The sequence below is a fragment of the Rhodococcus sp. F64268 genome (assembly GCF_023015605.1).
Classification (GTDB): domain Bacteria; phylum Actinomycetota; class Actinomycetes; order Mycobacteriales; family Mycobacteriaceae; genus Rhodococcus.
The window spans coordinates 683,134-740,804 of sequence record NZ_JALKAI010000004.1 but is presented as its reverse complement, the minus strand read 5'-3'; the positions used below and the strand labels follow the sequence as shown (position 1 = coordinate 740,804).

The window sequence follows — 57,671 nt, the reverse complement described above, 5'->3', positions numbered from 1 at the left end:
ACACATCGAACGAACTCGCCTACGCAGACCAGGAGCCGGCCCGATGATCCGCACCCTGCTCGCCCTGCTGCCACCGGGCAGCCGCCGCACCGTCGTCCTCCACCAGAGCCTGACCGTCGTCAGCGTCGTCCTCCGCGCCGTCGGTGTCGTCCTGCTCGTGCCACTCGTCGGTGCCCTGTTCGGCGCCGCCCCGTCCGATGCGTGGCCCTGGATGGGCGCACTGGCCGCCGTCACCGTCGCGGGATGGATCGTCGACACAGCCGCCTCCCGGCTCGGCTTCGACATCGGCTTCGGGCTGCTCGACCACGCCCAGAACGAAGTTGCCGAGCGCACCGCACGAATCCGGTTGACATGGTTCACAGGTGAGAACACCTCCATCAACCGTCAAGCCATCGCGGCCACCGGACCGGATCTCGTCGGTCTCATCGTGTATCTGGTGACACCGATCCTGAGCGCAATCCTGCTGCCGCTCGCCATCGCGATCGCGTTGCTGCCGATCAACTGGGTCCTCGGTGTCGCCGCGCTCGCCGGTGTGCCCATTCTGCTCGGAGCGTTCCTGTTGTCGGGGCGACTCGGGCGCAACGCCGATCGCGTCGCAGCCGATGCCAATGCTGATCTCACCGAACGAATCGTCGAGTTCGCCCGCACCCAGCCCGCCCTGCGAGCGGCACGACGTACCGAACCCAGCCGCAGCCACGTGGGCGAGGCCCTGGAGCGTCAGCATTCCGCGACTCTCCGAGTGCTGCTCATGCAGGTCCCGGGACAGCTCATCTTCAGCCTCGCCACCCAACTCACACTCGTGATCCTTGCGGGCTCGGTGACGGTACTGACCGTGCGCGGCGATCTCGATGTGTCCGAGGCGATCGCTCTGGTCGTCGTCATCGTCCGGTACCTCGATCCGTTCACTACGCTGAGCGACCTCACCGGAGGAGTGGAGTCGTCGCTGACCACGTTGCGTCGCATCCGCGCCGTCCTCGAGGCGCCGGTCGACAGTGACGACGGCGCCTGCACCATCACCGGGAGAGCTCCCCGAATCGAATTGCAGGACATCCGCTTCTGGTACGGAGGCGACGCCCCGGCACTCGACGGTGTGGATCTCACCTTCGAACCCGGCACCACCACTGCCATCGTGGGACCGTCGGGTTCGGGCAAGAGCACCGTCCTCAGCCTGCTCGCGGGTCTTCACACCCCGCGTTCGGGACGAATCCTCATCGATGGCATCGATATCGAAGACCTCGACTCACTGTCACGCGATTCCCTGGCCGGTATGGTCTTCCAGCATCCCTACCTGTTCGACGGCACGATCCGCGAGAACATCCGTGCCGGCGACCCGAGCGCCGACGACACGGCACTCGCCGCAGCCGCGTCGCTCGCGCAGGTCGATGAAGTGTTGGCTCGTGTCCCGGACGGGTGGGACACCAGGGTCGGCGAAGGCGGCAGCGCTCTGTCGGGTGGTGAGAAGCAACGTGTGTCCATTGCGCGGGCCCTGCTCAAACCCGCACCGCTCCTGCTCGTCGACGAAGCGACCAGCGCGTTGGACACCGAGAACGAGACCGCGATCGTGCAGGCCCTCACGGACGACCCCACCCCGCGGACCCGCGTGATCGTCGCGCATCGGCTGGCGAGCATCCGCACCGCCGACCGGGTCGTGTTCCTCGAGCAGGGCAAGGTCGTGGAGGAGGGCACGGTCGAGGAATTGCTCTCCGCCGGCGGACGTTTCGCCGAGTTCTGGCGCCAGCGCGACGCTGCGTCAGGGTGGCAACTCGAGACGTCGGGCAAGAATCAACTCGGATGACAACCGCCGGCGGACTGCTGACGCCCTATTGCGCGGGCACTCCCTCGACTTTGATCCGCTCGATGCGCAGCGTCCGGATCTTCCAGGATCCATCCACCCGTGTATAGGTCTCGTGATAGTAACCGAAGCCGAAGATCTCCGAATAGGGTTCGCCCGCAGGGAATCTCAATAGGGTTTGTCAACAGTGCGGCCGCAGGCCGATCCTGTAGGTTCTCAATCTCGGCTGCACCTGTCTCAGCGCGAGCTGCACTTCGATTGCACTCGGCGCGCCGCGATTGAGACTCCGCAGGTCAGGATGCTTTGTTAATCACGGCCGCGCACCGCGCCGGCGAAGAAGTACAGCGAAGTTGAGACGGACCGCGGTACAATCGCCATGAGACAACGTCGGTTCCTGCTGGTCACGGGCCGATCAGGTGAAACCAGGCCTGAGTCCCTACAGCTCCTCCTCCTCGGCGCCGGAGGCGACGCAAGACCGCAGGGCCTGGAGTGCGAACCACCGATCACCGCGGCGAACACGCAGCCGTCGATGATCCACACACCTACTCGGGCGAGAGGGTGGGGTCGTACTGGATCAACGTTCCCGGCACGGACATCAGCCGCAGGTCATGGAGTTCGGCCACCAGCGCGTAGCGCCCCGGAGAAGTCCTCGATAGTGCGTGTGGCGATGCCTACCCGCAGAGACATCTGATCGCCGGGTCGATGTCGGGCAGCCTCGGTGCGTGCGAGAACACAGCACCCCGGCCATGAAAATGCTGGCATTCCATACGTGTGACTCCGGAACGCCGACCTGAGGCCCGTGTCACCGCCAGCGGACTCCGTTTCATCCGATCCCGTGTCACCCTGCCCCAACAGGCATGTCGGTTGAGTTGTGACTGGATCGTTACATCGTTTGATGATATGCAACGAATCAGTAACCGTAACTTGGGTTATTGAGTGACTGTTGGTGTTCTTGTGACAGAAGAGGTACGCGATGCGTATACCGCGGAAGCCTGATCGAACCTTTTGGAGAATCCGTGAGAGTTGTCATCATGCATTGACGGCGATCGTTGTGGTTGTGTTGGCCCTCTCCGGAGCGCTCCTGAATGCAGGACCGGTCGGCGCGGATCCTCGGTGCCAGAATGACGATCCGTGGTACGGATTCTGCGTCGGCGGGGCGATCTTGCAGGAGTACAACGAGGTCGGGGGATGGCCGTTCTTCGGCGACGCAACGAATTGGGAGGCAGACGCCCTTCGCGGGGGACGCTGGCAACCGTTCACCAACAACAGTTCCATCTATTGGCATCCCCTGGTTTCCGGAGGTCATGCGAATCAGATCGGTGGGCTGATCCGCGACAAGTGGGGGTCACTCGGATGGGAGGACGGGAACCTTATGTACCCCACCACGCGCGAACTCGGAACTCCCACCAAAGCTGGTCGGTACAACCATTTCGAAGGCGGCTCTATCTATTACTCGGCGGCTACGGGCACCCACCCAATTTGGGGAGCGATCCGAGACCAGTGGGCTGCCGCAGGATGGGAGAACAGCAGTTACGGATTCCCGACCACCGACGAGTACAACTGCAATTCGGAGTCTTCGTCAAATGGCGGTAGGGGGCAGTCCTTCGAGAACGGATTCTTGTTCTGGAACACGACCCCGAACTTTTTCACCAATTCCGCCAGCTCGGTCTACGGCTCCCCCCCGGACGCTTCGCTACAGTTCGACCACCAAGTACACAAGCGCGCAGAGCGCGGCGGTGGATGCGTGGAACGCGTTGGGAAAGGTGGCAAACGTAGCCGCGACTACCATCGACAACGAAGTTCTGGTTGTTCGGGACGTCAATGATTCAGATCTGGGCTGGGCGGGGCTCTACACCTACCGGGGACTCGACTTCTCTACCTTGGAAATGAACGATGCAACGTTCGTGGACAGCAGCGACCCGCGGATTGCGCGGGTGATGCTCCATGAATGGGGTCATGCGCTTGGGCTTGGCCACTCATGCTCTGGAGCGGTGATGGATACCGGTATCTACTTCAGTGAGGTGAATGCCCTCACCCCGCTCGACGTCGCATCCTTCAACACTAAGCACCCGTGACACACCGAGATTGGAGACAGGTAATGCTGACATCACGAGCGCCCCGAGCCTTCGGCCTGCTGGTGGCAGCGGGACTGGCGCTCGCCGCATGTTCCGATAACAGCGGATCGAATACGGAAGGGGATGTGACACGGGCCGAGGCCGCGTATGTCATCGACGTGGAGGATCCCCGCCAAGTTGCAGGCTTTGCCGACGCGATTTTTGTCGGAACTGTTGTTGAACAGGTCGCGACGACGACGCGCATCGCGATACCCGAGACTCAGTTCACAGTCGATGTATCAGAGGTGCTGGCAGGTGAAGTAGCTGACACGGTCGTTGTCAACCAACAGGGAGGCGTGGATCCCAGCACCGGAGAGACCGTGTTGCTTGAGGAAGACCCGCTGATACAAGTCGGAAGGACGTACCTTTTGGCGACTCGCTACAACGCTGAACTCGACTTCTACACACTCGTTCCTCAAACCGGCCATGAAGAGCTACCCGCCTCGAATGGCGGAAACAATCGGCAGGCTGAACCGGATGCCGTCACGCAGATGAGGGAGGCGATCGCCAACGCTATCCCCTACGACGAGCCACGACCTAGGGTCACTGCTCCACAGGAAACCCCGCAGGAATCGATTACGACCACGGTCTCCGAACCCACCGAGGAGTCTTCGACTGGTGCCTCCACACCGTCCGTGCCACCTAGATAGAGATGTCGCCGACACATCGGCCATCGGGACGGTGAATGATCTGCGACTGGACGGGCAGCGACTACCAGCACACAGTGGACATCGCGATTACGCCGCCGCAGCAGTGGTCGGCCCGCGCTGATAGACGGTGTTATCGCGCAGCATCGCCCACAACACATTCGCCCTGCGTCTGGCTAACGCAAGCACGGCCTGGGTATGACGTTTGCCCTCACCGCGTTTGCGGTCGTAGTAGATCTTGGAGTCGGCGTTGGATCGAATGCTGAGCTGCGCCGACAGGTAGAACACCCGCAGCAGCCGGCGATCGTAGCGGCGGGGCCGTCGGTGATTGCCGCTGATGCGACCCGAATCCCTCGGCACCGGCGCCAGACCGGAGACAGCGGCAAGGCGGTCGGCGGTGACGAACACGGCGAGGTCTCCGCCGACCGCGGCGAGGAATTCGGCGCCGAGCAGCGGCCCGAAACCGGGCATGCTCTCGATCACCGCAGCATGACGATGCCGACGGAACCGGTCTTCGATGCTGGTATCGAGTTCAGCGAGTTCGGCGTCGAGGGCCAGAATCTGCTCCGCGAGTCTGCCGACAGTTGCGGCGGCCACATCCTGGCCCGGCACGCGAACGTGCTGAGAGTTCGCCGCCTCGATGGCTGTGGCCGCGACTTTGGCGGCGTTGTAGGTCTTGCGTTTCCGCAGCCAAGCTTCGAGCCGAGCCTGTCCGATCCGGCGCAATCCGTCGGGCGTGCGGTAGCCGGTCAGCAGGATCAGCGCGGCCTTGGTGTTGCTGATGTCCAGCGCCCGTTCCAGTGCCGGAAAGTAGGTGCCCAGCAGCGAACGCAGCCGGTTGATCGTCCGGGTGCGGTCGCGCATCAGGTCGGTGCGATGCGAGGTCAAGATGCGTAGTTCGACGCTGAGTTCGTCGTCGGTGCGCATCGGGTGCAGGTCGCGGCGCATGCGGGCCTGGTCAGCGATGATCGCGGCGTCTTTGGCGTCGGTTTTGCCGTCACCGCGGTACCCAGCCGAGGCGTGATAGACCATTCGCCCGGGAAGGTAGAGCAAGCTCTGGTCGCGTTCGGTCAGCAGGGCGATGACCAGGGCGGCTCCGCCGCTGTTGAGATCTATTGCCCAGGTCACGGTCCCACTGTCCGCGAGACGAGTGGCAACATCGATCAGGTCGTTCAGCTCGGCTTCGTCGTTGGCGACCCGCTGAGAGTGCAGGCGGGTGCCGTCGGTGTCGATCACGACGCAGTGGTGATGGTTTTTTCCGGCATCGATTCCCGCCCAGAGTTGTCTCACCTGCACTCCTTCTGTTGTCGTTGCGGATCCGTGTACCTGGCGGACGGCCTCTCCGTCGTGTCCTTAAACAGCGATCGCGTCGCATCTCTCAATGAGCGGTCGAGTCGTCGAGGACGCTGCGGCGGCCATTCCCTGCCGGCCATTCGAGCGGCGAAAAAGAGGCAGCCATACCGCAACATCCCCAGGCAGCCCGAACCCTAGGGCACCGGGACTCGAGTTGCCCGGCAATGACGTTAAGGAAATAGAGGTGGTCCGACATCGACCAGACGACGCTGGCGGTGACGTCGTCGATGAACTCGATTTCACAGGTGTGGCCCGCATGCACGCTGACCATCGTGCGCGCACCGCCCGACTTCCACGATGCATGACCCTTTCTGACTACATTCATCTGAGGAAGGAAGTCCCGACCTGTCACCGGGTCGGTGCAGCAGCCTGTGTAGTCGAGTTCGCAGTCCTCGGCCAGAATCCCGTGGACCAGCCCGAGATCCCCGGTGTCGACCCCGCGGAAATATTTGGCCTTGGCCTGCTTGATTGCGTCGATCGCGATCAAGCGCTCCACGTCGTTCATTGAGCACTCCTCGATAAGAATGGCATTCCGTGTAAAGGAGATTATAATTCTCCTATCTCGTCAAGGCCGGCCGCATCGCTCGCATCGCCGGAACGACCGCGGAGACCAGCCCGATCACCAGCGATACCGCCCCGACCCCGACCACGGCACTCCATCGCACTTCCAGTGACACGGGAGTACCGAGGTCATCGGCCAACCCCGCCGCGACACCGGCCAGCGCAGGCCACGCGAGGGCCGCACCGAGCACCGCGCCGATCACGGCCACCACCGCCGCCTCTACCGCCACGACGCCGAGGATCTGACGACGCGTCGCACCGATCCGCTGCAACAGCGTGAAGGCGGGACGCCGGTCGGAGGTGGCCATGAGCATCGTGTTCGCGACGGCCAGTGCAGCGAAGCCGAGGGACAGCCCCACGAGCGCGAGCTCGAACAACCGCAGGAGCCGCGCATCCTCGGCGTTGCCCGCGCTCTCGTACTGCGCCGGCGTCTCCACCCGCACACCCGTACCGGCCAAGGCGTCCGTCAGAGCTGCCTGTTCGACGCCGTCGACGTACAGCAACGGTGTCATCGCGACCGGATCGTGTGCCAGCGCCGTCTCCGTATCGACGTACGAGAACGCCGGGCCTCCCGAAACCACGGCCACCACCTCGAGCGGTTCCTCTTCGCCGTCGGGGAACACCGTCCGAACCGTCGCTCCGACTCCCGCACCCAGTCGAGACGCCGCGTCCACATCCAGGACGACGGTGCCGGGTGCGAGATCGTCGACCGAGCCTTCGTCGGTGGTCAACCCCATCGACGAGAGAGCCACCGTGTCGATCCCCCACACGTCCATCGCCCTGTCGCCATACACAAGCATGGTCGCGACCGGCGCGATGACAGATCCTCCATACGACTGCACGGTATCGACGACATCGAGCGGAAGCGCCGGGCTGCCCTCGCCCGGCGACACGACCAACTCCGAGGGAACCGCCGCTGATGCCGTTTCACCGAATGCCTTGTCCATCGTGTCGATCAGGCCGGTGAGCATCACCGCGAATCCGGCGAGAACGAGGATCGGCGACAACACCGATGACACGCGCCGCACACCGTGCGACGACTCGGCGCGCACCAATTCCGCAGTCGGACTCGAGCCCCACACGAACACCCGGATCAACCTCGAAAGATAGACCGGCCCGAGGGCCGTGGCACCGATGATTGCCGACATCACTGCCGCAACCGCGAAGGATGCCGTCGACCCGCCACTGCTACTCGTCGCGCCGAGTGCAGCGAACCCGAACGCCCCGACAACACCCGCTCCACCGGCGATCCACCGCACCCTCGTCATCGGCGACCGCTCGGCCTGCGCCTCCCGCAACGATTCCATCGGCTGCACCCGCGTGGCCCGGCGCGACGCGAACCATACGCCCGTCACGGCGACGCCCAGGCCGGTCGCTGTCGATGCCAGTACCGGTATCACCGTCATCGACAGCTCCCAGCCTGCCGGCAGCATCCCGGCGTCACGCATCCACCCGCCGAGCATCGGCGCCAACGCACACCCCAACACCGACCCGACGACACTCGACACCGCACCGATGACGACGGCTTCCGCCAGGAGCATCCGTCGTACCTGCCCTGGCGTGGCACCGACAGCCCTCAGCAATCCGAGTTCTCGTCGACGCTGAGTCACGGTGAACGCAAAGGTGGTTGCCACGATGAATACGGTGATCGTCGCAGCGAGCAGTCCCATTGCGCCGAGCAGCTGCGACCCGATATTGCGAGCGCCGCGATCCGCCGACGATTCGATCGCGACCAGATCATCGCCGGTGAGAACGTCACCGGAAGCTCCGACGATCGCCGCGAATTCTGCGCGCACCGAGTCGGTGTCGACTCCCTCGTCGAGAATCACTCCGATCGTGGTGGCACCCCCCGACAGGGTCCGAGCGGTCGCGTCGTCGACGTAGACGGAACGGCCCTGCGCCAGACCCGCCACAATGACGTCCGTCCGGCCCGCAACGGTGACGAGTGCGGTCGAATCCCCGACCCCGAGCCCGCTGGATTCCGGCGCGACGATCTGACCGGCCCCGACCGGGGGCGATCCGGCAATGAGCCGATTGCCACCCAGAGCCGAGGACGAAATATTGTGCCCCAGTAGGTCATCCCGATCGGTCGGGGTGAGTACCCGATCACCCTCGACGAGCTGCGCGGGAAACACTGAACTCGGAATCACCGAAACAACGCCGTCGACCCGCCCGAGCCGGGCGACCATACTGCCCTCCGCCGACTCGTCCCACGGCCTGCGTACCGGTGTGGAGTTGTAGGTCTCGCCCAGCACCTCGGAGGCGACGACGATGTCCGCGTCGGCGTACTGGGTCGGCGGATGCGGCTGCGCAGAGACGATGACCAGCAAGGTAGCGGAGAGCAGCCCGATACCGCAGGCGAGCGCGACCGCACTGCCCAGCAGATTTCGCCACTGATATCGCGCCGAAGACACTGCGAGCGAGAACATCACGCCTCCCATTCGGTCATGCGCGCTGCGATCCGCTGGGCGGGCGTTCTCGAACTGAACTCATCGACGACCCTGCCGTCGGCGAGGAACAACACCCGATCGGCGGATGCTGCCACCACCGGGTCGTGCGTCACTGTCACGACCGTCTGACGATGATTGTCGACCAGTCGTCGAAGTTGTTGCAACACAGTGCGAGACGACGTGATGTCGAGAGCTCCCGTCGGCTCGTCGGCGAACAGCACCGAAGGATTCGAGATCAGGGCACGCGCAATGGCGACACGTTGCTGCTGGCCGCCCGACAGTTCCGACGGGAGGTGCACGGCGCGGTCGCTCAGTCCGACGAGAGCCAGCGCCGCAGCCACTTCCGCGTCATCCGGGCGCTTTCCGTCCAACCTCAGCGGCAGTGCCACATTCTGCGCGGCGGTGAGCGACGGGACGAGGTTGAAGGCCTGGAATACGAACCCGATGTGCCGGCGCCGGAACTTCGTCAGCTCCTTCTCTCCCAGCTGTGTCGTGTCGACGTCACCGATCAGGACCGATCCGGTGTCGGGTCGGTCGAGGCCGGCGGCGCAGTGCATGAGTGTGGACTTGCCCGAACCGGACGGTCCCATGATCGCGGTGAAGCTACCCGGGGTGAACTGAACCGAGACGTCGTCGAGGGCCGACACCACTTGGTCGCCGAGCCGATAGTTACGCGATACGCCGCGCAGTGCGACATGTCCTCGCGTCGTGTTCTGAATCGTTGTCGTCATAGGTCGAGCCAACCGGTTTCCGGTGGCCGTGTCTGTCGCGCAGAAGTGACTCTTACCAGTAGCGCCAGCACTACTGTGGCGCCCTGCAGAAAGCGATAACGTGCTTGGACGTGGAACCTTCTACGCTTCGCACCGCGGTGCCACGATCGCCGAGACGGTTCCTGCTGTCGTGGTGGCCGTGGCGCGCCGTCGCCTACCTCGCGACAGGTGCCGCGCTGGGCGCGTTGACCGCCGCGGTGGTTGCGATGGCGATAGTGTTGTCGATCTACATCGTGGGTCTCGTCCTGCTCGCGGCATCCCTTCTCATGGGAATTTCGATCGCCCGGTGGGAACGCACTCGGCTCCGTTTGGTGGACGAGGAGCCGACCTTCGATCCACACGTCCGAGTGACGGAGCGGGGCCTGCGCGCGTGGCTCCGAGTGCGGCTGCGCGAGCGCGTCACGTGGCGGGAGCTGGGCTATGCCGTCGTCAATGCGTCGATCCTGTGCTGGATCGACGCGCTGGTCCTGCTCCTCTGCCTCGGGACGGTGTTCTTCGGTGTCGAGATATCGCTGACGGAACCCGGTGTGCCGACGCACTATCGGGTGATCTTCGTGGTTGCGTCGCTCGTATTCCTTCCGATCGCGATGTACATCATCGCGGCGTGGGCGGCCGGGCGCGCCGAGATCGTCCGCGCAGTGCTCTCACCCCGCGACGCCGAACTCGACCGTATGCTCAACGAAGTGACACTCTCGCGCAGTGCTCTCGCTGCAGCATTCGACGCAGAACGCCGACGCATCGAACGCGATCTGCACGACGGTGCACAGCAACGCCTCATCGCGCTGTCGATGTCGCTCGGGATGGCAAAACTCGATCTGCCCGCAGGTTCCGCAGCGGCCGACCGGGTCGGTGACGCCCAGCAACAGGCGAAACTGGCGTTGCAGGATCTACGCGACCTGATCCGCGGAATCCACCCGCAGATTCTGGCGGAGCGTGGCCTCGCGGCCGCCGTCGACGATGTGGCAGCACGTTCCCCGATCCCCGTGGACGTGCAACTCCCCCTCCCGCGGATGCCCGCAGACGTCGAGTCCACCGCCTATTTCGCGGTGTGCGAGGCACTCGCAAACGTCGCACGTCACGCCGGAGCGTCGCAGGTCAGTGTGTCTGGCCGCGTGGCCGAGTCGACACTGTTCCTCGACGTCACCGACGACGGCTCCGGTGGCGCCGCCCCAGAGCAGGGAACCGGCCTCGCCGGGCTCGGCCATCGCCTCGCCGTACTCGGCGGCACGATGATGCTGGACAGCCCCGCAGGTGGCGGAACCCGACTACGAATGGAGATCCCATGCCGGCACTTCGCGTAGTGTTCGCCGAGGATTCCCTCCTCGTTCGGGAGGGCGTGGTGGGGATCCTGAGCCGGTTCGGGCACGACGTCGTCGCTGCTGTGACCGACGCCGATTCCCTCCGCGAAGCCGTCGTGTCGCACCGTCCGGACATCGCGATCACCGACGTCAGGATGCCGCCGACGCATACCGACGAGGGTCTCGTGGCAGCGATCGCCTTGCGTCGCACATTGCCCGACCTCCCGGTACTCGTTCTCAGCCAATACATTCAACCCACATACGCTGCCGAACTCATCGATTTCGACACCGGTGGCGTCGGCTACCTCCTCAAGGACCGTGTCGGGGAGGTCGAGCAGTTCGTGTCCGACGTCGAACGTGTCGCGGCGGGCGGTACGGTGGTGGACCCGGAGGTGGTTCGCACTTTGCTTGCCACGAACCGAAATCCACTGTCGCGGTTGAGCAGCCGAGAGCTGGAAGTACTCGCGCTGATGGCCGAGGGCGATTCGAACGCGACGATCGCCGCGAAACTGGTGGTCACCGACGCGGCGGTAGCGAAGCATGTGCGGTCGATTCTCATCAAGCTCGATCTGCCACCCGAGATGGACGGCCATCGGCGCGTGCTGGCGGTGCTGAAATACCTACAACGGTGAAGGTCACCTCACTGTCGCTCAGCCGCACGCTTCTCGACCAGATCCTTGATATCGTCGTCGATTTCGAGCTCGAACGACCTGAACATGCGCGCCAGCATGTCGTAGCTACCCACGGTGAAGATCAGGTCGAGAATCTGCTGGACGTCGAGATGCGCAGCCAGCACCTTCCACGTGGATGCGCTGATCTCGCCGTCCACGATCAGTTCATCGACGGATTTCAGCATTGCACCATCGAGCTCGTCCCATAGCGGTGCCGTCGGGCCGAACGTGACCCTGCTGATCTCCTCGTCGGAGAGACCGGCATCCCTCGCCATGAAGACATGCTGAATCCACTCGTATCCCGAGTCGCGTACTACCGACACACGCAGGATGAGAAGTTCGCGCTGACGCTCCGACAGGGTGGTCGCCATCAGAAGGTGACCGTTGAGAGTGAAGTACGCCTTCGCCAGTTCCGGATGGTGCGCGAACGTGCCCAGTGTGTTGAGCGCTCTGGGGCGCCCCTCCGTCGACGGCTGCGGATGCCGGGGGTTCGGTGGGGTCATCGCAGCGAGTGCCCCACGCATCTCCTTGGGAAATTCGCGCAGAGCCAGCGGTTCGATTCGTGCCATGTCGCTTCGTCCTTCTGTTCGTCTATCCGTGATTCCGCAAACCCGAAAGAGATGCGGCTATGCGACCGCTTCTTCACCCACCAGCGTGGTGCGATGCATCAGGCGAGGTGATGTGGGCTCGTACGGCAATGCCCGGTGAAGAAGCCCTGTGTTGTCCCACATTACGAGGTCGCCGACCTGCCAGCGATGACGGAGCACGAACTGCGGTTGCGTCGCCCAGTCCAGCACGTCGTCCAGCAGCGCGCGTCCCTCCTCGGGAGTCATCCCGACAACCTGCCCGGCGGTCGCTCCGATCAATAGCGAGTGGCGGCCGTCCCTGTGCTTCCAGACCAGCGGGTGTTCTCGTGCGGGAAGTTGATTCCACGCATCCTTCTGCTTCCGAGTGGCTTCGGGGTGCGTCAGTAATTGTGCGGCGGCCATACTGTGAACCACTCGGTACTGGGACAGTTCGGCCTTCCGTGATTCCGGCAGGGCATCGTAGGCCGCGTAGGTATTCGCGAATTCGGTATCGCCCTCCCCTTCGGAGACTGCGCGCGCGGTCAGCAGCGTGGCCTTCTGCGGGATGTCGTCGGTGACTCCGTCGACGTGCCAGAAGATTGTGCTGCGGCGGGCCCGCGCCAGCTCACTCCTACTGGGGTCGAGGGAGACCGGGGAGATCTCAGGGAACTCCGGGTGCCCGCCGACGGGAGCGACCACCACATCGCCGAGCATTCGGCTGAAGGCAACCAGGTCTGCATCGGAAATATGCGCCCGAGGAAAAACGACGACACCGTGGCGGGCCAGTAGTTCCGAGGTGGTCGACGCAATACTCGGATCGGTGAATCCGTTCTCCGAGATCCCTTGAATCTCAACACCGATGGATGGAGAAATCATGTTTGTGATCATGAACGCACCCTTCTTCGTCCATCGGAACCTTAGATGCGTGGCACCAATGTTGTCAATGTCTACATTGTGGCGGTGTTTGCTAGAGTTCCCCCACATGACCAAGGGCTACCATCACGGAGATCTTCGCGCCGCACTCCTGACGAAAGCCGAGGAGCTACTGCAGACATCCGGGGAATCCGGACTGTCCTTGCGCGAACTCGCCCGCGCGGTCGGGGTCAGCCACAGCGCCCCGAGTCGCCATTTCGCCGACAAAGCCGCGCTTCTGGAGGCGCTCGCCATCGAGGGGTTCCGCCGGCTGGGTGCCACACTGGGCGCTGCGGCCGCGATCGAGGGCCGCAGCTTCGTAACCACGCTGCACGACGTGGCAGTGACCTTCGTCCGGTTCTCGACCGAGAATCCCGCACTGGTGGAGCTCATGTCACACTATCGGCAGGGAGAGGTCACTTCGGAATTGAGGCATGCGCGCGCTGCGAGCTTCGCTCCGGTGGCCGCGCTCGTGGACATCGGCCTGTCCAGGGGCGAACTCGTCGGAGAGGCTCGGACCATCGGCACCGTCTTCTTCGCGACGCTGCAGGGAATCTACGTCATGAGCAACAACAAGACGCTCGACCCACTGGACGACGAACTGATCATCGATGTGGTCGATGCGCTTCTGAACGGTTTGGCACCGTCGCAATCAGAAGCACGACCAGCGAGATCAGAGGGGTGACGCAAGCATCTTCGACTGTCTTATTCGATGGGTTTGACGGAGTCGATCGACCGAATGAACCGGGCACATGACTCGATGGAAGCGTTGGACACATCGTCACCGGGGTGCACCAGCGGCCACGTGTGCCCCTGATCCGCAACCACTTCCAACGTGCAGGTGATGTTCGCGGTCGCGAGCCCCCGAGCGAGACCGAGTGCATCGTCGACCAGCGCTTCGTTTCCTCCGACCTGGATCAAAGTGGGAGGGAAGCCCGTGTGGTCGGCCAGCAACGGCGAGACCAACGGGTCGTCCTCCGGGGCACCCTGCAGGTAGTCGTCCCGAGCCGACACTGCACTCGCCAACGGGAACAGGACGTCTGGCGCGGTGTCGTAGAACGGTGACGAGCACCGCAGGTCGAGCCACGGCGAAAGCAACATCAGTCCATCAGGGGTACGAACACCGCCGGCGCCGACGGCAACGACGAGCGCGGCCGCGAGACCCGCGCCTGCCGAGTCTCCGGCGACCACGATCGGGCCGCCCGTCGCGGACACGAGATCTTCGTACACCGCGAGGGCATCACGCAGTCCGGCCGGGAACGGGTGTTCCGGCGCAAGCCGATAGCGGGGTACGACGACTGTCGCCTCGGCACCCGCCGCCAACGCTGCGGCATAGGCGTTGTACGCCTCCGGACTGCCCATTCGGTAGCCGCCCCCATGCAGGTAGAGAACTGTGGCTCCGCCTGCGGCACGGATGGTCCGGCACGGAATGCCCCCGAGTTCCGTATCACCCACTGTGACGGCCAGTTCGGGGTCGATCTGGGTCGCAGCGAACTTCGCACGACGTTCCAAGAGCTCCGGGCTCGCCGATACACCGACCCGTTCGGCGGGCAGCGAATCGTGCAGTGTTATCGACATATGCTCTCCCAAAGGGCTTTACGATGCGGTACTCACGAATATGCGATATCGACGAGCTTGTCCGGATGGCGAGCTGCGACTGTACGCCGGATACCTTCGCGCCAGTTCACCGTGCACGGGCCCGTGATGGACATGCGCCGAGTCGTATCTGCGATCGAACCCCGCAACGTCCCCTCGATCGGGTCCACATCGACAGTCGCGTCGATCCCCATCAGCTCGCCCGCATATTTCGTCCATTCCTGCGCGCTGACTGCCTCGTCGCCGGCCCAGTTGACGATCGTCGCGGGGACCGTCGCTGCTTCGAGCAGACTGCTGACCTGACTGTTGATGTCGTCCTCGAAGATCGGGCTGTACATGCACGGATCCCAACGCGTTGTGACCGTGTGTCCGGCGGCGATCGCATCGATGTGGAGGGCGGGCAGACCGCCGTTCGGGCCGAAGGACGCATTCATGCGCGCGATCGTCACCGGCACGTCGAAAGCGCGTGCAGCGAATCGTGCGGTCGCTTCTTGGCCGATCTTCGACACCGAGTAGGTGGGGCTGTGGGTGCTGTTGCACTCCCCGAGCGGCGACTCCTCGGTGAACACGTACATCGGGTCTTCCTGCGGGCGGTAGACCGAATGGGTCGACATCACGAGGACGCCCTTGGCCGATCGGCAGTGCTGAAGCAGGAGCCCGGTGCCTTCGGCGTTGTCACGCAGAGCACTGTCATAGTCCCATCCCGGAGACTGATTCGCCGCCAGATGAACGACATACGTGAAATCGGTCGGCAGATCGGAGAACTCGCCGCTGCCCACGTCGCCCTTCACCGGGGTGATCCCTGCGTCGACGAGCCGCTGCCTGTCCTCGGGCTTGCTGAAGCGAGCCAGACCCCAAACCTCGTTGTTCGCGCCCAGTTCACGCGCAACGGGGAAGGCGATCTGCCCGGCTGCTCCTGTCACCAGGATCTTCTCACCGCTCAGCATTCTTGACTGACCTCACAGATGTCGGCGACAAGCACCGGCTCGTCGCGTCTCGGATGTACCGCGCCCGATGGTGAGCGCGAGTGCATGAACGGATGCGCGGGCGCAATTGCGCCCGCGCATCCGCGATGATCACCAGAGTTGATCGGTGTACTTGTCGGTTCCGACCTCGGTCGGGATGAACGGCGACGCGAATGTCACCTTCCCGGCGCCGGACTTCTCGACATCGGTCGCGTAGTCGACGATCTGCTGCCAGCTTTCGGTCGGGTCACCCTCGAGGAAGCACAGCTGCATGATGCGATCCAGGGTGCCACCGTCATTGCCCATTTTCATCGGCACATTGTGGTCAGCAGGCCACGGCTTCATCCGCCAGCTGCTCACCAGGTCGACCCCTCCCCTGGCCAGCAGATCACGCACCGGCCCCGCATCGAGCGTGGCGATCGCGTCGTCGCGCTCGACCGCATCGGCGGGTTCGATCATGATTGCGACGAGGCCACGGTAGTTGTGATCGAGCGCCAGTTCGAGGGGGACGCCGTCTTCCTGCGCCGAGACGACCGTGTCCGGCAGATACTGGCCGGTGTGGACGTGCTCCCGCTCGGCGAAACCGCGACCGGCCGCATACAGTTCACCCACCTGGGTGCGCGCCCACGCCTCGGCCTCTTCCATCTCGGGCTCGTGCACCCAGTACGTCGCGAGGTATGAACCCGCATCGATCGGCTCGGCGACCGGACCGGTCTCCGGGAACCGCAGTGCCTTCAAGTCCCGCGTTGCGACCCAGCGCCGGCCCGCGAACCAGCCCGGACCGATCATGCAGCCCGCATAGATGTGATCCCGCTCGTACCAGCGGTTGTACGCGACTTCGTGGCCGCGCGTGGGGTCGACCATCGTGAAGAGCATCTGGCCTACCTTGACCGGTGCCTCCGCCATTATCTGTCTCCTTGTTGGTATGAATGCTTCCCGAGAGCACGGTCTCAGTGCGAAAGAACGACGCCTTCGAGCTTGCCGTCCTTCCGCCAGTTCTCGAGCAGCTCGAAATACTGATAGCCCGGCACGTATACGCCCGACACCAACGGATTCCGAGTGTCGGCGATCTTTCCCTCGTTGTTGTAGAGGCCGGGGGTGCAAGTGAGCAGCCAGTCGGTACGGGTCGCAGTCTGATCACTCATGACCTTGCCCCAGGCCTGCTCGGCTTCGGCCGTCGGCTCGATCGTTCGGGCACCCGACGAAATGCACTGGTCGATCAGGTACATCATGTGGGTCGCCTGCTCGTCGATCAGGTGGGCGATGTTCGTGATGGTCGCCGTCTGAGTGAAGCCGAGCAAGAACAGGTTCGGAAAGTCCTTCGACAGGAAGCCGTGCAGAGTGCTGATGCCGTCCGCGAACTTCTTCGACAGCCGGTTGCCTTCCCGCCCCAGCACGTCGTAGCCCGCCTTCTCCGTCCACGTGCGTCCACCCTGGAAGCCTGTCGCGTAGATGATCAGATCGAACTCGCGTTCCTGACCATCGGCCACGATCCCGTTTTCGGTGATCCGCTCGATCGGCGTGCTCGTCGTGTCGACGATGTCGACCGAGTCCTTGTTGAACGCGGGCAGGTACTCGTCGCTGAACCCCGGCCGCTTGCACATGGTGCGGTAGTAAGTCTTGAGCTTCGCAGCCTTCGATTCGTCCTCGACGACGGCATCGACGCGATCGCGGAGCATCTCGTTCCACTCGTAGTCCGAACGCTCCAGCGCGTCCATCATCGCTTGGAGATCGGCACTCTCGCCGCCGACCTCGGAGACCGCGTCCATCTGATACTTCGCAAACTTGACCCAGCCGTCATCGACCTCGCTGAGGGTGGCACGGTCCTGCACACACTTGTCGAACGCCTCGCGGCGCTCCCGGTGCCAACCGGGCTTCAGTGACGTGAACCATTCGACGTCCGTCGCGGCGTTCTGCCGCGGCATCACCTGCGTGGGCGTGCGCTGGTAGACCACAGTTTCGTCTGCGTACTCGGCGATCTGCGGAATCACCTGCAATCCGGTAGCCCCGGTACCGATGATCGCGACCTTCTTGCCGCGCAGCCCGTCGAGGTTTCCGCTGTCGTCACCGCCGGTGAATTCGTAGTCCCAGCGGCTCGTGTGGAAGCTGTGCCCCTTGAAGGTGTCGATTCCGGGGATTCCAGGAAGATGCGGACGCATGAACAGACCGCTCTGAGTGGCAACGAAGCGCGCCCGGAACTCGTCGCCGCCGTCGGTTCGGACAGTCCACCGAGCGCTGTCCTCGTCCCACTCCATCTCGGTGACCCGTGTCTGAAAGACGGCGTGGTCGTACAGGCCGTATTTCTGAGCCAAAGACTGACAGTACGCGAAGATCTCACTGCCGCGGACGTATCGCTCGGTGGGAACGTAGCCCGTCTCCTCGAGGTACGGCAGGTAGATGTACGATTCGACGTCGCATCGCACACCCGGGTATCGGTTCCAATACCAGGTTCCACCGAAATCGCCTGCGACGTCGAGGATCTTGTAGTTCGAAATCCCTCTCTTCCCGAGCTCGATGCCCGCGGTCATTCCCATGAACCCGGCACCGACCACGAGCACATCCAGATCGAGTGACATCGGACCCGCCTCACGCGGGCCGTCGACGTGCGGATCCGTGTCGAACTCCGAGAATTTTCCGGTGAAGTCGATAGCCTGGAACTGGCCGGCACCTTCCTTCGTCAGCCGCTTGTCGCGCTCGGCCGCATACTTCTCGCGGAAAAGCTCCAGGCGATCGACTTTTCGGGACGGAACGAAGGAATGAGGATCGGCAATACCGATATGTCGGTCATTCATGGGATGAGTCCTAGGGGAGTCTTAGCGCGTGGTTGTCAAGCCAGGTCTGGTTCGACCCGAACCGAACTCACCAGGCGGTGCCTGCGGGGATGTACATGAACTCGACCCGGTTGCCATCGGGATCGGCCACGAAGACGTACTGCGCGCCCTGCGGATCGTCCAGCCCCACGCGGGTATCGGGCACGATCGTGCCGCCGAACTCCTGCATCGCCTCCGCAGCGGCATCGATATCGTCGGCGAAGAACGACAGATGGGTGAGTCCGAGATTGTTGCGGCGGTGGTGGGGCTTACCGATCACGCCGGGTTTGCTGTATGCCAGCAGCTCGAACCGCAGTCCGTCTTTCTCGATAATTGTCGCGGTGAGGCTGCACGGTGCATCCACCTCGGGGATTTGCTCGTCGAGCTCGTAGTGAGCCAGCTCGGTGAAACCGAGACCATCCCGATAGAAGCGAAGGGCGCGGGCCAGATCCGACACACAAAGGCCGACATGAGAAGAGCGATAGGTACTGGCAGCTGAATTCTGCGTCATGCGGTGAATTCCCTCGAGTGAAGTGAATGAGTGAGTGGTCGCGATCAGCCGACAGCGACCGGAGTGACGGGACTTGCGGTGCCGCCGGTGATGGAGAGCGCACCGATGGTGAGGAGGAACTCGTGGCACTTGTCGGCCGCCAGTTCTTCGAGATTCAAGTTCTCGACAAGGTGGATTCCGTTGTCGACGAGTAACACGATGTGCCCGCCCAGGTACACATCCTGATCGAACGGAATAGCCTCGACCGCCGAGTTGTCCGACCCGACCAGTGCGACGTCGCACTCGGCGAGGTACGTGGCAGCCTCGATGCCGATACCCGGCTGGGGCAGTAGTTCTCCCTGCGACCGCATGAAGTGCTCGAGCCATCCGGTGCGGATCAGCACGAGGTCACCGGGGGCCAAGGTGACACCCTGCTCGTCAAGAGCCTGTGTCAGCTCCTCCCGGGTGATCACATGTCCGGCAGGAAGGACGTCGAGACCTTTCGATGCCGCAACGTCGATGAGCACACCGCGGCCCACGATGGGGTCGACCTTTTCGATTCCGCACTTGTCGGCGCCGGCATACGGGCTCACACCGTCATGCGGATGGCCGTTGTAGATCTTGTTTTCCGAATACACGTGGCACAGCGCGTCCATATGGGTCGACGTGTGCGACGGCATGATCAGCTGATCCTCGTGAGCGCCGACGCCGGGGGCACCGCCGTTCGCGCGCGCCATCACCTCGTCGTCATGGTTGATCATCGTCAACCTCTGGGGCGTGCCGCGATAGTCCATGTTGGGCACACCCGAACGCTGAATGGGGATGCCGAGGCTGTACCGCTTACCGGTTCGGGGGATCTGCAGAGCCGCCAGCACACTCTCTTGCGTCAGGAGATTGAGCGCACCCCGCTCGTCCGACGCACCCCATCGACCCCAGTTCGACTTGCGTACAACCACATTGGCTCCTTCATCCGTCGATCATGTCGATTTGACCCAGTGATCATGCCCTGGCGGAGATGATGAATTCACACGCATCCCACAGAGCGGACCGCCAGCATGAGCAGGGTTACGTGAATGGCATCTCCGTGACAGGCATCACTGTAGCCAGTGGCTACTAGTTCGTCAACAAGATTCTCCGGTCACCGCGCCAACACAGACGAGGGCCGCTATCACAGGTGGCGAACACACCCTTCGACGGCGCCCTCTCGCCCTCCATCGATAGAGCATCCTGTTCAGTGACCGGCGAAGTCGATCACGGCACGGCCGCGCAGCGAGCCGTCCCGAAGCTTGCTGTACGCCTTCTCGATGTCAGAGGGCGAGAACACCTCGACCGGACTCTGGATCAGTCCACGCCGAGCCAACGCCATCACCGATTCGAGGTCGCTCACCGTCGATCCCTGATAGGTGAAGACCTCCCCGTCGCGAGGCAACAGGTGGAACCACTCACCGGGAGTCGCAAGACGCCCTCCGCCCGCGCCAACCAGGCCGTACTTGCCTCCGGGCCGCACAGCGGCGATGCCCGTGGCGATCGTTTGATCGATCCCGACGAAATCCAAGAGCGCATCGGCCCCTCGGCCTTCCGTCAGCTCGCGGATCCGGTCGAGTGTCGAGTCGTTCACGCCTTCGAACGCCTCGTGCGCACCCAACTCCCGTGCCATGACCAACTTTTCCGGCGACATATCGACGGAGACCACGAAGGCAGGACTTACCGCACGAAGAAACTGGATGGCGAAAGATCCCAATCCGCCTGCGCCGAACACGACTACGGTCGACTCAGGCGTCAGCGATCCCCGGATGCGGTCGACTCCGTGATACGCGGTGGAGCCTGCATCGGCGAGTGGAGCAGCGTGGATCGGGTCGAGCCCGCCGAGCGGTACGATGTCGCGCGCATTCTTCACCAGCACGAGGTCGGCGAGTCCGCCGTCATCGCCGAATCCGCGTCCGGAACCTGCATTGCTGCAGTTGTTGGGAGCGCCGCGCAGGCAATACCAACACTTTCCGCAACTGCTCGCGGGCAGCACCACGACGGGCTCGCCCACGCGCAGATGATCGACGCCCTCACCCAGTACAGCAACCTCTCCGGCGATCTCGTGACCGAGAGTGAACGGGAACACCCACCCTGCCGGTTCAACTGAGGCCGCAGTCATTTCCTGCATGTCGAGGTCGGAACGACACAGTCCGACCGCGGACACACGAAGCACCGCTTCCCCTGGGCCCGGCGTCGGCTCGGGAACGTCATCCCACGTCGGTGCAGTCAACGGCGCCATTATCCGGAATGCGCGCATTCTTCACTTCTCCTTCATCGCCAGGAACCATTCGGAACGTCGGACTCGACCGTGCGGGCTATGAGTTGACCGTATCCGTCGACGAACTCATCGGCGGCTGCCAACGATCTCGCATCCGCATGCACACACAATGATGTGGCTCCCGCCTCCCGTAACCTGCCGACGTCGTGATGCCACAGTGCCACCGACGCGGCGTCGCTGAGGTCGACGGCGGGAGCCTCTACCTGAATATCGATCTCCGACAAGCTTCTTCCTGCTCGCTCGAGCTGGTCGCCGAGTGCATCGACTGCAGCTCGGAACGCCTCGATGCTGTCGATCGCCGGAGTCCTGATCGCATCGGACGTTCCACGGTCGGCGATGACCGGACACCATCCACTGCCGAATCGGGTCACACGACGTCGTGCCGCCGCACTGTTGCCGCCGATCCACAGCGGAGGATGGGGACTCTGAACCGGGCGCTGCAATCGCATCTCGCCGGTAGCTGCGAAATCGGCGCCGACTATCGGATTCGACGGATCACTCCAGATGCTGCATATCGCGCCGATCGCCTCGTCGAACAACTCGGACCGCCTGGAGAAATCGACACCCAGAGCAGCGAACTCCGACCGTAGATAGCCGGCACCGACTCCCGCGATGAGCCGCCCTCCAGAAAGCGTGTCGAGAGTGGTCAGTTCCTTCGTCGCCAAGTACGGGTTACGGAAGGGCAGGACGAGCAGGTTCGTCATGAGCTTCAACGACGTTGTCGCGGCAGCGGCGAACGCAAGCGCAACGACAGGCTCGAAGGTGTCGTGGCCACCGTTGCGAAACCACTTCGCAGACGGCGCAGGGTGGTCGGCGAGGCACACGGCTTCGAACCCGCTGATCTCCGCGCTACGGCTGACCTGTGCGAGTGCCGCTCCTGTGAACAGGCTCAGATGCGCGTCAGGGACGTCACTCGGATACTCCAAGGTGAACTTCATGCCCATGGCTCCGGTTTCTCATTGTCTGCGACACATCCAGCGGGTCATCCCCACCGCGAACGCGCCGTGTCCGCGCGGTGGGCGGGCGCATGACACGTCGCCCACCGAATACTGCGGTCAGAACTCGATCTCGATCGGTCCTTGCTCCGGTCTGGACTGGCACCCCAGCACGTACCCCGCCACGACGTCTTCGGGCTCGAGGACATCCCCACCGTCGGCGGTGACCGACCCCTGCGTCACGCGGCAGACACACGACCCGCATTCGCCCGACTTACACGAGTACGGAACCTCGATGTTCCTTGCCAGCAATGCATCTACCAAAGTGACGTCGGCCGACCAGCCGAAGCGGTGAGTACTGCCATCGAGATGGACTGTCGTGTCGACCGCGGGTGCAGTCGGCCCCAGCGTGTCCACCGGATCAGCGACCGCTGCGAACGGATCGCCCGTGATCGAGGAGAACACCTCACGGTAGAACCGTTCACGTGGCACGCCGGCCGATTCGACCGCTGCGCTCACTGCGTCCATGAACGGGCCCGGGCCGCATACGAAAATCTCACACCCCGTGTTCTCGGCCACGAGTGCGGTAAGCCGATCGACGGTCGGCATACCCACCACACTGTCGAACCAATGGACCACTGTGAGCCGGGCACCGTACTCGGTCTGCAAATCATCGAGCTCACCGGCAAAGATCACCGAATTCGCATCGCGGTTCGCATAGAAGAGTATGGCATTCCGGCCACCGTGCACCAGTGCATCTTTCAGAATCGAGATGATCGGCGTGATCCCGCTACCTGCGGCAAAAAGTAGCAGATCACGCTCGTAGCCCGACGGGGTGAACCGACCCGCAGGCGGCAGCACCGTCATCCCCACCCCTGCCTCGATGTGATCGCACAACCAGTTCGATCCGTATCCGGACGCAACCCGCTTGACGGTGATCTTGAGGTCCTCGTCGAGCAGCGGTGTACTCGACAGCGAGTACGACCGAGCGATATGACCGGTCCCACCGCTCGGAATCCTTACGGTCAGGAACTGGCCAGGCAAGTACACGAATCTCGACCGATCGGTTTCGCTCGGCCGCAAGACGATCGACCGGGCGTCATCCGTTTCTTCGATCACTGCCATCACCTCGAGCCGATGTCCTCGGCTCAGAGGTTGTTCTGCAGCAGTCTGCATCGGCTGCACGACAGTCCTACTTCGTCTTCGCGTGCTGGAACTCGAAATCACTCAGCCGCGGATGCACGCACATCGCAAAGTACTCTTCGCCGTCCCACGGAGCACTCACCTGCATACGACCCCACTTGTTGACATAGTAGTTCTTCTCCGTCGCACTCGTCTGCGAAAGGTAGATCAGCCGACCGGCTTCCTTGTGCAACTGCTCGTTGTAGTGCTCGAACGCCTCACGCCGGACACTGACGGAGTCATAGCCCTTCTCGAGCATCTCCAAGATCCCGTCGGCGATGTACGCACACCATGTCTCCAACCAAATCGGCAATCCGGCACCACTGGCGACCGGCTGCGAGTTGGGGCCGTAGAGCATGAACATATTCGGAAATCCCGGCACACTCATACCCAAGTGAGCCTGAGCACCCTGAACGTTCCATACCTGCTCGAGACTCACCCCGCCCTCGCCGATGTACTCGGTCGGCCACAGGAACTTCTCCGTCTGAAATCCGACCGCTGCGATGATCAGGTCCGCCTCACGCGCAACTCCGTCGGACGTCTCCACGGCAGTCTCGGTGAGCCGCTCGATCGGCGTTGTCACCAACTCGACGTTATCCCTGGTCAGCGACGCATACCACTGATTGTCCACCACCGGACGGCGAGTCATCGGAGGATAATCCGGAACCAGTTTCTCGATCAGGTCCTCACGGCCGTTCACCTGGGCACGGATATACCCGAGCAACATCTCCCGCATCGCATCGTTACGCTTGTTCACCACCCCGCCGTCGGCAATCCACTGCTCATCCGCGATGAGCAACTCTCGGAGATCGTTGTTCGCGAGACCTGCGACGTACTTGTTCCAATTCCAGTAGAACGGCATCGTCTGAAAGAGCCACTGCAACTCGTCGGAGATCGCTTCTCCGTACTTTGCACGCGGCGAAATCCATTGCGGTGTGCGCTGATACACGCTCACCGACGCAGCCTCACTCGCCACCTTCGACAGCAACTGGACACCGGTGGAGCCATTGCCGATGATGGCGACGTTCTTCCCCGCGTACTCGACCGAGTCGTTCCATTCCGTGGTATGCACGATTCGGCCCGAGTACCCGGCAACACCCTCGATGGGTAGCTCACGCGGCGTCGCGAACAGGCCACTGGCAGCGACCACGACGTTGGCCACGACGGTGAGCGGCGTCTGATCGGCCGACGCCACCGTGAGTGTCCAGGTCTTCGCCGCGTCGTCGAACTTCGCCGAGGTCACGTCGGCGTCGAACACCATGTGTTCGAACACGCCGTACTTGCGTGCCACGTGATCGAGATACTCACGCACCTCGGATTGGCGTGCGAAATACTCGGACCACGGATACTTCTTCTCGAAGGAGTACTCATACGACGCGCTGAGCGTGTCCACACGGACGTCGGGATAAGTATTGATACTCCACACTCCCCCGATCTCCGAACGCCGCTCGTAGATGGTGAACGGAATACCGAGTCGAGCCAACTGGACACCCATCGCGATCCCGGAGAACCCTGCCCCGATGATCGCCACCGAATAGCCGTCGGGCACCGATACGGTCTCCGGCCGCTCACGCTGGAAGGGCCACTCCGGCAAGGATAGGATCCGGCGCCGCATCACGAGTTTGTCGGGCGCGAGAGCACGAGCCTCCGCCATGAGGATGAGATCGTCGATCTCCTCGGTCGACAGCACCGTATCGACGTCGGCAGTGTCGCCGGACATCAAGTACTCGACTGCTTTCGAACGGATCAGTGCCGTGTCCTCCGTGGAGAACTCCACGCTGTCCGCGACAGCGCCCGCGACCCGCTCGGCACGCACAGCGGCGATGTCCGCATCGCGGGTCGCCTGGAACAGAGCCATCCGGAGAACATTCACGTCTGCATCGGCGACCGCGCGTTCCACGAACGAACGGTCCGGTATCTGGGGGTTCATTTGCACTCCTGTGCATGCTCTGGGCATGAACGCATCGTCGTCACTCGGGTTCTTCGGACGGATCGTCCACGCTGCCTTCGACTACCGCGAGGACGGACGTCAGGCACCGCTCTGCGCGACGACCTGGCGATCGAGAATGCGTTCACGCAGGTTCTGCTTGCGGATCTTCATGGTCGGGGTCTTCGGCAGCTCACCGATGAACTCGAGCTGCTCGGGGAACTTCGCAGGCGAGATACCCGAATTCCTGCAGTATTCCCGCAGTTCGTCGAGCTCTATGCGCTTCTCCTGGTCGGTGAGTTGCACGACCGCGCAGATGCGTTCCCCCCGGATCTCGTCCGGAAGCCCGATGACGGCGACATCCTCGACAGCAGGATGCTTGCCGATGACGTCCTCGATCTCGGACGGGCTGATGGATTCGCCCTTACGGATGATGAGATCCTTCTCGCGACCGACAAGGGTGAGGTGGCCCTCCGGTCCGAGCATGCCGATGTCACCGGTGAAGAACCAGCCATCGGCGTCGAACGGTCGATGAGCGACACCGTCGGAAAGGTAATGCTTGAACAGGATCGGCCCGCGTAGCCACACTCGACCCGGGGTGCCGTCAGGAAGTACCTCGTCTGATTCGGACCGGATCTGAATCTCGCAGTCTCGCACCGGACGGCCGGATGTCGTTGCCAGCTGGTCGATGGTGTCGTTGGGGCGGGCCGACGCGATCATCGGAGACTCCGTCATTCCGTATCCATGCAGGATGGGCACGCCGACCTCGTCGAGAAACTCACGGAACAGCTTCTCCGGCATCGGTGCGCCACCACCGGCGAGCATCCGCAACGTCGGAACGACCGGCACGCCCGGCGTCTTCCGTTGCTGCTGAAGCAGCAACGAGTAGTGGGGGGTCGAGCCACCTGTGAGGGTGACGCGGTGCCGGCGCATCAACTCGACCGCAGCGACCGGCTCGTATATCTCCATCAGGACCAACGCCATACCGCTCGACAGCGATGCGATCAGCATGTCGGGTCCACCGATGTGCGCGTACGGGAACAGAATCGTTCCGATGTCGGTCTGCGTCACGTCGAGGGCATGCGCCATCCCGAGGCCACCGGCCACGAGTGTGCCGTCGGTGTGGCAGACGCCCTTCGGGGCAGAGGTGGTTCCGGAGGTGGTGTAGATCCAGCGCACCTCGTCTGCACCGGACACAACAGGATCCAGAGTCGCCGGATCTCCCTCGGGCAGCCCGTCGGCAAGCACGAGGACCCGCAGCGGTGCGGACACTGCTGCGCGAACCTCCTCGGCCATCCGCCCATGATCGAATCCACGGAATTCACCAACGGTGACGAACCACTGCGACGCACACTGCTCCACCATGGCCGTGACCTCGCGTACACGGTAGAGCGGAATGATCGGGTTCTGCACAGCACCGACCCGACAGAGTGCCAGGCTCAGAACGACCGCGTCGATGCTCGTGGGAAGCTGCCAGCTGACGACAGTGCCCGGACCGATCCCCTGTGCGAGCAGGCCGGCCGCAGTCCGTTCCGCAGCCGCGTGCACACCGGCGAACGTCTCGTGCCGCCCGTGCTCGTCGATCAGAGCAGTCGCGTCGGGGGTCGCCTCGGCCCGGCAGGTGAGCAACGCCCAGATCGACCTGGCATCGCTGATTCGATCGATGGTGTTCACGTCCGGTCCTTCTTCGACTCGGCCGGCAGTGGAGCGGCGGTGAGCAGCGGGTATCCGGTGGTCAGCATCGAGTTCGCGTGACCGAGCCAATGCATGTCGAACGCCGACTGAAGCGCCGCCTGCTGACCCATGATGTCCAGTGTCTGGTTCACGGCGCGCTTGCCCTGCCGCAGTGCCCAGGCGTCCATCTGTGCGATCTCGCGAGCGAGATTCATCGTCTCGGATTCGAGTTCGTCGACTGGGACGACACGGTTGACCATGCCGGCCGCGAAGGCTTCCTCAGCGGAGAAGCTGCGCGCGGTGAAAAGCATCTCTTTCGCTCTGCGAGCGCCGAGTTCCCATGTGTGCGCGTGATACTCGACTCCGCCGATCCCGTACTTGGCGACCGGGTCACTGAAGAACGTGTTGTCGGCAGCCACGATGAGGTCGCACGGCCAGATGACGTTCAGCGCGCCGGCGATGCAGGCGCCCTTGACCGATGCTATCGACGGCTTGGGCACGTCACGCCAGCGACGGGAGAAACCGAGGTAGTACTCGGTCTCCCATCCGTACGCGTTCTCGAGCTGGCTCTTGACTTCCGACTGTTCATAGCCGGATGTCGTCGACTTCAGATCGTGTCCCGCCGAGAAATTGTCACCGTTGGCTCGCACGACGATGACCTTGACCGCATCATCCGTTGCCGCGGCACGCCAGGCAGCATCGAGTTCCTCGAGCATCGGCTCGTTCTGCGCGTTGTGCTTCTCCGGACGGTTCAGGGTGATGACCGCGACGGCGTCCTCGACCTCGTAATCGATCAGCGGCATCGTCACGCTCCTTCGTAGATCCGTGTGATCGCCGAGGCGATCGAGGCGTTGTTCTCGGCAGCGTTGCCGAAGTCGTACTGCCAGCGCTTGGCCGCATCGGTGAACAGGTGCACGTTCGACTCGACCATGTATCCGATGCCCGCGTGGACCTCGTGTGCGCAATGGACCATCTGCAGCGCAGTCTTCGCGGCCTGCTTACACATCAGGCCGAGGTGCGGCTGAGGATCGTCACCCGATTCGATGGCAGCGACCACCGAGCGCACATGCGCCGAGGTGAGGTGTGCTGCGATCGCGATGTCGGTGCACAGGTACTGGACCGCCTGGAATCTGCCGATCGGACCGCCGAATTGACGCCGCTGCTGCGCATACGACACCGTCATATCCAGCAGCCGCATCCCCGCACCGTAGACCTGAGCAGCGCGCAGCACGGCGCCACGCTGCCCGGCCAGCAGAGCGGCACGGTGGGCATCGTCGCCACCCGCCAGCACATCGGCTTCGGCCACCGGCACATTGTCGAAAGTCACCGCGAACATCGAGTGGCCGCCCATGTTCGGCATCGTTTCGATACCGATCGAGGAGCTCGAATCCACCAGAGCGACAACACCGTTGTCACCGGCCGTGTGGACAAGGAAGCTGTCGGCGTGGTCGGCATGGCCGATGGCCAGCGCAACTCCGTTCAGCGATCCGTTCGAATACGAGACAGCCGAGCCCCAGTCGGTGGACGGAAAGACCGGGATCACCACGGCCCCACCACTACCGATGCGTTCGGCGACTTCCGTCGACCTCTCGGTACCGATCAGCAGCGCCATGTCGCGGGCAATCGTCAAGTCGAGCAACGGCGTATCAGCCAGTGCGCGGCCCATTTCCACGAACACTGCCGCAATCGTTCCGAGTGACGGGCTGTCGGCGTCAGCGGCGACGGGATCCGACAACTGCAACCAGCCGAGCTCGGCGAACTGCGCGATCTGCTCGCCGAACGGAACCGAGTTCGTTCGTTCTTCCAGCGGTGAGTATCGTGCGAACACCGACTTGCTTACATCTGCGAGAGCGGTAAAGTCCTCGCCCCATGCCAAATCCATCATCTGCTCCTATCGCGGCAGGCCTAGGCCCCGCGTCGCGAGCACCATCCGCTTGAGTTGGGACGTTCCACCGGCATGGTTCGCGAACGATTGCCGATACCATGCCTCGGGTTTTCCGTTGAGTGGGGCATACAACGACTCCGACCGCAGTTGGCTGGTCGGGCCGAGCACCCGGTCGTAGATCTGCGCGAACAGCGGCTCGAACTCCTTGGCTGCGACCTGCTGGACGCCGCCACCCCAAGGGGTCTGCCGACCCTGGGCGTTGTCGCCGATGATCTCGTAGGCGAGCAGGCGCTGCGTCTGGATCATCTCGGCCAGCTCGGCCAGGTCGGCCTGCACATGCGGATCGTCCAGCTTGCCGGGGATCGCCTTGCAGTGTGCGATCAGCTCCCGCAGGCGAGTCTCCTGCATCGCATAGATCGGCTCGACGGTCCCGGAAGCGTAGAAGGCACGCATGATGTACTGCCAGCCCTTACCTTCTTCACCGATCAACGAAGATGCGGGCACGCGCACGTGGTCGAGGAAGGTGCTCGACTGCACTCCGCCACCGTAGTTCCGCATCGGATGCAAGGTGACGCCCGGACTCCGTAGATCCACCACGAAGATGCTGATCGCATCGCGCGCAGCGGGGTCCGTCGCGGTCCGTGCAGCCACATACAGAACATCCGACATCGGCCCCCAGGACGTGAAGGCCTTCTCTCCGGTGATGACCCACTCGTCACCGTCGCGGACCGCTTTGGTCTTCAGAGAACCGAGGTCGGACCCGGCCTCGGGCTCGGTGAGACCCTCTGCCCACAGGGTCCGCATATTCGCGATATCCGGTAGCAGTCGCTTCTTCTGTTCCTCTGTGCCACCGACCAAGATGGTTCCCGCAGCGAGGAAGATGCCGACCGAGTTGATCATCGGCGCATCGGCCGCGTACAGCTCTTCGAGCAGAATCTGGTTCGCGATCGGGGCGAGCCCCTTACCGCCGTACTCTTTCGGCCAGGTCAATCCGATCCAGCCCCTGGCCGCCACCTTCTTGCTGAATTCGACGGCAATCGCCCACTGCTCCGGCGCGTCGTCGAATTCCGGGTTGAAGGCGTGTTTCGCCGGCAGTTCTGCGTCGAGAAACTCGCGGATCTCTGCCCGCCATGCCTCGTGTTCGTGTGCCAGTGTCGGTCTCATGATGTGCTTTCCGCCCGGAGTTCATCGGTGCCTGCAGTCTGCTCGGCAGCGCCGCTTCCGAGGTCACCCTCGGGGTAGAAGCGACGAGCCCACTTTCGGATGTCGCGGAAGCCGGCAGCCTCGGCAGTAGCCAATCCCGGCGGTTCCGTGTAGCGCTGGTGTTCCCAGATCGCGATGTCTGCCTTGACCTGCCCCACAGCGCTTCGCTGCCGCTTGGCCACGCGGGTGTCGTCCTCACCGGGTTCCTTGCTCGCCCAGGCCGAGAACCGGAGAATTGAGCGCTCGTCGTCGACCGGGGTCACTGCCGACAACGAGCAGATCGAGCCGACCCCGTCTGCGTGCGAGAAGCCAAGTCCCACACCCAGGAGCAATGCTCGGGTGCGTCCTTTGACATCTTCGATCGTGCCGTCGCTACCACGACGTTTGAAGTTCAAGGCGAGTTCAGTGGCGAAGTCGTACTCACCGAACTCGCGGTTGACGACAGTCGGGACCTCGTCGGCGCGGTGGACGTACTTGAAGTGCGCGAAGTCGACGCCGTTCTCGGCCGCATACTGCGGATGGATCGGCAGCTCGGCAGTTTCGAGGCGACCGCTTTCCCCCAGTTCGTGGTAGTCGTTCGACGAACCGGACCCGGGAAACATGTCGAAGACGCTGGGTACGTCGTAGAGTGGCTCTCCGCCTTCCACGTCGTGCCAGATGTACATGATTCCGTCGCGCTCGACGGTGGGCCAGGTGCCGATCTTGCGGACCCGGTTCGTCGCTTTCTGGTACGGAATGCAGGTATTGCGGCCTTCCGGGCTCCACTGCCAGCCGTGGAAAGGGCAAGCGATGTCGTCACCGACAACCGAGCCGCCGTATCCCAGGTGTGCGCCGAGGTGCTCGCAGTATGCGTTCAGAACCACCAGCCGGCCGTTCCCGGTGCGATAGGCGACCAACTCCTGGCCGAAGTACCGCATCGGCTTGACCTCACCGGCAACAAGGTCGGAAGACCAGCCGATCTGAAACCATCCTGTGGGCTTCATCGATAACGCCATGGGTGACACTTCATCCTCCTGAACCATTGCCACAGAAGCATCTTCGTCGAGTTCATAAATTTCGCTCTACAACAAGCACTTTCACGCCCCTCAGGTTCCCGAGAGTGCGTCGACGCAACACGTCGCCGAAGCATCTCCGGTAATCCGTAAGCTGCGGTCGCAGATCGTCTCCACGGCGCGTCGTGACTGCAATCACTGTAGCCATTGGCTACGCACGCGTCAACATACCCGCTGCAAGGGTGCATCAACCGAGGTCACAGGCTTTCGAGAGGCAAGTCGCAGCCCAGCTACGAGCTATCCATCCCGCCTGCGACAACGCAGCTACCGGGCGAGCTCGCCCGGGGTCGAAGAAGCTTGACTGCAGAACCGTCCACCCATAGCATCAGCCGCATTGAACCGGAAGCCTCAGCGCTGCCCCGGTTTTCCTCATCCCCACTACATCTACAGTCGTCGCCCGGCTGCGCCAACGCACAGCGCGGAGTGAGCACAGGCACAGAACAGCGAGGTCACAGGATGAAAGCAATCGTCTTCGACGGCACCGTCAACAAGCTGGTTGACGGAGTCACCGTCCGCGACCCCGGACCCGGCGAAGTCCAGGTCCGCATCGTCGCGAGCGGCCTGTGCCAGAGCGATCTGAGTGTGATCAACGGGAAAATCCCATTCCCGGTCCCGGTTATCCTCGGGCACGAGGGTGCAGGCATCGTCGAGGCCGTCGGGCCGGGTGTCACCATGCCCGCTGTCGGCGACCATGTGGTGTTGTCAACACTGGCGACGTGCGGCCAATGCGCCTCGTGCACTTCCGGACATCCCACGATGTGCCGCGAGTCGTTCGGGAAGACGGCGACGCCGTTCGAACTCGACGGAACCCCACTCCACAGCTTCGCAACGCTCTCGACCTTCAGCGAGCGAATCGTCGTCAAGGCGGGGCAGGCGGTGTCGATCCCGAAGGATATCCCGCTGTCGACTGCGTGCCTGGTCGGTTGCGGAGTATTGACCGGCGCCGGAGCGGTGCTGAACCGAGCCCGGGTCGCCCCCGGCGACTCGGTGGTCGTCATCGGCGCCGGCGGCATCGGCCTGAACGTGATTCAGGCTGCCCGAGTCGCGGGCGCAGCGACAATCATCGCCATAGACACCAACCCAGGTAAGGAGCCGAAGACGCGCCTCTTCGGCGCCGGCCACTTCATCGATGCGACCGCAGGCGACACCGTCGCAGCTGTCCGCGAACTCACCGATGGCGGAGCCCATCACGTCTTCGACTGCGTCGGCGGTGAGGCAATCACCAGCCAGGCCATGGACATGCTCGACTGGGGCGGACAGTTGATCATGCTCGGCGTCGCCGGACCCGAGGCCAAACTGTCGGTCCCGGCCAGCGCCTTCTACATGGATCGCGCCGTGCTCGGCTGCCGCTACGGCTCGTCGCGACCGGGCGCGGACATTCCCAAATACCTCGACCTGTACCGATCCGGCGGGCTCCTGCTCGACGAGCTCGTCACCCAGACCTACGAGCTGGAAGACTTCCAGTCGCTCATGGAGGACGCCAGGAACGGCAAACTCGACCGCGGAGTCCTGCTGATGCCGTCCTGACATCAACTTTCCCCACCGAACGATGCGGAGGGCCTACACCGAGGCTCCGCATCGTTCGGCTTCTTCATTTGCGCTGAGGGACTATCCGTTCGGCCGTGTTGCGTAGATCAGGACCTTGAGCATGTCGGCGACTTCCTTGCGGACGCCTTCTCGGCTGCGGTCCGGATAGTCGCCGAGCACAGTGAGATACGGCTCGTACAAATCCCACACGGCGCCCACGAGGGCGATCAACGATGCCAGCACTCGCGAATCGAACTCGGCATGCACCCGGGGCGCTACCGGATCCTCCCACAAGGCATCGATCTGCGATCGATAACCTCGCGAACGGACTCCCCCGAGTAGACGATCCGGTCGGGTTCCCTCGAATACCGACCACGTCAGCATTCGGCCGAACTGACCCGCGTCGACATCGGCGCCGAACGAGTTCTCGATCGCAGCGTAAGCGTCTTCTTCACCCGACAGACGCTCGCCGCCATAGGTGACGAGCAGTTCCATTACCGCGACCAGCAGGTTCTCCTTCGTTCGATAGAACCGGTGGATCAGCCCGTAGGTCACGCCGGCAGCACTGGCGATCTCCCGTAGCGTCACTTTGGCGGGGCCCCTGCGTGCAAAGAGATCCGCAGCGGCGAGAAGAATTGCCTGTTGTGCACCGGTCGAACCCGCTTGGGTCGGCACCCACTCCGCGATCTCTGTACCCGTACGTCGCGCGGTCTTCCCGACAACCGAGGAAGAGTTCTCCTCTGTGCGGACCACCCAATCGCCTGCCATGCGGAGCGCTTCATCCTTGGAATCCGCGCTCAGCAACAGTTCGGCCGGTGTCCGATCGGTGCCGGTGATTCTGGTGATCGACCACTGCGCAATGACAAGCATCGCAGTATCTTCATCGAACTGAGCCAGGAACTCGAGGGCTTCCGGACGAACGCGATGCTTCTCCAAGTCGAACTGCCAGACCGGGAACAGTGTTGTTCCGCCACCGGGATATCCGAGCATCTTCCGGTTGTGGATTCGCTTGTTGATCGCCTGACGACTGATAGCCAAGAACTCCGCCACCTGCGGTGTGGTCCAGAGGTCATCGACGGACACAAGGAATTTCGAGAGCTCTCCCATACTGCCGGGACCCTATCAGGTTCAGGAGCAAGAAGATTCACGCTCCCTCCGGGTCGACGGGCGAGAATCATCCATCCACCCACCCCCTGTTGACGCGGGCATGGCCACTGGCTACAGTGACGGTCATCACTACGGTGCTGTCGTGGTGACCTGAGGGGGCACGATCGTGCGTCGCCCGAGGGAGTTCGAACGGAGCCTCACGTCCACGCCCTCCTTCAGGCCGGGCAGCGATCCGGTAAAACTCTTGCCGTAGAGCAGCTTCTGCACTTCGTCGACGGACTCACAGCCGCAGGAAGTACGGAGAAGAAATGGCACCGGATGCGCAAAGTCAGATCAGCTTCTCTCGGTAATCACATCGAATGTCACGTCGAACAGGATCACAATGAGCTCTCCCGAGATCACGCCTTCACCGACGCTGGTACGCAGGGCATCGCTCGCCGGCTTCTTCGGAACCGCCGTCGAGGCATACGACTTCATGGTTTTCACCTTCCTGATCGCATACCTGTCCCCCCAGTTCTTTCCCAGCGACGATCCCGCAACCGGGATTCTGAGTTCACTCGCGGTTCTCGGCACCGGATTCCTTGCGCGCCCGATCGGAGGCATCGTCTTCGGCCGAATCGGTGACCGTTACGGTCGCCGATTCACTCTGATCCTCACCATCTCAGGCATGGGCGGCGCCACCATCCTGATGGGGCTGTTGCCGACGCACTCCACCGTCGGGATCCTGGCCCCGGCCCTGCTCGTTCTCACGCGCCTGCTCCAAGGATTCTTCGCCGGGGGTGAACAGATGGGCTCGGCCACCTTCGTCACCGAGCACGCATCCGCCAAGAACTACGGCATCCTGAGCGCAATGACCCCGGTGGGATTCGCATTCGGCGCCGCGGTGGCACCGCTGGTCGTGGCCGTCACCACTTCCTTGTCTTCGGAAGACGTGATGTCCAGCTGGGGCTGGCGTGTTCCCCTCCTCATGTCGCTGCCGCTGATGCTGTACGTGCTGTACCTGCGCACCCGGTTGGAGGAATCACCTGAATTCAAGGGCCTCGCCGACAAACACAAAGTACAGGCCGCCCCGCTGCGTTCGGTCATCACGCGATACCCAGTGACACTGCTGCGTGTAATCGCAATCAGCACCTCGGTTCTCGCGATCGGCTACGTCGTTCCGGCATACATGCCACTGTTCCTGCAACAAGAGGTCGGTATGACCCCAGGCGCCACCGCATGGCTGGCCACCGCTGGGTCGGCCTTCGCCATCGCCATCAGCTTCGGCGCCGGATTCCTCATCGACAGAAGTGGTCGCAGAGTCACCCTGGTGCTGGCGCTGGGCATCCTCCTGGTGGCGATGTTCCCGATCATGTATTTCATCAAAGCAACCGACGGACTCCTGGTCGTCACCGCACTCGGTCACATGCTCCTCGTCGGCATGGCCGGCGCCGCGGCGGTCCCCGTGTACGCAACACTCACCTCCGCATTTCCGGCGGCGGTTCGCTACACCGGCGCCGCAATCGGATTCGGTCTCGGCTCGGCGTTCGGCGGCGGTTTCGGTCCCTACCTGGCGGCGAAGTTCACCGAGATGACCGGGAACGCATACGCCTCGTCGGGTGTGGTCGCCGCGGCAGCCCTGCTTGGGATCATCGTGATCGTCACGATGCCCAACAGCAATACCAGTGCAGCACCGGAAGCTGCGCTGCTTACCGGCGAGACAGAGTCGCTCGACACGAACTCCTCGGAGCATAGTCCGGCCTCACCGAAGACAGCCTGACGCCGATGGTCCAGACGTACCCCCGTCAAAGCAGTATCGCTTCCGAACAACCCGTCCTGCGCCCTCGGAGCCTCGAGGGCGTCACGGTGGGCAACTTTCGTAGTGCCTTCGAATCAACCTCCCAAGGAGATATCGATGACTCTGTTGTTCGACACGTACCAACTCGGTGATATCACGCTCGGTAACCGCATGGTGATGGCTCCGATGACCCGTGCCCGCAGCGTCGACACCGTCGCAGGCCCACACACTGCGGAGTACTACCGCCAGCGCGCGACGGCCGGTCTGATCGTCACCGAGGGCACGCCGATCTCCCCGGAAGCGCAGGGATATGCGTACGTTCCCGGAATCTGGTCCGACGTGCAGGTTGCCGGCTGGCGTACAGTGACGGATGCCGTCCACATCGAGGGTGGCCGCATCTTCTCCCAGCTCTGGCATGTAGGCCGACTCTCACACAGGTCGCTCCAGCCCGGTAGGCAACAGCCCGTCGGAGCCAGCTCGGTACCGGCCGACGGCGGCAAGACCTTCGCCTTCAACGACGACGGCACCGTCGGATTCGTCGATGTGAGCGCCCCTCGGCCACTGTCCACACAAGAAGTGGACCGAGTGATTCTCGACTTCTCGGCCGCGGCAGCGAATGCGAACGACGCAGGCTTCGACGGTATCGAACTGCACGGTGCCAACGGGTACCTGTTCGAGCAGTTCCTCAATCCCTCGACCAACACGAGAACCGATCGGTACGGCGGATCGATCCGGAATCGTGCGCGTCTCCTCCTCGAAACTGTCGATTGTGTGAGCGACAAGATCGGCTCCAGCCGCGTCGGTATCCGGTTGTCACCTTTCAGTGAGCTGTTCGACATGCCCTCCTACCCCGAGGCCATCGACACTTACCTGCACCTGGCATCCGAACTGTCCCGGCGCGAGATCGCCTATGTGCACCTCGTCGATCAGCTTCCCGCAGGAAGTCGCGTCATCGATGTCGATACTCTCACCGGATTCCGCGCCGAGTTCCCGGGAACGATCATCCTTGCCGGCGGCATGACCCGAGAACTGGCGGACGACCTGATTGATAAGAACCTGATCGATCTCACCGCATTCGGGCAACCCTTCATCTCCAACCCCGACCTGGTCGATCGCATACGCTACGGATGGCCTCTGACACCACCCGACCGGGACTCCTATTACGGCGGTGGCACAGCAGGTTACGTCGATTATCCCAGGTATGCCCCGGCCGGCGTGTGATCCCACCTCCCCTGCAACGAACCCGTACATCCATGTCGCCGCACCCGCACGAGGTGCACCGACCCAATCCCACCTTGGAGTTCATATGTCCGAATTGACCATCCCTGAATACGATCCGGCCACCACCGTGCGCTCCGTGACGGTCGAGATCGATGCACCCGCAACCCTGGTCTGGCAAGTACTCGTCGATCTCGAACGCTATCCCGACTGGAACCCGTTCTGCATCTCCGCGAAATCGACCCTGGAAATCGGCGCTCCCATCGAGATGTTGCTCACCGACTACTCAGGCGGGACAGAACCGTTCCCGTGGGTCGAATACGTCTGCGCCGTCGTGCCAGAGCGGCTGTTGTCATGGGAATTGCTCCCCACCACAGAGTCCCGGCAGGCTGCCCGGCGCGACCAGGTCATCGAGCAGATCGACGAGAACCGTTGTCGCTACTACTCCACCGACGCCTTCCTCGGAGAAGAAGCGCACCAGATCATGGAAGACACGGGCGCCTGGGTCCTACGCGCGTTCGACAAGACGGCGGTGTCCCTGAAAAAGCACTGCGATGCCCTCTACGCCGAACGTGAGCGCTGAATCGGCAGTTGAACATCCCCGCTGAGCTCTGGCCGGACAGCCTGTCCGGCTGAGGTGCGGCGCGAAAACTCGTGCTGCACCTCAGCCCACGGGACCACAGCGAAACACCTGAAAGTCATAGCATCGGAGATGCTATTCATGCGGACGTGTCGCGTACGCGAGTACCTTGAGGATGTCGGTGACCTCCTGCCGCACTTCCTCGGGAGTACGGTCCGAATTGTCGGCGAGAGTAGTCAGATAGGGCTCGTACGGGTCCCATGTCGCGCCGATCAACGCGATCAATGCAGCGACGACCCGAGAGTCGAAATCGGTGCGCGCGGGTGGAGGCACCGGATTTCTCCACAGCGATTCCACCTGATTGCGATATCCGCGCGATCGGATGTCACTTCTGAACAGTCGCTCCGGCGTTGCGCCTTCGCAGATCGACCACATCAACATCCGACCGAATTGGCCCGAATCGACGTTGGCGCCGAAGGAGTTGTCGATCGCCGCGTAGACGTTGTCCTCCTCGGAGAGGGCCACTCCGGCGTACTCGACGAACAACTGCATCACGCTCGTGAGGAGGTTCTCCTTCGACTTGAAGAACCGATGAATCAGGCCGTAGGTAACACCGGCCTCGGCGGCGACCTCGCGAAGCGTGACTTTCGCCGGGCCCTTGCGAGCGAAGAGGTCTGCAGCGGCCATGAGGATTGCATGCCGCGGGCCTGCGGAGTCGGCTCGTTGGGGGATCCACCCAGCCACCGGCTTGTCGAATTCTTTCCCTGATTCCTCAGGATCGGGGCCTACCGGCGCCGCCGGATCGTCCGGTGCCGAGTCCTCCTCGTCGGACGCCACACTGTCGGCTGCCCGAAAACTACTCGCCAGCCCGAGTGCGACCTTCCTCGTCTCGGCGCCCCTCAGTAACTCCACCGGCGTGACGCCCCGATCCGGATCAGGTGTATTCGACCAGCGCGCGATCGCCTTGGGGTCGTACTCCCCGTCCGCGAATGCCGCGAGGAACTCCTCGACCTCCGGACGCGGGTGGCAGGTCTGCGGATCGAACTGCCACGCCGGAAAGAGCGTCGTCCCCTTACCGCGATAGCCGAGCAACTTCCGATTACGCACCCTCTTGTTGATTGCCTGGCGACTGATGCCCAGAAATTGGGCAACGCGGGACGTGGTCCACAGGTCGCCCTCAGCGATTCCGCGGTCGAGGTCGTTGTTCATTGTGGCACCATCCTGCCATGCTACGGAGCCACCGGTGCAGCGACCGCGAGCCCGATCTACCGACCGCGAGATCGAACTCGAGCGGAATGTCCACGGTCCAGCCCGGAGGCTTCGGGCTACCGAAGTCACCGGTGATGCTGGGCAGCAACGGTACTCGCGATATCCTCTCGACACCGCAGGCCATTCCTGTGTCGATCACACCCGCCGCTCCTGCAAACCGGCGTGCAGCCCGGACAACGCCCCACCGCGTCGGCCTACAGGAGACCTCGCCGCATCGACAATCACTGGGTTACCCATTGCAGTTCTCTTCGCAGTACACCGGTCCGAATGCTCTCTTGGTATCGCGAAAGCTGCGCTCTTACTGCTCCGGTCTCATTGGGTGGCAGCGACGACCGCAGCAACCATCTCGTCGACCGCGCGGCGGCAATCGTTGCGGTCGTAGCCGAGCAGCGCGGTCTCGTCCGCATCCGGCTCGTACGCAAGGGTGTTGCCGCGTCCCTGAACGATCGCGGCGTCCGACAGCAAGGGGTGCGATTCGTCCTTCACCGCGATCTCACGGTTCCCGCCGGCAGCGTCGACCATCATCTGGAAGAAGCTCTGGTAGGTGAGGTTCTCATCGCCGATGAGGTAGGCCTTTCCGGATTCACCGTGATGCACGGCGCCGCGGATGGCCTGAGCGAGGGAACGGGCAGACAGGTAGTTGGTGCCTCCGGGCGGCGCGAAATCAGGGATCTGCGGCTCGTTGCCTGCGGCCCACGACACCATTTTCCGGTAGCGCTTGGTCGAGGCGCCCGGTACGACACCGAGGATCGACGGCGGATTGAGCGTGCAGACGTTGAACGACTCATCGGCGAGCGCACGGGCGCCCTCGTCGGCTGCCTTGCGGGCTGCGACATACGGGTTGGTCTCGGCAATATCCGGCCGCACCTGGTGGTAGTAACTTCCGACCTGCACGAACCGCCCGACGCCCGCGTCCTTCGCCAGTTGAGCGAAACGTGGCACACCGACACTTTGGGTGGTCTCCCAGAATTTCAACTCGTCGTCGTCCTCGCGTGGCTTGTGTCGCGGATCCTGGCCGGCAGCGAAGACGACGGCCTCGAAACCGGACAATTGTTCGCGGGTGAAGGTCGGCACCGTGTAATCACCGGTCAGCAGCGGAAAATCGGCGACGAGCGAGTCGTCGGGAAGTGGACCGCGTCCCGCGACCGTGACGTCGTCGCCGTGTTCGCGCAGTTCGAGTGCGGCGTGGGCGCCGATCATGCCGGTGCCGCCGACAACCAGAATTTTCATGATGCTGTCTCTTTCGGATCGTGGATCAGGGATTGCGGGGACGGTTGGTCCAGCCGCCGGAGTTGCGGGGCACCCATCCACCGGACGAATGCGTACCGCCGTCGACGTGGATGGTGCCTCCGGTGACGAACCCGGACAGGTCGGAGGCGAGGAACAGCGCAACACCCGCGACGTCCTCGGGCTGCCCGGGACCGCCGAGCGGCGACCAGTTCGGCCACAGCGGCAGGTCTTCCTCGGGCACGAGCGTCGCGTAGGGAACCTGCACGGACTCGATGAGGTCCGGGGCGATCGCGTTGACCCGGATGCCGGCTGGGCCGACCTCGGCCGACAGCGAGCGGGTGAATTGCGTCAACGCAGCGTTGTAGGCGGAGTACACGGTGTGGCCTGGAATCGCACGGTGGGCTTCGACGGTGGTCAGGTTGATGATCGACCCGTGGCCACGTTCGATCATGCCCGGTAGTAGCGCATGGGTCAGTCGCAGGATGTGCGCGAAGTTGATGTCGTGCAGCTCGTCCCACAGCGACGGCGAGTTGGTGGTGAATGCGTGCGGTGGCTGCAGATAGTGGCCGACGTTGTTGACCAGCACGTCCGGCCGGTGCTCGACGAGTTCGGGCGGACACGATCCCTCACACACATCCCACTCGACGGCGGTGATCTCCCCGCCCGCCGCGGTGTCGAACTCGAGCGAACCGACCGGCTCGATGTCCGCAACGAGCACATCGGCGCCGTGGGCGGCGAACGACCTCGCGATCGCAGCGCCGATGCCCGCGGCACCGCCGGTCACGACAGCTCGACGACCCGCCAGCATCGCGTCCGGAGTCATACATGAGGGATTCGGCATGGACGGAGTACACCGCACTTCGCGTCAGGAAGGACAGCTCCGATTCCGGTAAGCGGAAGAATCACCTCTACGCACTCGACGGTGTGTTAACCATGTTCAGGAATGAGGAAGGGAGAGCCGGATGGAGGGACCTACGGGAACTCTGCAGCGTGCAGCCGTGATCCTCGACGTGTTCGAGGGCGCGGACCGCCTGAATCTGTCGCAGATCGTCGCGGCCACCGGGCTCCCGCGCACCTCGGTGCACCGCGCACTCGAACAGCTCGTTGCACTCCGCTGGGTGTATCGCGAGGGCATGAACTACCAGCTGGGAATGCGAATGATCGAGCTCGGCGCGGCGGCTGCACAGCAGAATGCCCTGCGTCGCGCAGCTCTGCCCAGCCTGCGCCAGTTGCATCGGACGACCGGATGCGTCGTCCACCTCGCAGTGCGGGACGGGTCCGAGGCGGTTTATCTCGAGAAGGTCGGTGGCGAGGCGGTCCCGCTGGTTCGGTCACGCGTCGGCGACCGGCTCCCCATAACTTCGTCGACGATCGGCAAGGCATTGCTGGCTCTCGGCGATCCCACCGAGGTGGACTGCCCCGAACTCACGAGAGTGCGTGAACTTCGTCTGGCCTACGACCCGGAACGCTGTGTGAAGGGCTTCAGCTGCGTCGCCGTGCCTATCGGAAAGATCGGCGGAACCGAGGCCGCAGCCCTGTCGGTGTTCGGTCCGGCCGACCGCGTTCGGGACAAACGAATGATGTCATCCGCGCAGACCGCAGCCGCCGAGACCTGGCGCCGCCTCGCTGCAGAGAACCTCGTTTCGAAATACTGAAATTCCTATCGCAATAGTGCGGGAATTGGGCGTAAGGTCCCCGATCACGAAAGTGATGCCGGACATCCCCTGAACGGGAGGCCTTACGCGGTGCCCGAATCGACAACACCACTCGACGTCGACGCCTTACGCACGAAGTACAGACACGAACGAGATCGACGCACCCGTCGTGACGGCAACGCGCAGTACCGGCGCGCAGCGGGCAAGTTCGGCTACTACATGCACGACCCGTACACCGAACGTGTCGAGCGCGACCCGCTGACCGACCGCGTCGAGGTACTCGTCATCGGTGGCGGGTTCGGCGGCCTTCTGGCCGGTGCTCGCTTGCGCGAGGCCGGGTTCGAATCCATCCGCATGATGGACGAGGCCGGCGATTTCGGCGGCACCTGGTACTGGAACCGCTATCCCGGTATCCACTGCGACATCGAGTCGTACGTGTACATGCCTTTGTTGGAAGAGTTCGGGTACATCCCGAAATGGCGGTACGCCCCCGGCGAGGAGATCCGGCAGCACGCGGTTGCCATCGCCGAGCACTACAGCCTCTATCGCGATGCGGTCTTCCACACCCGGGCGACCGACTTCACGTGGGACGAAGACGCCGTCGAGTGGACGGTGCGCACCAACCGCAGCGACACCATCCGCGCCCGCTACGTCATCGCATCCTCGGGGACACTCACCCAAGCGAAACTGCCCGGCATTCCCGGTATCGAAGATTTCCGCGGTCACACCTTCCACACCAGCCGTTGGGACTACTCGTACACCGGTGGCGGTCCCAACGGCGGGCTGACCGGGCTCGCGAACAAGCGCGTCGCGGTGGTCGGCACCGGCGCGACCGGCCTCCAGATCGTTCCGCACGTCGCCGAAGGCGCAGAGCATCTGTTCGTGATGCAGCGGACCCCGTCGACCGTGGACGTACGCGACAACCGCCCGACCGATCCCGCGTGGGTGGCCACACTGCAACCCGGTTGGCAACGCGAGCGGATGGACAACTTTCTGGCCATCATCTCCGGGGAGGACACCGCCGAGGACCTCGTCCAGGACGGGTGGACCGCAAACGCCCGCCTTCAACGCAAGATGATGACCGGCGCACTGGATACCTCCCTCGACCCCACCGAGCGCGAACGTCGCGACGAGCTGGCCGACTTCGTGACGATGAACAAGATGCGCGCCCGCATCAGGAACGTCGTCGACGATCCGGCAACCGCGGAAGCGCTCGAGCCCTGGTACCGGTACATGTGTAAGCGCCCCGGTTTCAGCGACCTGTATCTGCCGACGTTCAACCGGCCGAACGTGACGCTCGTGGACACAGCGGACCACGGCGGAATCACCCGGATGACCGAGAACGCAGTCGTGGTGGGCGAGGCGCACTACGAAGTCGACTGCGTCATCTTCGCCACCGGATTCGAAGTCGGGATCTCGGGCGTACTGTCCGGCACGCTACCGGTCCATGGGCGAAACGGGAGGACGCTGCTCGAAACGTGGGCGCAGGGTCCGCGCACATTGCACGGCTTCTACACCCACGGCTTCCCCAACCTGTTCCACTTGGCGTCGATTCAGAATGGGAACTCGGTCAACATCTCTCACGTGCTGCAGGATCAGGCGACCCACATCGCAGCGGTCATCGCGATGGCCGACAAGACCGGTGCGAAGTGGGTGGAGCCGACGGCGGAGGCGGAGCAAGGGTGGTGCGAGACGATCGCCGAGAACGCGGTCGACAATTCGGCGTTCCTGACCGAGTGCACGCCGGGCTATTACAACGGGGAAGGGACGCGCACGACATCATCGTCGTACGCGCCCGGCCCTGTCGCATTTCATCGTGTGATCTCGCGGTGGCGCGAGGGCGATATGAGCGATGTCCTCGTCCCCGCGACCGACGACGAGGTCAGTCCTTCGGGCCACCGGCAACGTAGATGACCTGACCCGACACGAAGCCTGCGCCTTCGGACGCGAGGAACGAAGCGGTGTGGGCGATGTCCTCGGGCTCACCGACACGTGCGACGGGGATCTGCGAGGCGGCCGCTGCCTTGTAATCCTCGAACGACGCACCGACGCGCTCGGCGGTCGCGGCGGTCATCTCGGTTGCGATGAAGCCCGGGGCGATCGCGTTTGCGGTGACACCGAACTTGCCCAGCTCGACGGCGAGGGTCTTGGTGAAGCCCTGTATGCCTGCCTTGGCGGCCGAGTAGTTGACCTGGCCGCGGTTGCCCTGCGCCGACGTGCTCGACAGATTGACGATGCGGCCGAACTTGTTGTCCACCATGTACTTCTGGGTGGCGCGCGACATGAGGAAAGCGCCACGCAGGTGAACGCTCATGACGGCGTCCCAGTCTTCGACCGTCATCTTGAACAGCAGGTTGTCGCGCGTGATGCCCGCGTTGTTGATCAGCACGGTGGGTTCGCCCAGCTCCTCGGCGACCTTCTCGACAGCAGCGGCGACGGAGGCTTCGTCTGCGACGTTGGCGCCCACGGCGAGGGCCTTACCGCCGGCGGCCTCGATGGCGGAGACGGTGTCGGCGCACGACGCGGCGTCCAGGTCGAGGACGGCGACCTGCATGCCGTCGGCGGCCAGACGCTTGGCGACTGCAGCACCGATACCGCGTGCGGCTCCGGTGACGATGGCGGTGCGGACTGTTGAGCTCACTGCAAACCTCCGTGAAGTGATGCGGTCAATTGATGGTGAGGCCACCATCGACCACGATGGTCTGGCCGGTGACATACCCGGCCGCCTCGGACACCAGCCACACTGCGGTGGCGGCGATTTCTTCCGGATCGCCGGTGCGACCCAGAACGATGCGCGGCTTCATGCTGTCGAGGTAGCCGGGCAGGTACTCGTCCGTCATCTCGGTTTCGAAGAAGCCCGGTGCGATCGCGTTGACGCGGATTCCCTTCCTGGCGCCCCACTGTTGAGCGAGGTCGCGGGTGAGGCCGATGATCGCGGCTTTGCTCGACGCATAGGCGGCCTGCGGCAGGCGCGCGGTGGTCAGGCCGAGCACCGAGGAGATGTTGAGGATCGAGCTACCGGGCTGCATGACACGGCCGGCCGCTTGCGCCGCCCAGTACGATCCGTTCAGGTTGATGTCGATGACCCGCCGGAATTCATCGGGGGTTTCCTTGGTGGCAGGCACCGCGGTGCCGATACCTGCGTTGTTGATGAGGACGTCGACCTTGCCGAGCTGCTCGACGGCCACGTCGACCATGCGCTGCGCCTGCTCGGGATCGGCGATGTCGGTCTCGACCGTAACGGCGCGTCGTCCCGCGGCGCGGACGAGTTCTGCGGTCTGTTCGAGCCGGTCGGCGCGGCGCGCCGCGAGAACGACATCGGCGCCCGCTTCGGCGAGAGCTTGTGCGAATGCGACGCCGAGACCGGACGATGCGCCGGTGACGATCGCAACGCGGCCGTCGAGGCGGAACCTGTCGAGTACGGACATGCAGTGATCTCCTCGTGTGACGGGGCCTACGTATGTATAGCCCAAGTGAAGTCCGATGACAAAGGCAAAACACAGTTGAAACGCGTTAGGCCGCATGCCTTTTCAGACATGCGGCCTAACGGTGACTTAGCCCGAACCTATGTGTGGATCAGTTCAGGCGCTCGAGCACCATCGCCATACCCTGGCCGCCGCCGACACACATGGTCTCGACGCCGAACTGCTTGTCCTGGGTACGGAGGTTGTTGAGAAGCGTATTCGTGATCCGCGCTCCCGTCATGCCGAACGGGTGGCCGAGCGCAATCGCACCGCCGGAGACGTTGAGCTTGTCCTCGTCGATCCCGAGCTCACGAGCCGATCCGAGCACCTGCACCGCGAACGCCTCGTTGATCTCGAACAGATCGATATCGGAGACGCCCATGCCGGCAATTGCGAGAGCCTTCTTGGTGGCCTCGATCGGACCGAGGCCCATGATCTCGGGAGACAGGCCCGATACACCGGTCGACACGATCCGGGCGAGCGGCGTCAGGCCCAGCGCCTTGGCCTTGGTGTCGGACATGATCACCAGCGCCGCAGCACCGTCGTTGAGCGGGCACGCGTTGCCTGCGGTGACGGTGCCGTCGGGACGGAACACCGGCTTGAGCTGGCTGACGGCCTCGTAGGTGGTGCCGGGTCGCGGCCCGTCGTCGGTGGACACCACGGTGCCGTCGGCGAGCGTGACCGGGGTGATCTCCCGCTCGAAGAAGCCCGACTTGATGGCTTCCTCGGCGCGGTTGTGTGAGCGCACACCCCAGCGGTCCTGGTCTTCACGGGAGATGCCGGTGAAGGAGGCGACGTTCTCCGCGGTCTGGCCCATCGCGAGGTACACGTCGGGGATCAGGCCTTCTGCACGCGGATCGGTCCACGCCGTGCCACCCTCGGCGAGCTTGGCGCTGCGCGCCTGTGCGTCGTCGAAGAGCGGGTTCTTCGTGTCGGGCAGGCCATCGGCGTTGCCGGTGACGAAGCTCGACACGGACTCGACACCTGCGGAGATGAACACGTCACCCTCGCCCGCCTTGATCGCGTGCAGCGCCATCCGGGTGGTCTGCAGCGACGACGAGCAGTACCGGTTGACGGTGACGCCGGGCAGGAAGTCGTAACCGAGCTGGACTGCGACGACGCGAGCGATGTTGAAGCCCGACTGGCCGGCGGGCTGACCACAGCCGAGCATGATGTCGTCGATCTCGGTGGGGTCGAGCTCGGGGACCTTCGCCAGCGCGGCGGCCACCATCTGCGTCGCCAGATCGTCCGGGCGGACCGTCTTGAGCGAGCCCTTCATTGCGCGCCCGATGGGCGAGCGGACGGCGGATACGATCACAGCTTCGGGCATGACATGCTCCTCGTTGGTTGTCGTTACCGGGCTACAGGCCCAGGTCGCGGCCGATCAGTTCCTTCATGATCTCGTTGGTCCCCGCCCAGATCTTCGTCACGCGAGCGTCCTTCCAAGCGCGGGCCACACGATATTCGTTCATGAAACCGTAGCCGCCGTGGATCTGCACGCACGCATCCAATACCTCTGACTGGGATTGTGCACTCCACCACTTCGCCTTCGCGGCATCCACCGCAGTCAGCTCGCCGTCGGCGTGGGCCTCGACAGCCTGGTCGACGTAGGCCTCCGCGACCTCGATCTTCGTCACGAGCTCGGCAAGCAGGAATTTGTTGTACTGCATCGTGCCGATGGCCTTGCCGAACGCCTTACGTTCCTTCGCGTACTCGATGGTCTCGAGCAGGATCTGCTTGGCGTGATGCACGTTGTTGACCGCGGAGCCGAGCCGTTCCTGCGGCAGCAGTTTCATCATCGAGATGAAACCCATGCCTTCTTCGCCGAGCATGTTGGCCTGCGGGACGCGCACGTTCTCGAAGAACAGTTCTGCGGTGTCGGCCTCGGGCTGACCGACCTTGTCGAGCTTGCGACCGTTTTCGAAGCCCTCCATCCCACGCTCGACGACGAGCAGCGAGATGCCCTTCGCACCCTTGCTCGGATCGGTGCGGGCGGCCACGACAACGAGATCGCAGTTGTAACCGTTGGTGATGAAGGTCTTCGCGCCGTTGAGGATCCAGTCGTCACCGTCGCGCACCGCAGTCGTCTTGAGGTTCGCGAGGTCGGAACCGCCCGACGGCTCCGTCATGCCGATCGCGCAGATGAGTTCACCGGTCGCGCACTTGGGCAGCCAGCGTTCGCGCTGCTCGTCGTTACCGAGATGAACGATGTACGGGACGGTGATGTCGGAGTGGATGCCGATCGACGACGACAACGCCATGTTCGCGCGCGCCATCTCCTCGGCGACGACCGCGTTGAACCGGTAGTCGCCGGCTTCGCTGCCGCCGAAGCGCTCGGGGATCTCGAGCCCGAGGATGCCGGCCTTACCTGCCTCGATCCAGATGTCGCGCGGGATCTCGTGCCGCTCGATGAGCTCCTCAGCGCGGGAGAGTACGAACCGATTCACGAACTCGCGAACGGACTCGCGGAACGCCTCGTGGTCGGGGCCGTACAGGGTGCGTCGCATTCAACTGCTCCTCATAGATAAGCGCTCGCTTAGATTCTGAGCGCTCGCTTATTAAACGTCGCTGTGGTTTGCTTGTCAACCACAGATGAAAGGAGGCCGGACCCACCGTGAGCGCACCCGAGAACACCGTGATCAGTAGCTCCAAGGCCGCCGCGCGCATGCGGGAGGCCGCGATCGAGGCGTTCGCGGAGAACGGCTACGGCAGCACCACTACTCGGCAGATCGCTGCGCGCCTCGGCATGAGCCCGGCCGCGATGTACCCGCACTACCGGTCGAAAGAAGAGCTTCTCTACGCCATCGCATACGAGGGCCACGACCTTGCACTACGGGTCGTGCGCGACGCCGACCTCCCCGACGCCGACCCCATCACGCGTCTCATCTCGATCATTCGACGCTTCGTGGAGTGGCAAGCCCAGAACCATCGACGCGCCCGCGTCATCCAGTACGAGCTGACCGCGCTCGAACCCGACCACTATCGCGTCATCACCGGCCTGCGGCGCGACACCACCAAGGTGGTCCGCGACGTCGTCGACCTCGGCATCGAGTCGGGCCAGTTCACGGTGCCCGACGCCGAGGGCGTCACCCTCGCACTCATGTCGCTGTGCGTCGACATCTGCCGCTGGTACCCGTCCGGTCGCTACAACGAACCCGACACCCTCAGCACGCTCTACGGCGACCTCTCATTACGACTGGTCGGGGCGGTTCACTGACCTCCGGTCGCGGCGTGCAGCAGACCCACGACAGACAATCAGCGCAAAAGCCGACCTCAGGGTGCTCATACACCCTGAGGTCGGCGAGATCGAGGTCGGCTCGGTCAGCGTCCGGCAGAGCAGGTGGAGTGCCCACCTTCGGCGCGATCCACCAGCGTCGACGCCGGTGTCCACACCCGACCGTGGACCTTCTCGAACTCACGAATCTTGCCCAGCACGACGTCGAGGCCCACCGTCTCTGCGTAGTGCATCGGGCCACCGCGGTGCTTGGGGAATCCGTAACCGTTGGTGTAGACGACGTCGATGTCGGATGCCCGCTGTGCGATACCTTCACCGAGCAACGCGGCACCTTCGTTGACCAGCGCGAGGATGCAGCGGTCGACGATTTCCTCGTCGGTGATGTTGCGGCGTTCGATACCGTCCTCTTCCGCGCATTTGCGAATGATCTCCTCGACGGCCGGGTCGGGAATCGGTGTACGACTGCCCTCTTCGTACTTGTAGTAACCGGACCCCGTCTTCTGACCGAAACGTCCTGCCTCGCAGAGGGTATCGGCTACACGTGAGTAACGCAGATCCTTCGGCCGGGTCGGGGCGAGCCGCTTGCGCGCGGCCCAGGAAATGTCGTTGCCCGCGAGGTCGGCCATGGCGAACGGCCCCATCGCGAGCCCGAATGCTTTCAACGCTGCATCCACCTGTTGCGGGGTCGCGCCTTCCTCGAGCAGGAAGTCGGCTTCGCGCCGGTACGGGGTGAGCATGCGGTTGCCGATGAATCCTTCGCAGACCTTCGCGAGCACCGGGACCTTGCCGATCGTCTGTGCCAACGCCATGGAAGTCACGACGACATCGTCGGCGGTGACGTCACCGCGCACGACCTCGACAAGCTTCATGACATGTGCCGGGCTGAAGAAGTGCAACCCGATCACGTCCTGCGGACGGGACGTGCTGCGCGCGATCTCGTCGAGATCGAGCCGGGACGTGTTCGACGCAAGAATCGCCCCGGCCTTGCACAGCTCGTCGAGTTTCCCGAACACCTCCTTCTTGACGCCCATGTCCTCGAAGACGGCTTCGATGACGAGATCTGCGTCGGAGGCCGCTGCGAAGTCGAGGTGCGGTTCGATCAGCGCCACACGCTCCTGCGCCTGCTCAGCGGTGATCTTCCCCTTGGACGCCGACGACTCGTAGTTCTTGCGAACGGTGTTGATCCCCCGGTCCAGCGCCTCGGAGCTCTGCTCGATCAACGCGACCGACAAGCCGCCGTTGGCAAACGCCATGGCGATGCCCGAGCCCATGGTGCCCGCGCCGATCACGGCGACGCGCTTGATCGGGCGCGGCGTCACCGAATCGGGAATGTCGGCGACCTTGGACGCGTCCGCGACAGCGGTGGCCAAGTACTGCTCGGCGGATTCCGGGCTGTCGGTAGAGGTGGGAGTACTCACGAGCCGCACTTCCTCTGAGGGTCGGGGCACAGGGTGCCGTGATCGGTGGTCACCCAATTGTCTGCCTGATGGGTGGACAGCCAATTGTGATACAGGTCCCAATGCCCCGCCACTTTCCACCCATTGTCCGGGTTACCACCGGTCGTGAGGCAACGGAAACCCGGACGACCGGGCGAAAGTTTCGCAGTGAAGGCACTCGCTCGGTCGCGTGCCCGGATCTGCGTTAATATCTGCCCGACCGGACGGATCGGGGGGATCCTTGGCAATGGCGTATCCACGTCTTCTCGGTGCCGCAAGGGTGGGGGCGGCACTCATCACCGCGGGCGTCATGCTCAGCGGCTGCACCGCGAGCGAGGCCACGGTGGCCGCAGCCGAAGACACAACGACAACCCCGACGACCCGCGCACCACGCCTCACCGACGAGTCGGGCCGGCCCGCCATCACCTTCGACCCGTGCCTCGACATCCCCAACGACGTCCTCGTCGAAGCCGGCTACGACCCGCGCACCGAAGACGTATCCGACTACCTGATGGATCAGTACACATTCATGGTGTGCTCCTACCGGGCACCGATGAATATTCCAGGGGTGATCCGCTCCTACGGGTTGGGCATCCTCTCCGGGAACGTCAGCATCGACGAGGAACTCGCCAAAGTCGGCGACATCGCCAGCGAAACAACCGTCAACGGACGCCGAGCCCTACTGAAGTACGACCCGAAACCGGACAATACCTGCGCCCTCACCGTGCAGACCGATTTCGGCATCGTCATCTTCAGCCGCCTCTACCATGCCGATCACACTCGCACGCTCACCTACGACGAGCGCTGCGGCGGGCTTGCCGACACCGTCGCGCTGTTGGAGCCGTTCATCGAGAACAATCCCGGAAAGAAGCCACAGTGAGCGAATTCGTCCGCCTCGAGCCGCACGTCATCGACGAGATCCTCGCCATCTGCGACACCGTGCTCAGAGAGCTAGACAAGGCATCGGACATCACGCGAAACCTCCGCGAAGCCCACGGATTCGGTGAGTTCGAATCCGCCAAACAACTCGCCGCCGGCTTCGCCCGCAAAGGCGCAGGCACACCCGAGTCAGCAAAAGAGCGCGTCGACCAGTTCATCGTTGCCTTCACCCAGTTACGCGACGCATTCGCCTCCGGTGGCGAAGCCTTTCTCGAGGCAGAGTTCGACTGGGTCCGCCAGCTCGCCTCCATCGAACAGGAGTTGTGACGATGTCCGACAACGACAATCCGATCAGCGAACTCCTCACCCCGCTACTGGGCACTGTGCCACCGGAGTCGGTCGCGCGTCGCCAAGCCCGCCACGACGAACTGGCAGGACGGGTCGGCGGCGGCGTCGATCCCGATTACATCGCGCAGTTCGAGAATTTCCACGGCATGGAGCACTCGGAGATCTATCAGCTCAGCCAGACGATCAGTCCACTCGCGATGTCCACACTCGCGAACGAATGGAGGGATCTCGGAACGGTATTCAGCTTCACGGTCGCCATGGCCACCGCGATGATCCGCGACAAGATCGCCCAGCATTGGGAAGGGGACGCTGCGGAAGCCGCATCGTCGGCGACGGAACTGTTCGGCACCTCTGCGCAGCGGCTGAGCGATGCGTCGCTCGCGGTGTCGCAGAAGCTCGACATCGCTTCGGATGTGGGTGCACGAGTGAAGTCGTCGGTCACTCCCCCGTCGATCTCTGCCCCGTTGCCGATGGACGTGCTCAGCCCCGTCGCAGCGGCAGATAGGGAGCGTCAGCAGGAGGCCGCACGGCAGCAGGCGATTCGCATCATGGAATCGCTCTACAAGCCGTACTACCGCGATTCCGGATCTGCGGTTCCCGTTCTACCTCCACCCCAGGACACCGCCGGCTCCGGCTCCGCAAGCGCGGTCACAGTGGGGTCCGGGAACCCCTCGGCAGCCGGCACCGGTGCCTCGTCGTCGTCCGACCGGCCCTGGCCGGCGAATGTTCAACAGCCCGGATCCACGGTGACCGCGAACGGCAACAATACGACCGACAGTTCAGAGACCGACAGTTCCCGAAATACTCAGCAGCACTCTGGCGGATCCGAGGCGTCAGGAGCACCGCAATCCGAATCGGCTCGCACCTCACCGACCTCGACGACCTCGACATCGACGCTTCCCGGCAACACAACCGCGCAACCGTATGGTTCGTCGGCTACCGGCGCCGGACTGCCCGGAAGCGGCGGCTACGGCAGTAGCGGCGGCGGTAGCGGTAGCGGTAGCGGCGTGACCGGAACTGGTGGTGGGGGTGGTTCTGCGCTCGGCCCCGGCGCTGTCGGTGGCGTCGGTGGCGTCGGTGCGGCCGCCGCCTCGGCACCTTCCGCCTCCCAGCAGGGAGCAGCCGCTGCCCGCTCCGGTTCGATGCGCCCGATGGGTATGTATCCCGGCATGATGTCCGGTCAACAGCGCGGCAACGACGAAGAACAGAGGGTCGCGAGTTATCTCGTCACCAACGATCACGGCAACGAACTGATCGGGTCGCTTCCCGACACCGCCCCGCCCGTCCTAGGAGTTGATCCGCTTTGACCTGGGTGGTCACGCCCGACCGTTTCCTGTCGCTCTGGACGACTGCGGGGAGCGACGAGTTCCCCTTTCCGCTGCGCTACCGATCGACCTCGGTGTGGGAGGACGAACACGACGCCGATCTGCGCGCCGCGCACGAGTGGCGGCGGGAACTGTCCGATCCACGACTCGAGCACGCGATCCGCATCCTGCACGCGGGTGAAGTCGCAGTCGAGGTCTACGGCAATGCAACCACCGGCGACATCCGAGTGCGCGGTGGAGCCGAGGGCGCATTCGCCGTCGTCGCACGCCAGCACGCCTCCGGCGACATCCAGATCATCCCGATCCGGTCGGACACACTCGTGCGCGCCGTCATCGCACAGATCCCGGATGCGCCATGCGGACGCGAGAAGGCTCGAGCAGCGTCGATGCGCGAACTCACCGAACCCAGCAGCACTACATCCGTGAGAGAGCAGATCGGCGACAATGAGCCGCGGGCGCTGCGCCGCCTCCTCCTCCGCGACCGTTCCGGTGCGGGCAGTATCCGGCTGCTCGCCCCGAATGCTCACGGCCGCTTCACGACCGAATCGGATATCGGTTGGTTCGATGTCGTCGACGACGGTCGTTACATGTTCATGCCGGGCGCAGACATGCGAGTGATGCCCGCTACCAACGACATTCTGTGCGACGAACTCACCCGTCGGATCGGCCGGGCGCGCACCCACCGAGGACAGGACGCACCGACCCCCTGGTGACGGGCGCTATCCGCGTGCTGCACATTCTTCGGCGAACGCCACCACACCACGGTGATACTCGGCCGCCGCGAACCCCACACTCATGTTGTGCCCGCTGCCGGTCTGCCGATACTCGACGAATCTTGGAGTCGCGACGAATGCTGCCCTGATCTCTCCGCGTACCGCAATGTCGGTGTCCCACACTCGTTCGTGTTCGGCGTAGGTGAGCCGCACCGGAATCCGGACCGCCGGAGCGAGGCGCATGAAATCGCGGGGCCATTCGGCCGCCACCACCGTCTCGTAGCGCGGAGTGATACACGTGAGACTGCGCCCGCCACGGACCTCCGGCGGATACAGCTCCTCCGGATACCACAGCAGATCCCGGATTGCTCCCCGGTTGCGCGTGGTCCGCATCCGCTTGATGATCTCGAGCGCTTCGCGTTGCTTACGTGTGCCGGTGCCAGCGAGTTCGACACCGAGTAGCGACGCACCACGCGGGTCCGCGGCCATCCGGAGACCGAGGTCGCAGCCCGCCGAGTGGGCAAGAAGGAAGACACCGGCTCCGCGCGAACAACCCTCGAGCAGCGCGTCCACAGCACTGTAGGCGGCGTCGACGCGGCTGTCGGGATCGTCGAACCGTTCCTGGCATTCGAACGAGTCTGCGTAGCCCGGGCGATCGATCGCGATTGCGGTGTATCCGAGCGCTGCCGCCGTGCGGAGCAGCGACAACTCGGGCCGGCCTTCCAGGTCGAAGTATCGCGAGGTCGTGGCGCCGCCGTGCAGCGCGACGATGACTCCTCGCGGTTGTTCGACATACGAGCACAGTGCCGAGATCGGAACCCCGTCCACGTCCACGGTGCGAACAACCACCGCGCCGATGTCGTCGATCTCGCCGACGTCTGCGGCATTCACCGGTCTGCTCTCAGCAACATGACACCGCTGGGTGTCAGGCCTCCGCTGCTCACCACCGCGACACGTGCACCGGCAACCTGCCGTGCGCCCCCGTGCCCCCGCATCTGTGTGATCGCCTCGTGTACGAGCCCCATTCCGTGGGTACGTCCGTGCGAGAGCTGACCTCCGTGAGTGTTCAATGGCAACCTTCCGTCGAGCGCGATGTTCGTTCCCCTGTCCAGGAAGTCTCTGGCTCCCCCGATGTCGCAGAATCCCAATGCCTCGATCCACGACAGGCAGTTGAAGGTGAATCCGTCGTAGAGTTCCGCGACGTCGACGTCGTCGGGACGCAGTGTGGTGCGACTCCACATGTGCGCGGCCTGCCCGAGAACCTGAGGTTCGTGGGTGAGTGTGCTCTGGTCCCAGTCGAGCCGCTCGAGTATCTGTGTACCGACCGCTTCGACGAAGACCGGTGGTTGGGCGAGGTCACCCGCGGTGTCGCGGGCCGAGACGATGACCGCCACCGCGCCGTCGCACGGCACGTCGCAGTCGTAGAGACCGAATGGCGTCGTGATCGGGCGGGCACCCAGGTAGTCATCCATCGTGAGGGGATCACGGTAGATCGCCTCTGCTGTCCGGGCGGCATTCGCGCGTTGATTGAGCGCTATCCAGCCGAGCGTTTCGCGATCTGTCCCGTATCGATGGAAATGGCGCTGCGCGGTCTGGGCCAGCAGGTGTGCGGCCGATACCGCGCCGAACGGCGCGAACCACTCGTCCGACAGTGCTCCACCCGGCGCCGTGCGACCCGTACGCACGAGTTCGCTGTAGGTCGATTCCCACACCGTCCGGAAACACAAGACATGTCGCACCAGGCCCGATGCCACCGCGAGCATCGCTGCGATCACCGATCCGCCAGGGCCGAACGTCTCCGCTGCGCCGTTGTGCCAGGTGGGTTCCAGTCCGAGTGCCGATTCGACCGCGGTGACCCCGCCTTCGGTGAACGGGCCGAGCGACCCAGCGCCCGGGTAGGTGGACAGTCCGTCGATGTCGTCGACGGTGAGACCCGCGTCGTCGATCGCGGCGCGGCAGGCATCGACGGTCAGCGACAACGGATCGGCCATGAGCCGACGGCCGAGGCGCGACATCCCGATTCCGGTGAGTGCGACCCGGTCCTCGAACTTGTCGGGACACGTCATCGGGCGAACCTTGCGTCGCAGCGCATCGACGTCCGGGTCGTTTACGGGCAACTCGGCGATCTCGCCGCTCTCGGCCGGACGGAACAGTGGAAGCCACACGTCCCCGACCGGTTCGAAGACCACTTCCATCCGCATTCCGAGTGCAAGGGAATCGGCGTCGCAATCCACTGTGTTGGTGGTCAACCGCACGCGTGGATCGTCTTCGAGAGCAACCTGCGCAACGACATACGGTGGGGGCATTCCGGGTGGAGCGAAGCGATGATTGACGGTGAAACCCACGAGGGTCGCGAATCCCGAGACGACGCGGATTCCCATGTCGTTGCCGTGGCAGTACCGGCAGACCGGGCACGGTGGATGGATCAGCGCAGAGCAGCCTCGACATTCCTGAATCCGCAGGCTGCCGTCTGCACCGGACACCCAGAAGAACTCGGTTTCCGCAGATACCTCCGGAGCCGGCCTAGTGGTCGGTGCGTTCACGACAGCACCGCCCCTCGAGCCTGCACTTGCCGAGCGGCCCAACGATAGTCCGGCTTCCCGTTGCCGAGTCGCTGTATCGAGGGAACGAACATGAACTGCTTCGGAATCTTGTACCTCGCGAGCGATTCTGCGCATGAGCTCTTCAACTCTTCTGTGGGGCACTGCGCCTCGTCTGCCGCGTGCACCAGCGCGACGACTTCTTGTCCCCACCGCTCACTGGCGCGACCGACCACCAGGGCGTCGATCACGGTCGGATGTGCCCGCAGGACTTCCTCGACCTCTTCGACGAAGACCTTCTCACCGCCGGTATTGATCACGAGAGAGTCCCTGCCGAGCAGTCGGAGCGAGCAGTCGGAGCGACCCGTCGTCCGCGAGCCTCACGCGGTCGCCCGGTATCGCCATCCGCACGCCGTCGACCACGGGGAAGGTGCGGTCCGTCGCTTCTCGGTCGCGGAAGTATCCGAGGGGGACGCGGCCCGAACGGGCAGCCCATCCGATCTCGTCGTCGCCCGGCTTCAACAATCGGGTACGATCGTGCGACACCGCCGAACCCCCGGGCATCGGGGCGAACGTGTCGACCTCGGCACCGCGGCTGCTCCGCCCGAATCCCATACCACCGGTCTCGGTCGATCCGTATCCTTCGACGATCGTCGCGTGCGGGAGCAATTCGAGGAATGCCTTCCGGTGGACGGCATTCGTTGCGGCTCCACCACTCGCGATGACCATCAGAGAATCGAAGTTGTTTCTGCGCTTGCGCATTTCGTCAACGAGGGGTCCGGCATACGCGTCGCCGACGATGGTCATCAGCAGTACCTTCTCCTTCTCGACGATTTCCAGGGCCGACCGCGCGTCGAACGCACCTCGATCGTCGTAGAGCACGACGGTCTGGCCCGCCAGCAGTCCCGAGAACGCGGTCCAAGTCCCAGCCGCGTGCGACAGCGGCGAAGCGGCAAACCAACTCTGGCCTGTCAGTGCGGTGAGTGCCTTGATCGGCTCGGCCGATTCGTGGTCGGAACCGTTCATCGACGACACGTACGCGTCGCCCTGTCGCCAGAGCACTGCCTTCGGACGGCCCGTGGTGCCGCCGGTGCAAATCATCAGCAGGTCGTCGGGCGATCCTGCGATCCTTCGGTGCGGGTCGCCCTGCGCGACGGCGTCGTCGAACGAGACGGCACCGTGCAGCTCGGGAGTGTCGGTGCCGTCGTCGACCGACACCAGCAGCTCTACACTGTCCTTCAATTCTGCACTACCGTCGACTACTTCGGATACCGCCGGACCGAACGACCTGTGATAGACGATTCCCCGTGGCGCAATGTATTCGAGGAGACCGCGGATTTCCTGCGATGTGTAGCGAGGGTTGATGTTGACCGGTACTACCCGTGCTTTGAGGCAGCCGATGAGCACATCGGGGTAAAGATCGTTGTACATGAGCATGGCGACGCGATCCTGGCCGCACTCCCAACGCTCGAGCCTGTCACTGGCTGTGTGGGCCCCGAATCCGCGTTCGGCGAGGAAATTCCCGAACTGTCGGGTGCGCAGGGCGGATTCGCCGAAGGTGCTCCTTCGACTCCCGCAAACGGTCATGGTCCGGTCGGGTACTGCATCTGCGACGGCGTCGAAGACTTCGCCGAGAGTCCATTCTGTCAACGCATTTCTCCTCGTGGCACTGTAGATCAGCGAGAGTCGGTCGGCAGCGAAGATCAAGGGATGATCGCGCAGCGGCTGACGGGTTCCGCCACTGCTTGTCGTGCATAGATTCCCCGCTGCAGCGATGTGAGCAGGGCGTTGCGCGTCTCCTCGGGACTGATGAGTTCGTCGAAACCCATATGCTCCGCGGAACGATAGGACGCCTCGAGTTCCATTTCTCGAAGGGACGCCGCGAGGCCGTCATCCGCGTGCGACGCACCGCTGAGAGCATCGGCGCTCATCGCACCCATCGTCGCGCCGGGGTAGGCGTACGCGGCGACCTGGCCGTCGAAACCGATCAGCGACATCACCATGGACCCGAATCCGTACGCCTTCCTCAGGGTCACATGCATTTTCATCGTGGTGGCGGTGGTTTGTGCCACGAACATGCGGGCACCACTGCGCAGCACGCCGTCGCGTTCGGATTCACTGCCCGGCAACATCCCCGGATTGTCAGCGAGGAACACGAGCGGCAGGTGGAAGGCATCGGCGACCGAGATGAAATGGGCTGCCTTGTCGGC

Annotated in this window: 52 protein-coding genes and 1 pseudogene (2 of these 53 only partly in view); 19 read left to right on the top strand and 34 right to left on the bottom strand. The window is 63.7% G+C overall.

The features are described from left to right. The 5 genes from MWU77_RS13855 to MWU77_RS13835 all read left to right on the top strand — a co-directional run. Window positions 1–47: the end of an ABC transporter ATP-binding protein/permease gene (locus tag MWU77_RS13855; protein ID WP_247273983.1), read on the top strand. It extends 2,530 nt beyond the left edge of the window; 47 of the gene's 2,577 nt are visible here — the last part of the coding sequence; its start codon lies beyond the left edge, outside the window; it ends in the stop codon at window positions 45–47. After that, window positions 44–1,795 (top strand): ABC transporter ATP-binding protein, encoded by a 1,752-nt coding sequence (locus MWU77_RS13850; RefSeq protein WP_169689608.1) that lies wholly within the window; start codon window positions 44–46, stop codon window positions 1,793–1,795. Before MWU77_RS13855 ends, MWU77_RS13850 begins: the two co-directional genes overlap by 4 nt. Window positions 1,796–2,765: 970 nt before the next feature. Beyond that, window positions 2,766–3,617 carry an LGFP repeat-containing protein gene (locus tag MWU77_RS13845; protein WP_247273982.1) on the top strand — a complete coding sequence of 284 codons (852 nt, stop codon included), beginning with the start codon at window positions 2,766–2,768 and terminating at the stop codon, window positions 3,615–3,617. Further along, complete coding sequence (locus MWU77_RS13840; RefSeq protein WP_247274140.1) at window positions 3,556–3,867, top strand: matrixin family metalloprotease; 312 nt, start codon at window positions 3,556–3,558, stop codon at window positions 3,865–3,867. The genes MWU77_RS13845 and MWU77_RS13840 overlap by 62 nt, the downstream gene beginning before the upstream one ends. A gap of 125 nt (window positions 3,868–3,992) precedes the next feature. After that, window positions 3,993–4,556: a hypothetical protein gene (locus MWU77_RS13835; RefSeq protein WP_247273981.1), complete on the top strand. Its 564-nt coding sequence runs from the start codon at window positions 3,993–3,995 to the stop codon at window positions 4,554–4,556. An 87-nt stretch (window positions 4,557–4,643) separates the two neighbouring features. On the opposite strand, the gene MWU77_RS13830 is transcribed toward MWU77_RS13835, so the two are convergent. The 4 genes from MWU77_RS13830 to MWU77_RS13815 form a co-directional block, all read right to left on the bottom strand. After that, a complete protein-coding gene (locus MWU77_RS13830) occupies window positions 4,644–5,849 on the bottom strand; it encodes an IS110 family transposase (protein ID WP_247273980.1) in 1,206 nt (401 codons plus the stop codon). Window positions 5,850–5,931: 82 nt separating this feature from the next. Continuing rightward, entirely contained in the window at window positions 5,932–6,411 is a 480-nt protein-coding gene (locus tag MWU77_RS13825; RefSeq protein ID WP_247273979.1) for a nuclear transport factor 2 family protein, read from the bottom strand. A 52-nt stretch (window positions 6,412–6,463) separates the two neighbouring features. Beyond that, window positions 6,464–8,896: an ABC transporter permease gene (locus MWU77_RS13820; protein ID WP_247273978.1), complete on the bottom strand. Its 2,433-nt coding sequence runs from the start codon at window positions 8,894–8,896 to the stop codon at window positions 6,464–6,466. Continuing rightward, window positions 8,896–9,648, bottom strand: coding sequence for an ABC transporter ATP-binding protein (locus MWU77_RS13815; protein ID WP_169689605.1), 753 nt, complete (start codon window positions 9,646–9,648; stop codon window positions 8,896–8,898). The genes MWU77_RS13820 and MWU77_RS13815 overlap by 1 nt, the downstream gene beginning before the upstream one ends. 110 nt (window positions 9,649–9,758) lie before the next feature. Here MWU77_RS13815 and MWU77_RS13810 point away from each other — a divergent pair, with 110 nt between their 5' ends. Then, window positions 9,759–10,988, top strand: coding sequence for a sensor histidine kinase (locus tag MWU77_RS13810; protein ID WP_247273977.1), 1,230 nt, complete (start codon window positions 9,759–9,761; stop codon window positions 10,986–10,988). Continuing rightward, on the top strand, window positions 10,970–11,617 hold the full coding sequence (locus MWU77_RS13805) for a response regulator transcription factor (RefSeq protein WP_247273976.1): 648 nt from the start codon (window positions 10,970–10,972) through the stop codon (window positions 11,615–11,617). The genes MWU77_RS13810 and MWU77_RS13805 overlap by 19 nt, the downstream gene beginning before the upstream one ends. Before the next feature lie 8 nt (window positions 11,618–11,625). Here the strand turns inward: MWU77_RS13805 and MWU77_RS13800 are convergent, their stop codons facing one another. Together MWU77_RS13800 and MWU77_RS13795 are read right to left on the bottom strand one after the other, a co-directional pair. Beyond that, window positions 11,626–12,225 carry a carboxymuconolactone decarboxylase family protein gene (locus tag MWU77_RS13800; RefSeq protein WP_247273975.1) on the bottom strand — a complete coding sequence of 200 codons (600 nt, stop codon included), beginning with the start codon at window positions 12,223–12,225 and terminating at the stop codon, window positions 11,626–11,628. 57 nt (window positions 12,226–12,282) lie between these two features. Then, window positions 12,283–13,098, bottom strand: a complete 816-nt coding sequence (locus tag MWU77_RS13795) for a TauD/TfdA family dioxygenase (RefSeq protein ID WP_247273974.1) — start codon at window positions 13,096–13,098, stop codon at window positions 12,283–12,285. Window positions 13,099–13,204: 106 nt separating this feature from the next. Between MWU77_RS13795 and MWU77_RS13790 the strand changes: the two genes are divergently transcribed. Next, window positions 13,205–13,819: a TetR/AcrR family transcriptional regulator gene (locus MWU77_RS13790; RefSeq protein WP_247273973.1), complete on the top strand. Its 615-nt coding sequence runs from the start codon at window positions 13,205–13,207 to the stop codon at window positions 13,817–13,819. Window positions 13,820–13,839: 20 nt separating this feature from the next. Here MWU77_RS13790 and MWU77_RS13785 read toward each other — a convergent pair whose 3' ends face one another. The 15 genes from MWU77_RS13785 to MWU77_RS13715 all read right to left on the bottom strand — a co-directional run bounded on the left by MWU77_RS13785 (window position 13,840) and on the right by MWU77_RS13715 (window position 31,089). Then, the gene (locus MWU77_RS13785) at window positions 13,840–14,712 is read right to left on the bottom strand and encodes an alpha/beta hydrolase fold domain-containing protein (RefSeq protein ID WP_247273972.1); all 873 of its coding nucleotides are present in this window, start codon (window positions 14,710–14,712) and stop codon (window positions 13,840–13,842) included. Window positions 14,713–14,744: 32 nt separating this feature from the next. Continuing rightward, window positions 14,745–15,677: an NAD(P)-dependent oxidoreductase gene (locus tag MWU77_RS13780; protein WP_169689598.1), complete on the bottom strand. Its 933-nt coding sequence runs from the start codon at window positions 15,675–15,677 to the stop codon at window positions 14,745–14,747. Window positions 15,678–15,806: 129 nt separating this feature from the next. Next, on the bottom strand, window positions 15,807–16,601 hold the full coding sequence (locus MWU77_RS13775) for a hypothetical protein (RefSeq protein ID WP_169689597.1): 795 nt from the start codon (window positions 16,599–16,601) through the stop codon (window positions 15,807–15,809). 44 nt (window positions 16,602–16,645) lie between these two features. Further along, a complete protein-coding gene (locus MWU77_RS13770) occupies window positions 16,646–18,487 on the bottom strand; it encodes an NAD(P)/FAD-dependent oxidoreductase (protein ID WP_247273971.1) in 1,842 nt (613 codons plus the stop codon). 67 nt (window positions 18,488–18,554) lie between these two features. Then, window positions 18,555–19,016, bottom strand: a complete 462-nt coding sequence (locus tag MWU77_RS13765) for a VOC family protein (protein WP_169689595.1) — start codon at window positions 19,014–19,016, stop codon at window positions 18,555–18,557. Between the two features lie 44 nt (window positions 19,017–19,060). Next, on the bottom strand, window positions 19,061–19,951 hold the full coding sequence (locus tag MWU77_RS13760; RefSeq protein ID WP_247273970.1) for a cyclase family protein: 891 nt from the start codon (window positions 19,949–19,951) through the stop codon (window positions 19,061–19,063). Between the two features lie 275 nt (window positions 19,952–20,226). Beyond that, on the bottom strand, window positions 20,227–21,252 hold the full coding sequence (locus MWU77_RS13755; protein ID WP_247273969.1) for an alcohol dehydrogenase catalytic domain-containing protein: 1,026 nt from the start codon (window positions 21,250–21,252) through the stop codon (window positions 20,227–20,229). A 41-nt stretch (window positions 21,253–21,293) separates the two neighbouring features. Further along, entirely contained in the window at window positions 21,294–22,238 is a 945-nt protein-coding gene (locus tag MWU77_RS13750; protein ID WP_247273968.1) for a TIGR03619 family F420-dependent LLM class oxidoreductase, read from the bottom strand. 117 nt (window positions 22,239–22,355) lie between these two features. After that, window positions 22,356–23,360, bottom strand: coding sequence for a ferredoxin--NADP reductase (locus MWU77_RS13745; protein ID WP_240959791.1), 1,005 nt, complete (start codon window positions 23,358–23,360; stop codon window positions 22,356–22,358). Window positions 23,361–23,427: 67 nt separating this feature from the next. Beyond that, window positions 23,428–25,347 carry an NAD(P)/FAD-dependent oxidoreductase gene (locus MWU77_RS13740; RefSeq protein WP_247273967.1) on the bottom strand — a complete coding sequence of 640 codons (1,920 nt, stop codon included), beginning with the start codon at window positions 25,345–25,347 and terminating at the stop codon, window positions 23,428–23,430. Window positions 25,348–25,446: 99 nt separating this feature from the next. Beyond that, window positions 25,447–27,018 carry a class I adenylate-forming enzyme family protein gene (locus MWU77_RS13735; protein ID WP_247273966.1) on the bottom strand — a complete coding sequence of 524 codons (1,572 nt, stop codon included), beginning with the start codon at window positions 27,016–27,018 and terminating at the stop codon, window positions 25,447–25,449. Continuing rightward, the gene (locus MWU77_RS13730) at window positions 27,015–27,821 is read right to left on the bottom strand and encodes an enoyl-CoA hydratase (RefSeq protein WP_169689588.1); all 807 of its coding nucleotides are present in this window, start codon (window positions 27,819–27,821) and stop codon (window positions 27,015–27,017) included. Before MWU77_RS13730 ends, MWU77_RS13735 begins: the two co-directional genes overlap by 4 nt. Before the next feature lie 2 nt (window positions 27,822–27,823). Then, a complete protein-coding gene (locus MWU77_RS13725) occupies window positions 27,824–28,903 on the bottom strand; it encodes an acyl-CoA dehydrogenase family protein (protein ID WP_169689587.1) in 1,080 nt (359 codons plus the stop codon). A gap of 6 nt (window positions 28,904–28,909) precedes the next feature. Further along, the gene (locus tag MWU77_RS13720; protein WP_247273965.1) at window positions 28,910–30,067 is read right to left on the bottom strand and encodes an acyl-CoA dehydrogenase family protein; all 1,158 of its coding nucleotides are present in this window, start codon (window positions 30,065–30,067) and stop codon (window positions 28,910–28,912) included. After that, window positions 30,064–31,089 (bottom strand): Rieske 2Fe-2S domain-containing protein, encoded by a 1,026-nt coding sequence (locus MWU77_RS13715; RefSeq protein ID WP_247273964.1) that lies wholly within the window; start codon window positions 31,087–31,089, stop codon window positions 30,064–30,066. Before MWU77_RS13715 ends, MWU77_RS13720 begins: the two co-directional genes overlap by 4 nt. 525 nt (window positions 31,090–31,614) lie before the next feature. Here MWU77_RS13715 and MWU77_RS13710 point away from each other — a divergent pair. After that, entirely contained in the window at window positions 31,615–32,685 is a 1,071-nt protein-coding gene (locus MWU77_RS13710) for a Zn-dependent alcohol dehydrogenase (RefSeq protein ID WP_247273963.1), read from the top strand. Between the two features lie 81 nt (window positions 32,686–32,766). Here the strand turns inward: MWU77_RS13710 and MWU77_RS13705 are convergent, their stop codons facing one another. Then, window positions 32,767–33,723 (bottom strand): TetR/AcrR family transcriptional regulator, encoded by a 957-nt coding sequence (locus MWU77_RS13705; RefSeq protein ID WP_247273962.1) that lies wholly within the window; start codon window positions 33,721–33,723, stop codon window positions 32,767–32,769. A gap of 451 nt (window positions 33,724–34,174) precedes the next feature. Here MWU77_RS13705 and MWU77_RS13700 point away from each other — a divergent pair, with 451 nt between their 5' ends. The 3 genes from MWU77_RS13700 to MWU77_RS13690 all read left to right on the top strand — a co-directional run bounded on the left by MWU77_RS13700 (window position 34,175) and on the right by MWU77_RS13690 (window position 37,370). After that, window positions 34,175–35,551: an MFS transporter gene (locus MWU77_RS13700; RefSeq protein WP_247273961.1), complete on the top strand. Its 1,377-nt coding sequence runs from the start codon at window positions 34,175–34,177 to the stop codon at window positions 35,549–35,551. A gap of 135 nt (window positions 35,552–35,686) precedes the next feature. Further along, complete coding sequence (locus tag MWU77_RS13695) at window positions 35,687–36,790, top strand: alkene reductase (protein ID WP_247273960.1); 1,104 nt, start codon at window positions 35,687–35,689, stop codon at window positions 36,788–36,790. An 85-nt stretch (window positions 36,791–36,875) separates the two neighbouring features. Beyond that, window positions 36,876–37,370 (top strand): SRPBCC domain-containing protein, encoded by a 495-nt coding sequence (locus MWU77_RS13690; protein WP_247273959.1) that lies wholly within the window; start codon window positions 36,876–36,878, stop codon window positions 37,368–37,370. A 132-nt stretch (window positions 37,371–37,502) separates the two neighbouring features. Here MWU77_RS13690 and MWU77_RS13685 read toward each other — a convergent pair whose 3' ends face one another. From MWU77_RS13685 to MWU77_RS13675, 3 genes are all read right to left on the bottom strand, one after another. Next, the gene (locus tag MWU77_RS13685) at window positions 37,503–38,576 is read right to left on the bottom strand and encodes a TetR/AcrR family transcriptional regulator (protein ID WP_247273958.1); all 1,074 of its coding nucleotides are present in this window, start codon (window positions 38,574–38,576) and stop codon (window positions 37,503–37,505) included. A 372-nt stretch (window positions 38,577–38,948) separates the two neighbouring features. Further along, entirely contained in the window at window positions 38,949–39,866 is a 918-nt protein-coding gene (locus MWU77_RS13680; RefSeq protein ID WP_247273957.1) for an NAD(P)-dependent oxidoreductase, read from the bottom strand. A 25-nt stretch (window positions 39,867–39,891) separates the two neighbouring features. Beyond that, window positions 39,892–40,707 (bottom strand): SDR family NAD(P)-dependent oxidoreductase, encoded by an 816-nt coding sequence (locus MWU77_RS13675; protein ID WP_247273956.1) that lies wholly within the window; start codon window positions 40,705–40,707, stop codon window positions 39,892–39,894. Window positions 40,708–40,828: 121 nt separating this feature from the next. Between MWU77_RS13675 and MWU77_RS13670 the strand changes: the two genes are divergently transcribed. Both MWU77_RS13670 and MWU77_RS13665 read left to right on the top strand, forming a co-directional pair. Continuing rightward, the gene (locus MWU77_RS13670; RefSeq protein ID WP_169689576.1) at window positions 40,829–41,521 is read left to right on the top strand and encodes an IclR family transcriptional regulator; all 693 of its coding nucleotides are present in this window, start codon (window positions 40,829–40,831) and stop codon (window positions 41,519–41,521) included. A 90-nt stretch (window positions 41,522–41,611) separates the two neighbouring features. Then, entirely contained in the window at window positions 41,612–43,435 is a 1,824-nt protein-coding gene (locus MWU77_RS13665) for an NAD(P)/FAD-dependent oxidoreductase (RefSeq protein ID WP_247273955.1), read from the top strand. On the opposite strand, the gene fabG is transcribed toward MWU77_RS13665, so the two are convergent. The 4 genes from fabG to MWU77_RS13645 all read right to left on the bottom strand — a co-directional run bounded on the left by fabG (window position 43,404) and on the right by MWU77_RS13645 (window position 47,492). After that, the gene (gene fabG / locus MWU77_RS13660; RefSeq protein ID WP_247273954.1) at window positions 43,404–44,162 is read right to left on the bottom strand and encodes a 3-oxoacyl-ACP reductase FabG; all 759 of its coding nucleotides are present in this window, start codon (window positions 44,160–44,162) and stop codon (window positions 43,404–43,406) included. The two genes, MWU77_RS13665 and fabG, sit on opposite strands and share 32 nt — an antisense overlap. A 25-nt stretch (window positions 44,163–44,187) precedes the next feature. Continuing rightward, window positions 44,188–44,949: an SDR family NAD(P)-dependent oxidoreductase gene (locus MWU77_RS13655; RefSeq protein ID WP_169689574.1), complete on the bottom strand. Its 762-nt coding sequence runs from the start codon at window positions 44,947–44,949 to the stop codon at window positions 44,188–44,190. A 148-nt stretch (window positions 44,950–45,097) separates the two neighbouring features. Beyond that, window positions 45,098–46,315 (bottom strand): acetyl-CoA C-acetyltransferase, encoded by a 1,218-nt coding sequence (locus MWU77_RS13650; RefSeq protein ID WP_169689573.1) that lies wholly within the window; start codon window positions 46,313–46,315, stop codon window positions 45,098–45,100. A gap of 31 nt (window positions 46,316–46,346) precedes the next feature. Then, window positions 46,347–47,492, bottom strand: a complete 1,146-nt coding sequence (locus MWU77_RS13645) for an acyl-CoA dehydrogenase family protein (RefSeq protein WP_169689572.1) — start codon at window positions 47,490–47,492, stop codon at window positions 46,347–46,349. A gap of 158 nt (window positions 47,493–47,650) precedes the next feature. Here MWU77_RS13645 and MWU77_RS13640 point away from each other — a divergent pair, with 158 nt between their 5' ends. After that, complete coding sequence (locus MWU77_RS13640) at window positions 47,651–48,202, top strand: TetR/AcrR family transcriptional regulator (RefSeq protein ID WP_247274127.1); 552 nt, start codon at window positions 47,651–47,653, stop codon at window positions 48,200–48,202. A gap of 104 nt (window positions 48,203–48,306) precedes the next feature. Here MWU77_RS13640 and MWU77_RS13635 read toward each other — a convergent pair whose 3' ends face one another. Continuing rightward, window positions 48,307–49,638, bottom strand: coding sequence for a 3-hydroxyacyl-CoA dehydrogenase (locus MWU77_RS13635; RefSeq protein WP_247273953.1), 1,332 nt, complete (start codon window positions 49,636–49,638; stop codon window positions 48,307–48,309). A 265-nt stretch (window positions 49,639–49,903) separates the two neighbouring features. Here MWU77_RS13635 and MWU77_RS13630 point away from each other — a divergent pair, with 265 nt between their 5' ends. The 4 genes from MWU77_RS13630 to MWU77_RS13615 are packed head-to-tail and all read left to right on the top strand — an operon-like array spanning window position 49,904 to window position 52,921. After that, a complete protein-coding gene (locus MWU77_RS13630; RefSeq protein ID WP_247273952.1) occupies window positions 49,904–50,536 on the top strand; it encodes a DUF3558 domain-containing protein in 633 nt (210 codons plus the stop codon). Beyond that, window positions 50,533–50,862 (top strand): hypothetical protein, encoded by a 330-nt coding sequence (locus MWU77_RS13625; protein WP_247273951.1) that lies wholly within the window; start codon window positions 50,533–50,535, stop codon window positions 50,860–50,862. Before MWU77_RS13630 ends, MWU77_RS13625 begins: the two co-directional genes overlap by 4 nt. A 2-nt stretch (window positions 50,863–50,864) precedes the next feature. Next, entirely contained in the window at window positions 50,865–52,190 is a 1,326-nt protein-coding gene (locus MWU77_RS13620) for a hypothetical protein (RefSeq protein ID WP_247273950.1), read from the top strand. Between the two features lie 5 nt (window positions 52,191–52,195). Next, window positions 52,196–52,921, top strand: a complete 726-nt coding sequence (locus MWU77_RS13615; protein WP_247274126.1) for an ESX secretion-associated protein EspG — start codon at window positions 52,196–52,198, stop codon at window positions 52,919–52,921. Window positions 52,922–52,927: 6 nt separating this feature from the next. Here MWU77_RS13615 and MWU77_RS13610 read toward each other — a convergent pair whose 3' ends face one another. The 4 genes and pseudogenes from MWU77_RS13610 to MWU77_RS13595 form a co-directional block, all read right to left on the bottom strand. Then, window positions 52,928–53,812: an alpha/beta hydrolase gene (locus MWU77_RS13610; RefSeq protein WP_247273949.1), complete on the bottom strand. Its 885-nt coding sequence runs from the start codon at window positions 53,810–53,812 to the stop codon at window positions 52,928–52,930. Then, window positions 53,809–55,464, bottom strand: coding sequence for an OB-fold domain-containing protein (locus tag MWU77_RS13605; RefSeq protein ID WP_247273948.1), 1,656 nt, complete (start codon window positions 55,462–55,464; stop codon window positions 53,809–53,811). The genes MWU77_RS13610 and MWU77_RS13605 overlap by 4 nt, the downstream gene beginning before the upstream one ends. Continuing rightward, window positions 55,461–57,111, bottom strand: a pseudogene (locus tag MWU77_RS13600) (AMP-binding protein). The gene MWU77_RS13605 and the pseudogene MWU77_RS13600 overlap by 4 nt, the downstream one beginning before the upstream one ends. A gap of 53 nt (window positions 57,112–57,164) precedes the next feature. Then, window positions 57,165–57,671, bottom strand: the final stretch of a protein-coding gene (locus MWU77_RS13595; protein ID WP_169689565.1) for an acyl-CoA carboxylase subunit beta. 990 nt of this gene lie beyond the right edge of the window; only the last 507 of its 1,497 coding nucleotides appear in the window; its start codon lies beyond the right edge, outside the window; it ends in the stop codon at window positions 57,165–57,167.

Coding starts and splice junctions, on each gene's coding strand:
- MWU77_RS13845 (WP_247273982.1), top strand. CDS start 2,766: ATGCGTATACCGCGGAAGCCTGATCGAACCTTTTGGAGAATCCGTGAG.
- MWU77_RS13695 (WP_247273960.1), top strand. CDS start 35,687: ATGACTCTGTTGTTCGACACGTACCAACTCGGTGATATCACGCTCGGT.
- MWU77_RS13680 (WP_247273957.1), bottom strand. CDS start 39,866: ATGAAAATTCTGGTTGTCGGCGGCACCGGCATGATCGGCGCCCACGCC.
- MWU77_RS13740 (WP_247273967.1), bottom strand. CDS start 25,347: ATGAACCCCCAGATACCGGACCGTTCGTTCGTGGAACGCGCGGTCGCC.
- MWU77_RS13670 (WP_169689576.1), top strand. CDS start 40,829: ATGGAGGGACCTACGGGAACTCTGCAGCGTGCAGCCGTGATCCTCGAC.
- MWU77_RS13650 (WP_169689573.1), bottom strand. CDS start 46,315: ATGCCCGAAGCTGTGATCGTATCCGCCGTCCGCTCGCCCATCGGGCGC.
- MWU77_RS13820 (WP_247273978.1), bottom strand. CDS start 8,896: ATGTTCTCGCTCGCAGTGTCTTCGGCGCGATATCAGTGGCGAAATCTG.
- MWU77_RS13770 (WP_247273971.1), bottom strand. CDS start 18,487: ATGAATGACCGACATATCGGTATTGCCGATCCTCATTCCTTCGTTCCG.
- MWU77_RS13815 (WP_169689605.1), bottom strand. CDS start 9,648: ATGACGACAACGATTCAGAACACGACGCGAGGACATGTCGCACTGCGC.
- MWU77_RS13790 (WP_247273973.1), top strand. CDS start 13,205: ATGACCAAGGGCTACCATCACGGAGATCTTCGCGCCGCACTCCTGACG.
- MWU77_RS13655 (WP_169689574.1), bottom strand. CDS start 44,949: ATGTCCGTACTCGACAGGTTCCGCCTCGACGGCCGCGTTGCGATCGTC.
- MWU77_RS13850 (WP_169689608.1), top strand. CDS start 44: ATGATCCGCACCCTGCTCGCCCTGCTGCCACCGGGCAGCCGCCGCACC.
- MWU77_RS13640 (WP_247274127.1), top strand. CDS start 47,651: ATGCGGGAGGCCGCGATCGAGGCGTTCGCGGAGAACGGCTACGGCAGC.
- MWU77_RS13630 (WP_247273952.1), top strand. CDS start 49,904: ATGGCGTATCCACGTCTTCTCGGTGCCGCAAGGGTGGGGGCGGCACTC.
- MWU77_RS13730 (WP_169689588.1), bottom strand. CDS start 27,821: ATGCCGCTGATCGATTACGAGGTCGAGGACGCCGTCGCGGTCATCACC.
- MWU77_RS13645 (WP_169689572.1), bottom strand. CDS start 47,492: ATGCGACGCACCCTGTACGGCCCCGACCACGAGGCGTTCCGCGAGTCC.
- MWU77_RS13710 (WP_247273963.1), top strand. CDS start 31,615: ATGAAAGCAATCGTCTTCGACGGCACCGTCAACAAGCTGGTTGACGGA.
- MWU77_RS13765 (WP_169689595.1), bottom strand. CDS start 19,016: ATGACGCAGAATTCAGCTGCCAGTACCTATCGCTCTTCTCATGTCGGC.
- MWU77_RS13725 (WP_169689587.1), bottom strand. CDS start 28,903: ATGATGGATTTGGCATGGGGCGAGGACTTTACCGCTCTCGCAGATGTA.
- MWU77_RS13800 (WP_247273975.1), bottom strand. CDS start 12,225: ATGGCACGAATCGAACCGCTGGCTCTGCGCGAATTTCCCAAGGAGATG.
- MWU77_RS13720 (WP_247273965.1), bottom strand. CDS start 30,067: ATGAGACCGACACTGGCACACGAACACGAGGCATGGCGGGCAGAGATC.
- MWU77_RS13745 (WP_240959791.1), bottom strand. CDS start 23,360: ATGGCAGTGATCGAAGAAACGGATGACGCCCGGTCGATCGTCTTGCGG.
- MWU77_RS13795 (WP_247273974.1), bottom strand. CDS start 13,098: ATGATTTCTCCATCCATCGGTGTTGAGATTCAAGGGATCTCGGAGAAC.
- MWU77_RS13700 (WP_247273961.1), top strand. CDS start 34,175: ATGAGCTCTCCCGAGATCACGCCTTCACCGACGCTGGTACGCAGGGCA.
- MWU77_RS13785 (WP_247273972.1), bottom strand. CDS start 14,712: ATGTCGATAACACTGCACGATTCGCTGCCCGCCGAACGGGTCGGTGTA.
- MWU77_RS13715 (WP_247273964.1), bottom strand. CDS start 31,089: ATGAAGCCCACAGGATGGTTTCAGATCGGCTGGTCTTCCGACCTTGTT.
- MWU77_RS13805 (WP_247273976.1), top strand. CDS start 10,970: ATGCCGGCACTTCGCGTAGTGTTCGCCGAGGATTCCCTCCTCGTTCGG.
- MWU77_RS13690 (WP_247273959.1), top strand. CDS start 36,876: ATGTCCGAATTGACCATCCCTGAATACGATCCGGCCACCACCGTGCGC.
- MWU77_RS13685 (WP_247273958.1), bottom strand. CDS start 38,576: ATGAACAACGACCTCGACCGCGGAATCGCTGAGGGCGACCTGTGGACC.
- MWU77_RS13775 (WP_169689597.1), bottom strand. CDS start 16,601: ATGGCGGAGGCACCGGTCAAGGTAGGCCAGATGCTCTTCACGATGGTC.
- MWU77_RS13620 (WP_247273950.1), top strand. CDS start 50,865: ATGTCCGACAACGACAATCCGATCAGCGAACTCCTCACCCCGCTACTG.
- MWU77_RS13825 (WP_247273979.1), bottom strand. CDS start 6,411: ATGAACGACGTGGAGCGCTTGATCGCGATCGACGCAATCAAGCAGGCC.
- MWU77_RS13675 (WP_247273956.1), bottom strand. CDS start 40,707: ATGCCGAATCCCTCATGTATGACTCCGGACGCGATGCTGGCGGGTCGT.
- MWU77_RS13750 (WP_247273968.1), bottom strand. CDS start 22,238: ATGAAGTTCACCTTGGAGTATCCGAGTGACGTCCCTGACGCGCATCTG.
- MWU77_RS13780 (WP_169689598.1), bottom strand. CDS start 15,677: ATGCTGAGCGGTGAGAAGATCCTGGTGACAGGAGCAGCCGGGCAGATC.